The sequence below is a fragment of the Actinoplanes sp. NPDC020271 genome, assembly GCF_044388125.1.
In the GTDB taxonomy this organism is placed as follows: Bacteria; Actinomycetota; Actinomycetes; order Mycobacteriales; family Micromonosporaceae; genus Actinoplanes.
This window is the reverse complement of the sequence record NZ_JBIRWQ010000034.1, coordinates 34438-92108: the sequence shown is the minus strand read 5'-3', so window position 1 is coordinate 92108 and position 57671 is coordinate 34438. Positions and strand designations below refer to the sequence as shown.

Genomic DNA, 57671 nt, shown 5'->3' with positions numbered 1-57671 from the left:
TGGCGCGGTTCTTCGGGCCGGCCGGGAACGTGCCGTCGTGCACGAACCGCGGCGCCCGCGAGTCACCGACGAAGAACGGCGCGACGACCAGCTGCAACTCGTCCGCCAGATCCCGGGTGAGGAACTGGGTGTGCATGGTGCCACCGCCCTCGACCATCAGCCGCCGCACGCCGCGCGCGGCCAGGTCGGCCGAGACCAGGTGCACGTCGACCGGGTCGCCGCCGTCGACGACCGTGGCCACCGCGCCGAGCTGCTCGCGGGCCTGCGCGACCGCCGGGGTGGCGCAGTAGACGAGCTTGTCCGACTCGCCGGCGGTGAAGAACGACGCCGTCGGGTCCAGGTCGCCGCGGCTGGTGACGGTCACCTTCACCGGGTTGGCCGGCTCACCGCGAGCCACCCGGGCCGCGCGGCGCCGCTCCGAGCGGACCAGCAGGCGAGGATTGTCCTGGCGGATCGTCGCCGCGCCGACCAGGATGGCGTCGCAGGTCGCGCGCACCTCGTCGACCCGGTCGAAATCCGCGTCATTGGAGAGGAGCAGACGCTCCTCGGTGGTGTCGTCGAGATAACCGTCGATCGACATCCCACAACTCAACAAGGTGTACGGACGCTCAGCCATCGTGCGTCCACGATAATCCGCGGTGTGCGGCAGCCGATCTCCGGGCACAGCTTCTGCCCGGCGGAGTCGATTTCTGCCACCGGAGTCACAATGGGGAGGACCGATGTTGAAGGCCACCGTCCGACGGCAGGTGACCGTGCCGCTGCGGTTTTCCGACGGTTACGTCACGACCGCGCAGGTGATGACGTTCGACGGCCTGACCGACGAGCGTGAGCACCTCCTGCTCGGCCTGGGCGACTGGCGGCGGGCGCTGACCAAGTCGGCCGCCGGTGGGCGGGCGCCGCTCGTCCGGCCGCACAGCGAGTGCCTGACCGGCGACGTCTTCGGCAGCCAGCGCTGCGACTGCGGGCCGCAGTTGCGCGAGGCCGCCGAGCGGATCACCGAGCAGGGCGGCTTCCTGCTCTACCTGCGTCAGGAGGGCCGGGGCATCGGCCTTTACGCCAAGCTCGACGCGTACGCGCTGCAGGACGACGGGCTGGACACGTACGAGGCGAACGTGGCGCTGGGCCGCGGCGAGGACGAGCGCGACTACAGCGCGGCGGCGCAGATGCTGCTCGCGGTCGGCGCCGACCGGATCCGGCTGCTGAGCAACAACCCGGACAAGGCGATCCAGCTCGACAAGCTCGGCATCGAAGTGACGCAGCAGATCCCGACCGGTGTGCACGTTTCCGCGGCCAATGTCCGCTATCTGCGGGCCAAGGCGTCGCACACCTCACACACGATCGAGCTGCCCCTGGCCGAGTGACGCCTGGTTCCCGAACGCCCGGTTTCCGGCACGATGTCTGCGTGGACATTCCGGAAGCGGGCGATCTGGACGCCCTGGTGACCGCGGTCGATCAACTGCCGTTCATCGTCATCCTCTTCGAGGGGCCGGAGCTGCTGACGGTCGGCGCGAACGCGGCCACCCGGGCCGTGCTCCCCGGCCGGGAGGTGATCGGCCGCCCGTGCCGGGAAGTGCTCGGCGACCTGGCCGGCCAGCAGTTCCTCGACGTGTTCCACGAGGTCTACCGCACCGGCGAGACCGTCGCCGGGCGGCAGTGGCGGGTGCACCTGGACCAGCCCGACGGTTCGGTGCACGAGATCTTCGTGACCTTCACGATCATGCCGTGGCGCCGGCCCGACGGGTCGCTGCGCGGCGTGATCGGCGCCGCCTTCGAGGTCACCGACATGGTCCGGACCAGGCAGGCGGCCGAGGCCGACGCGGCCCAGCTGCGCCGCCGCTACGAGCAGACCCGGGACGTGATCACCGAGCTGCAGCGGGAACTGCTCCCGACCGGCCTGCCCGTGCTGCCCGGCCTCCAGGTGGCCGGGAGTTACCTGCTCGCCGACGCCGACACCGCGGCCGGCGGGGACTGGTTCGACGCGGTGACCCGGCCCGACGGGCGGGTCACCCTGGTCGTCGGCGACGTCGTCGGGCACGGCATCACCGCCTCCGGCGTGATGGGCCAGCTCCGCGCGGTGCTCCAGGAACGCCTCGACTCGGGCTCGGCCCCGGCTGACGCGCTCGCCGCCGTGGACCGGTTCGCGACGCGGGTGCGGGCCGCGCACGCGACGACCGTGTGCCTGGCCGACCTCGACCCGGCGAACGGGGAGTTGACGTACTGCACGGCCGGGCATCCGCCACCGCTCGTGGTGCACGCCGACGGGACCACGCGGTTCCTGCCGGTGACCGGGGCGGGGCCGCTGGGGACCGGGAGCGCGTTCGCCGCGCGGCACGACCGGTTGGAGCCCGGTGACCTGCTACTTCTGTACAGCGACGGGATCCTGGAACGGCCGCTCGCCGGGTCGGCCGCGGACGAACTGGCCCGGGTCGCCGCGGACGCGGCCGCGGGACGGGCACTGCACGATCCCTCGTCGACCCCGGCCGAACGGGTCTGCGCGCAGACCATCGAACTGCTGGTGCGGGCCGGCGGGCATGCCGACGACATCACGCTGCTCGCGGCGCAACGGGTTGCCGACGTACCGGAAATGGTCCTCGATCTTCCGCCTGACCCGGCGGTGCTGCGTGGCGCCCGTGTCCGGCTGGCCTCCTGGCTGCACACCGCCGGTGCCGGTGACCACGACGTCTTCGCGATCCAGCACGCCCTGGGCGAGCTGGCGACCAACGCCATCGAGCACTCCTCGACCCAGGACCCGATTTCCGTACGCGTCGTGCTCACGCCCTCCGGCCGGGTCGAGGCCACCGTCACCGATCACGGCGGGTGGCGCACACCGGAGCGGCAGCCGGTCCGTGGTCGTGGCCTGGCGCTCACCGGTCAGCTGGTGGAAAGCCTGCGGGTGGAACCGGGCGCGAACGGGACCGTGGCGACGATCCGGCAGCCACTGAGCCGGCCGGCGCGACTGCTGGCCAGCTTCGACGACGCCCCGGTGGCCCCGCCGGACCGGCCCGACATGACGATCGCGGAACTGCCCGGCGACCACGAGGCCCGGGTCGCGGTCTCCGGGCCGGTGGACGCCACCACCGCCCAGCCGATGCTGCTGGAACTGCTGCGCCGCAGCCGGGGCGGTACCGTGCCGATGACGGTCGACCTGACCGGCGTCACCCATCTGGCCAGCGCCGGGGTGTCCGCGCTCTACCAGATCGGTGAGCAGCACCACGAGCAGAAGGCGGCCCTGATGCTGATCGCGTCCCCCGGTAGCCCCGCACGGCAGATCCTCGACCTGGTCGGGCTGCCTGTCACCCCTTAGGCCGTCCACAGGGCTGGGCAGGCGACCGGTTCTCCTCACTACTATCGCGGGGTGACTTCCGCTCCCCCGATCCCAGTGTCCGACGCCGTCGACGCGCTCAACCGCGTCTTCGGCTACCCGGAGTTCCGCGGTCAGCAGCGCGAGATCGTCGAGCACGTCATCGGCGGCGGCGACGCGCTCGTGCTGATGCCGACCGGCGGCGGCAAGTCGCTGTGCTATCAGATCCCGGCCCTGGTCCGCCCCGGCACCGGCGTGGTGATCTCCCCGCTGATCGCCCTCATGCAGGACCAGGTGGACGCGCTGCGCACCCTCGGCGTCCGGGCCGGCTTCCTCAACTCGACGCAGGACTTCGAGGAGCGGCGGCTGGTCGAGGCCGAGTTCGCCGGCGGCGAGCTCGACCTGCTCTACGTCGCGCCCGAAGGCCTCGGCACGCCCGCGGTCCAGCGGCTGCTCGACCGGGGCACGATCTCGCTGTTCGCCATCGACGAGGCGCACTGCGTGTCGCAGTGGGGCCACGACTTCCGGCCGGACTACCTGGCCCTGTCGATGCTGCACGAGCGCTGGCCCGACGTGCCGCGCATCGCGCTGACCGCCACCGCGACCACCGCCACCCGCGGCGAGATCGCGAGCCGGCTGCAGCTCGACGACGCGCGGCACTTCACCGCCAGCTTCGACCGGCCCAACATCCAATACCGGATCGTGCCGAAGAACGACCCGAAGAAGCAGCTGCTCGACCTGCTGCGCACCGAACATCCCGGCGACGCCGGCATCGTCTACTGCCTGTCCCGCGCGTCGGTCGAGAAACACGCGGAATACCTGACGGCGAACGGGATCCCCGCGTTGCCGTACCACGCCGGGCTCGACGCGCGGACCCGCGCGCGGAACCAGGCCCGCTTCCTCCGTGAGGAAGGGCTGGTCATGGTCGCGACGATCGCGTTCGGGATGGGGATCGACAAACCCGACGTCCGGTTCGTGGCCCACCTCGACCTGCCCAAATCGGTGGAGGGGTACTACCAGGAGACGGGCCGCGCCGGGCGGGACGGGCTGCCGTCGACGGCCTGGTTGTCGTACGGGCTGCAGGACGTCGTCCAGCTGCGCAAGATGATCGACAACTCGGAGGGTGACCTCAACTTCCGGCGCAACGCCAACCGGCACCTCGACGCGATGCTCGCCCTGTGCGAGACGGTGTCGTGCCGGCGGGGGCAGCTCCTGGCCTATTTCGATCAGGCCGCGTCCGCCGAGACCTGCGGGAACTGTGACACCTGCCTGACCCCGCCGGAATCCTGGGACGGGACCGTGCCCGCGCAGAAACTGCTGTCCACGGTCTTCCGCTTGCAGAAGGAGCGGAACCAGAAGTTCGGCGCCGGGCAGTCCATCGACATCCTGCTCGGCAAACGCACCGACAAGGTGTCCCAGTTCCGCCACGACCAGCTGACCGTTTTCGGCATCGGTGCCGACCTGCGCGAGGCGGAATGGCGCGGGGTGGTCCGGCAACTGCTCGCCGGGGGTTACCTGGCGGTCGAGGGTGAGTACGGGACGCTGGTCCTCACCGAGCGCAGCGGCTCCGTGCTGCGCGGCGAGGTGACGCTGATGATGCGGCGGGAGACGGCCCAGCGGCGCTCCTCGTCACGGTCCTCCGGCTCGTCCGGCGCTGGCTCTCCGAAGACGGCGGCCGTCGACGCGGCGGACTTCCCGGCGTCGGCGGAACCGCTGTTCGAGCGGTTGCGGGCGTGGCGGGCGGCGATCGCCAAGGCCCAGGCCATCCCGCCCTACGTGATCTTCCACGACAAGACGCTGCGGGCGATCGCCACGTTGGAGCCGTCGTCGCTGGACCAGCTCGGCACGGTCAGCGGCGTCGGCCAGAGCAAGCTCACCAAGTTCGGCGAAGACGTCCTGGCCGTGGTCCGAGGCGAAGATCCCGCCGCCGCCGACCCGGACACCCGCGACCCGGACACCCCCGATCTGGTCGACCTCGTCGAGCCCACCGACTTCTACGACGAGTAGCCGCCCGCGAGCCCGCCCGGGGTTGCGCTCAGCCCGCGACGCACGCCGGCCGGCCGGCGCTCAGGGGTGCTTCGGGGCCACCGAAACAGCACTGAGCGCCGGCCGTCCGGGGTGCCGCACGGCAGCAGAAACAGCACTGAGCGCCGGCCGTTGCCGGGCGGCCGGCGCTCAGGGATGGAAACGGCCGGGTCGGGGCGGGGATCAGAAGGAGTTCTTGTACTTGGCGATGGCCTGGCCGAGGGTTTCGTCGGGATGGCCGCTGCACTCGTAGGTGATGGCCGGGAGGGCGAGCGGGCTGCCGATGCCGCGGACGCCCAGTTCGACGCCGACCTTGCGCATCGCGGTGAGTTCCTGCTCCTGTCCGGCATCGAGGAACTTCGAGCAGCTGGAGTCCTTGTCCAAGGTCAGACTGTCGGTGATCTTGCCGAGGACGGCCCGGCCGACGAAGAAGATCGCGACGAGGGCCACGATCACGACGGCGAGGATCGCGATCGGGCCGCCGAGGCTGGTCTTGCTGTTGTGGCTGTTCCGGTTCTGCGTGTTGTGACTGCCCGTGGTGTTGTGGCTGTCGATCGCGTTGTCGCGGCCGGCGACCGGGCCGTTCGCCGAGATGTTGCTCAGGTCGGTCTGGTTGGTCGAGTTGTCCTCCACGGTGCGTACTGCTCCTTCGATCTGGGCCGCCAGGGCCGGGTTGGCGTGCAGGGCCGCGGCGAGCATCGGTTCGACCGCGGCCGGGTTCGACGGGTGACGGGCGTAGGCCGCCCACAGCGGCTCCGCACCGATCTCGGCGAAGGCCTTCTCGATCAGCTGCTGGAGGACGTCGGCCGCGATCTCGGCCGGCGAGCCGGGCAGCGTGAGTGGCAGGTAGGGCGTGAGGGCCGCGAGGGCCGCGGCCGCCAGGTCGTTCACGTGGACCACCACTTCCAGGAGATCCGGTTCGGCGAAGGCCACCGTAGGAGCCGCGGGGCGGCCGGCGCCGCTGTCGTGAACGTTTCCGGACAACCTCGGACGGGGTCTGAACAGGACTCATGTCCGAGGTTGTCCGGAGAAAGCGGCGGCGGGTCCACGGCCGCCGCGGTCGCCCTACGCTCACGGGCACGGGGACGCCCCGCCGCACGACTCGATGGCGGCAAAGCCGTGCGGCGGGTGCCCGGACCGGCTTGACCGCCCGATGACTCGTGCACAGTGGCGGGGGCGGAGCTTCGGTCGTACCCCCGCATCGGGTTCTGGTCGAATGTCCGGACAGGACGATGAGGGGTGCTCCCCCGTTGGAGCGATGCCCGTGCATGGATTTGCCCCCTAGGGTCGGGTCACCTTCTCTGGCGGCAAGGGGGCCGGCACATGGTGGATCGCGTCGAGATCGGACCGGAGCAGGTGGAGACCCGCGAGGATCTCGGTGCCGCGCTGACCACGTTGCGGCAGCGTGCCGGGCTGACCGTGCGGGCGCTGGCCGTCCGGTCGAAGGTGCCGGCCGCCACGGTCGGCGGCTACGTCAAGGCCACGCATCTGCCCGGGCCGGCGCAGCTCGACCAGTTCCGCGCGTTGCTCCTCGCGTGCGGCGTCCCCCGCGGCGGGCTGAAGGCCTGGGAGGACGCGCTGCTCCGGGTCCGGTCCCGGACGGACGGGCGGCAGGGGCGGCGCGGGGTGGACGGGCCGCCGTACCGCGGGTTGCGGCCGTTCGGGCCGGAGGACGCCGGGCTCTTCTTCGGACGCGAACAGTTCGTCGGCGCGGTCCTCGACCGGCTCGCCGAACTCCGCGCCGACGGCCCTGACCTGCGGCTGCTCTTCCTCGTCGGCGCGTCCGGCTCGGGCAAGTCGTCGCTGCTGCGGGCCGGGGTGGTGCCGGCCGTGCTCGACGCCGAGCGGTGCCCGGTGGCGGTCATGGTGCCGGGCGCGGACCCGGTCGGTGCCCTCGGCCGGGCCCTGGCCGGGCTGACCGGACCCCGGCTGCTGATCGTGGACCAGTTCGAGGAGCTCTACACCGTCGCCGCCGCGCAGGCCTCCGAGTTCGTCGCCGCGCTGACCGCGCTCGGCCCGGAGACGCTGATCCTGGCCGGGATCCGGGCCGACTTCTTCGCCGACGCGGCCACCGACCCGGTGCTCGTCCCGGCCCTGCAGTCCTGGCAGATGGTGGTGCCGCCGCTGACCGAGAGCCAGTTGCGCTCGGCGATCGTCGACCCGGCCGCGGCCTGCGGACTGCCGGTCGACGAAGCGCTGGTCGAGGTGGCGCTGGCCGACGTGCGCCCCGCCCGCAACGCGTTGCCGCTGCTCTCGCACGCGCTGCTGGCCGCCTGGGAACGACGCGACCGGGGACGGCTGACGCTGCGGCACTACCGGGAGGCCGGTGGGCTCGGGGGCGCGGTGCAGAAGAGCGCCGAACTGGCGTACGCCGATCTGAGCGTCCCCGAGCAGGAACTCGCCCGCCGCCTGTTCCTCCGGCTGGTCACCGTCGACGAGGACGTGATCACCACGAAGCGCCGGATCACCCTGGACGAACTGCCGGCCGGGCGGGACGCGATGGCCCCGGTGATCGAGCGGTTCGTCGCCCGGCGGCTGATCACCGCGCACGAGCAGCACCTGGGGATCAGCCACGACGCGTTGCTCACCGCGTGGCCCCGGCTCGCCGAGTGGATCACCGCGGACGCCGCCGGGCTGCTGGTGCACCGGCGCCTGACCCGGGCCGTCGAGGACTGGCGCGACGACGGGCAGAGCCTGCTGCGCGGGAACCTGCTGGTCCAGGTGGCCGAGTGGGCCCGTGACCCGGACCACCGCGCCGCCATGAACGACGCCGAACGCGACCTGCTGGACCGCAGCGTGGCCACCCGCGACCTCGAACACCGCGACGCCCGCCGCCGGGTCCGGGTGCTGCGCCGGCTCGTCGCCGCGCTGATGGCGCTCGTGCTGGTGGCGATCGGGTTGACCGGGTACGCGTTCGAGGCCAGCTCGATCGCCGCCGACCAGCGGAAAGCGGCCGACCAGGCGCGCGACGAGGCGCTGTCCCGGCAGGTGGCGATCGAGTCGGCGCGGGCCCGGGACGTCGACCCGGCGCTCGCCGAGCAGCTGGCGCTGGCCGCGTACCGGATCTCGCCGACCGTCGACGCGCGGTCGGCGCTGCTCGACGCGACCGCGGCCGGGGTCGTGCACCGGCTCGTCGGCACGTCCGGGCCGACCGTGCTGCGCGTCGACCCGGGCGGGACGATCATGGCGGTGAGCAGTGCCGGGGACGGCAGCGTGGGGCTGTACCGGTACGCGGGCGACCGGCCCGGGACCCGACTCGGGGTGGTGCCCGCCGAGGTCACCGGGAAGGTGGTGTTCGCGCTGGCGTTCAGCCCGGACGGGCGGACGCTCGCGGTCGGCGGCGAGGACGGGCGGGTGCGGCTCTGGGACGTACGGGACCCGGCCCGGCCCGTGACACTCGGGGAGGCGCCGGGCGGTTTCGGGCAGGCCGTCGAGTCGCTGGCCTTCGACCCGGGCGGGACCCGGCTGGTCGCCGGGGGTGGTGAGCCGTCGCTGCGGGCGTGGCGGGCCACGGACTGGCGTACGCCGGTTCCGGTGCCGATCAGCGGTGGGCGGGACGTGGTGCAGGCGGTCGCGTACAGCCCGGACGGTCAGTCGCTGGCCGTGGCCGGGGCGACCGGATCGGTGCAGATCCGGGCGGCCGGGCGGCTCGACGCGGCACCGGCCACGATCCCGCTCAGCGGTGCCGCGGTGACCTCGATCGCGTGGTCGCCGGGGAGCGATGGGTTGCTGGCCGGGGCCAAGGACGGCACGGCCACCATCGTGGACACCACGACCCGGGGCGTGCGCAGGCGGCTGGAGACCGGGTTCAGTTCGTGGGTGAACGCGGCCGCCTACCAGCCGGGCGGGCAGCTCGTGGCGGTGGGCGGGTCGAACAATACGCTCGCCGTCTTCGAGGCGGACAGCGGGGAGCGGCTCGACACCATCGCCAGCGCGGCGCAGATCACCTCGATCGGCTACTCCCCCGACGGCGCGGTGCTGCACGTGGCCGCGGCCGACGGGGTGGTCCGGGGTTTCCCGGCCCGGCGGCGGCTGATCAACGCGGGGGCGGGGGCGCTCTTCGGGCTGGGCGTGGACCGGGCCGGGACGCGGCTCGCGGTCGCCTCGTCCGGACCGGCCGGGCACGTGCAGCTCTGGTCCGTCGCCGGGCCGGCGCGACTGCCCTGGAGTGCCAACCCGGCCGGCTTCGGGCCGTCGGCGGGCTCGGTGGCGATCTCGCCCGACGGGCAGTCCGTGGTCACCGCGAACCGGGGCGGGACCGTTCTGCTGAACGGGCGGACCGAGCTGACCGGGGCGACCGAGCTGGTGGAATCGCTGCAGTTCAGCGCGGACGGGACGATGGTCGCGGCCGCGGGCGACGACAACCGGGTGCACCTGTGGGACGTGTCGCGGCCGGACGCGCCGCGCACGCTCGCCGCGCTGGACGCGGGCGGGCTGAGCGCGAACGTGGCGTTCAGCCCCGACGGTCACTACCTGGCGGCGGCCGGCGTGGACCGGCTCGTGCACCTCTGGGACATCCGTGACCCGGCCGCGCCCGAAGTACTGCCGCCGGTCGGCGGGTTCGGCAACTATGCCTGGTCGGTGGCCTTCTCGCCGGATTCGCGAACCCTGGCCGCGGGTGGCGCGGACGACACCATCCGGATGTGGGACCTGGCTGCAGGGGCGCCGCCGCGGGCCTTCGGCAAGCCGCTGACCGGGCCGACGCACTACGTGTTCAGCCTGGCGTTCCGGCCCTACGGGAAGGAGCTGGCGGCCTCCGGCGGGGACGGATCGGTGTGGACGTGGCGGCTCGGGACCGGGGTGGCGTCGCCGGCCACCGGCACGTTGCACGCGGCCGACCCGGGCGGGAAGACATACGCCATCGCCTACCTCCCGGACGGGGCGACGCTCGCGGCGACCGGCTCGTCCGGGACGGTGACCTTCTGGGACACCGACGAGGGCCGGGTGATCGCCGCCCTGTGCGCGGGTGGTGGTGACGCGATGACCGCGGTGGAGTGGGCACAGTACGTCCCCGGCGCCGCCTACCGGAAGACGTGCCCCTGAACGCGGCCGGACCCCGGGCAGGCCTGCGCGACGCCTGCCCGGACACCGGCCGCTTACCGGTTGACCACGTTGACCATCCACGGGATGCCGAACCGGTCGACCAGCTGGCCGAACTCGTCACCCCACATCTGCTTCTCGAACGGCACGTGGACGGTGCCGCCGTCGGCCAGCCTGTCCCAGAAGCCGCGCAGGTTGTCACCGGCGTCGCCGCTGATGCTGACCGTGTTGGTGTTGCCCGGGGTGAACGTCATGCCGGGCGCGAGGTCGGCGGCCATCAGCGTGTAGCCCTGCGGGGTCTCCAGCCTCGCGTGCATCACCTTGTCCTTGATCGACTCGTCCGGTGTGCCGAACTCGCCGAACGTGGTGACCTGGAGCTCGCCGCCGAAAACGGACCGGTAGAACTCCACGGCCTCACGGGCGTTGCCGTTGAACGTCAGGTACGGATTGAGTCGGGACGTCATCACACGCTCCCTTGCCGTCGAACGCTGTCCTCCGGGACGTTAGACCCGGCCCCTGACATTTTCCGAGGGATCGACGCAGCCGTACCCGGACGGGGTTCTGCTGGGTAACCGCGCCCGGCCACGGACGTCGCCCTTGCGGTCCGAGCGTCCTGGGCGCCCCGCGCCCTGCTCGGACCGGAAGGGTCCCCGCGGGAGCGGCGAAGCGGGACCACAGCGGAGAGGGGACCCGAAGCTTTTGATCTTCATCGGGCAGCGAAGCGGCCGGGATCTCCGCCGGCATGGTGGGTGCCGTTGATGCGGCGGGGATCCCGGCCTGGTCCGAACGGTCAGCGGTGGTCGGATCCTTCCGATTCGACCGCCGCACGACCCGCTTCGAGGCGGGCGATCGGCACCCGGAACGGCGAGCAGGAAACGTAGTCCAGCCCGACCTCGTGGAAGAAGTGCACCGAGTCCGGGTCGCCGCCGTGCTCTCCGCAGACACCCAGTTTGAGGCCGGGCCGGGTGGCGCGGCCCTCCTCCGCGGCGATCCTCACGAGGCGGCCGACGCCCTCGGTGTCGATCGACTCGAACGGGCTGATGCCGAAGATCCCGAGTTCGAGGTAGCGCCAGAAGAACGCGCCTTCGACGTCGTCGCGGGAGAAACCCCAGCCCATCTGGGTCAGGTCGTTGGTGCCGAAGGAGAAGAACTCGGCGGCCTCGGCGATCTGCCCGGCGGTCAGCGCGGCCCGCGGCACCTCGATCATCGTGCCGATGAGGATCTGCACTCCCGAGCCGGCCACGGTCGACGCGATGATCTTCTCGGCCTCGGCGCGGACCGTCTCCAGCTCCTGCACGGCACCGACCAGCGGCACCATGATCTCCGGACGCGGGTTCCCGCCTTCCGCCGCGAGCGCGACCGCGGCCTCCGCGATGGCCCGCACCTGCATCGCGAAAAGTCCGGGAATGACCAGGCCGAGGCGGACGCCGCGCAGGCCCAGCATCGGGTTCTGCTCGTGCATCCGGCGGACCGCGGCGAGCATCTGCTCGTCCTGCTCGACGGGCCGGCCCAGCTCGTGGGCGACCGCGACCTTGACCGCGAGTTCCTCCAGGGACGGCAGGAACTCGTGCAGCGGCGGGTCGATGAGCCGGATGGTGACCGGCAGGCCGTTCATCTCGCGCAGGATGTCCAGGAAGTCGGCCCGCTGCAGCGGTTGCAGGGCGGCCAGCGCGTCGTTGCGATCCGTCTCGGTGCGCGCCAGGATCAGGCGTTCGACCAGCTCGCGGCGGTCGCCGAGGAACATGTGCTCGGTCCGGCAGAGGCCGATGCCCTGCGCGCCGAAGCGCCGGGCGCGGGCCGCGTCGGTCCCGGTGTCCGCGTTGGTGCGCACGGTGAGGCGGCGTTTGGCGTCGGCGTGCGAGATGATCCGGTGCACGGCCTCGACCAGCGGATCGTTGGCCTGGGCGGGGTCGAGGTCGCCCTCGAAGTACTGCACCACCTCGCTTGGGCGCACCGGCACCGCGCCGAGGTAGACGCGGCCGGTGGTGCCGTCGATCGAGATGACGTCGCCCTCGTTGACGGTCGTGTCGCCGACCGAGAACGACGATGCGCTGACCGAGACCTCGTCGGCGCCGCAGACGCAGGTCTTGCCCATGCCGCGAGCCACCACCGCGGCGTGCGACGTCTTGCCGCCGCGGCTGGTCAGGATGCCGTTGGCCGCGATCATGCCGGGCAGGTCGTCCGGGTTGGTCTCGCGGCGGACCAGGATGACCGGCTTCCCCTCGGCTGCCACCTCGATCGCGCGTCGCGAGGTGAAAACCACTTCGCCGTACGCCGCGCCGGGTGAGGCGCCGACGCCGCGCGTGATCGGGCTCGGGTCGCCGGACAGGTCGAAGCGCGGGAACATCAGCTGGCCGAGCTGCGCGCCGGTGACCCGGGTCAGCGCCTCGTCCAGGTCGATCATGCCCTCGTCGACGAGTTGCGCGGCGATCCGGAAGGCGGCGGCCGCGGTACGTTTACCGACCCGGGTCTGCAACATCCACAGTTTGCCGCGCTCGATCGTGAACTCGATGTCGCACAGGTCGCGGTAGTGCCCCTCGAGCGTCGCCATGATCCGCAGCAGCTCGTCGTAGCTGCGCCTGTCCAGTTTCTCCAGCTCGGCCAGGGCGAGCGTGTTGCGGATGCCGGCGACCACGTCCTCGCCCTGCGCGTTGGCCAGATAATCGCCGTAGATGCCCTGCTCACCGCTGGCCGGGTCGCGCGTGAACGCGACCCCGGTGCCGGAGTCGTTGCCCAGGTTGCCGAAGACCATCGCGACCACGTTGACCGCGGTGCCGAGGTCGGCCGGGATGCGCTCCTGACGGCGGTAGAGAACGGCGCGATCCGCGTTCCACGACCGGAACACCGCGTCGATGGCGAGGTCGAGCTGCTCCCTCGGGTCCTGCGGGAAGTCATGGCCGGTGTGTTTCACGAACACTTTTTTGTACGCCGTGACCAGCGCTTTCAGGTCGTCCGCGTCCAGTTGGACGTCGTCGGGGACACCCTTGGCCGTCTTCGCCTCGTGCAGCGCGTCCTCGAACTCGCCGCCCGGCACGTCGCACACGGTCTTGCCGAACATCTGGATGAGCCGGCGGTACGAGTCCCAGGCGAAGCGGTCGTTGCCACCCGCCTGCCGGGACAGCCCGGCCACCGACTCGTCGTTGAGCCCCACGTTGAGGACGGTCTCCATCATGCCCGGCATCGAGAATTTCGCCCCGGACCGCACCGAGACCAGCAGCGGGTCCTGCGCGTCGCCGAGTTTGCGGCCCATCGCCCGCTCCAGCGTGGCCAGATGCGCGTCGATCTCCCCGGCCAGGCCCTCGACGTGCGTGCCGTGGCGCAGGTACTCCTGACAGGCCTGGCTGGTGATCGTGAATCCGGGAGGGACGGGGAGGCCGAGGTTCGTCATCTCCGCGAGATTGGCGCCCTTGCCACCCAGCAGGTCTTTGAGGTCCTTGTTGCCTTCATGGAAGTCGTAGACGAACTTCATGCCGCACCCACCTCCGCCTAAGAATCCGCGGCTGAACTCGTTCAGTGCCCCGGGATTCGTAAGGCTAAGCGCCGGTGTGGTGAATAGTTAACAGTCCGGTGGCTTTTTCCACACCGGTTCGTGGACGCGTGTTCGGATCGCGCTCTCTCCGAGCAGTTACGCGCACGGAGGGATGCCGTGACGGTCCGCAGACGATCATCGAGCTCGGTTCGGCGTGCGCCGGGTGTGGTCACCGGGCGACGTCCGGGTGTGGTCACCGGACAAAGTAAGACGCCGCTGCGAATTCCACGGGGGAAGAACTCGCAACGGCGCACCGCGAACATTAGACCAACCTTGACCGGCTGTCTATCCCACCCGCTGGACGACCGAGCCGACCAGCTTCTTCCAGTCGGCCTCGAAGCCGGTCGCAGGGTCGGACTTGTCCAGCTGGTAGATCGCATAGGTGTCCACAAGCACCACGTTTCGCGAGGTCACGACGGCGACGGCGGTATCCGCGGTGCCCGGGTGCGTCTTCTCGTAGCTCTTGTGACGAACCAGCACGAACCCGGACCAGCCGCCCTCGTCGAGGTCGCGCACCTCGACCGTCTCGGTATAGGCCGGCTCGGACTTGTCGGAGGTCACCGTCGCCGGGACGGAGACCGTCGGCGCGCAACCGTCACCGACCGCACGCAGCAGCGACTGCCCCGCCTTGGCCGCTTTCTCGTCCGGGTAGACCAAGGCGAGCTGCTCCAGCGTCTGCGCGCCCTTCTCCCCCTCGTCGGCGAAGGACGAGACGACCGTGTCGGCGCCGGGCGGCAGGGCCGGGGCGGGCGTGGTGCCGCCGCAGAAACTGACCATCTGCTGCGGGTCGGCGCTGGTCTCGGGCGCGGTCCAGGTCGGACCGATCTCGGCGGCCTGCAGGAACGCGCCGCGCATGGTGGTCACGTCGATCCGGCCGGCATCCGGCTTGTCGTCGTCCGAGCTGCAGCCGGCCACCGCGAGCAGGGCGAACGCGGCGGCGACGGCAACCCGGGAGGGTCTGGCGGTCACGAGCATCGGGCCATCTTGACAGACTTCCGGCCGTCGGCGAAAAGCTTGTCCACAGCATCGACGCGGCGTCATCCTGCGCCCACCCAGGGCTGTGAAAAACCGGGCGCACGGCCGATGGCGGCGCGCTGTTGCCGGGCCCGCACCGACACGCGGCGTGCCGCTCAGCAGCGCTCCCGCGGCGCTGAGGTCATCCACAGTCCGTAACCCGCCCGTCGCGTTCGGGGTCGATCACCGCTAGCGTGATGGCAGGCGTCGACGAGGAGGCCGGCGATGAGCGACATCGATGCACTGGCGGCTCGGCTGCGGGCCGACCTGGGGGTGCGACAGGTCCTGACCGACCGGCAGGAGCTGCGGACATATGAATGCGACGGTCTCGCGCACTACAAGGTCGTCCCCGCTCTGGTCGCTCTACCGCGGACCGCCGAGCAGGTCGCCGCCGTGGTCCGGGCGTGCGCGGAGAGCGGCACCCCGTTCGTCGCGCGCGGCTCCGGCACCGGCCTGTCCGGTGGGGCGCTCCCCCACGCCGACGGCGTCCTGATCGTCACCTCCCAGCTGCGCGAGATCCTGGAGGTCCGGCCGGAGGACGAGCGCGCCGTCGTCCAACCCGGCGTGATCAACCTGCAGGTGACGAAGGCGGCCACGCCGCACGGTCACTACTACGCGCCCGACCCGTCCAGCCAGCAGATCTGCTCGATCGGCGGCAACGTCGCGGAGAACTCGGGCGGCGCCCACTGCTTGAAGTACGGATTCACCACCAACCACGTGACCGGGCTGCAAGTCGTCACGCCCGACGGTGAGCTGGTCCGGCTCGGCGGTCCCGCGCCCGACGCGCCGGGCTACGACCTGCTCGGCGCGTTCGTCGGCTCGGAGGGGACGCTCGGCGTCGCCACCGAGGTCACCGTGCGACTCACGCGGTTGCCGGAAGCCGTCCGTACTCTCCTGGCCGGTTTCGCCTCGACCGACCAGGCCGGCGCCGCCACCTCGGCGATCATCGCGGCCGGGGTGGTCCCGGCTGCCGTCGAGATGATGGACGTGCTGGCCATCGAGGCCGCCGAGGCCGCGGTGAGCTGCGGTTATCCGGCCGGCGCGGGGGCCGTGCTGATCGTCGAGCTGGACGGCCCGGCGGCCGAGGTCGAAGCGCAGTTCGACCAGGTCAGCGCGCTCTGCGCGGAGCACGGCGCGTTCGAGACACGGATTGCCGCCGACGACGCCGAGCGGGCGCTGATCTGGCGCGGGCGCAAGTCGGCATTCGCCGCGGTCGGCCGGATCAGCCCGGACTACATCGTGCAGGACGGGGTGATCCCCCGCACCGCGCTGCCCACGGTGCTGCGCCGGATCGGCGAGGTCGCGGCCGAGCACGGCGTCCGGGTGGCGAACGTGTTCCACGCCGGCGACGGCAACCTGCATCCGCTGGTGCTCTTCGACGACGCGGTGCCCGGCCAGGCGGCACGGGCCGAAACGGTGTCCGCGGCGATCCTCGACCTGTGCATCGAGCACGGCGGGTCGATCACCGGCGAGCACGGGGTCGGCGTCGACAAGGCGAAATACATGCCGCGCATGTTCAGCGACGACGACCTGGACACGATGCAGCTGGTGCGGTGCGCGTTCGACCCGGGCGGCATCGCGAACCCCGGCAAGGTGTTCCCGACACCCCGGCTGTGCGGCGAGCGGCCGGGCCGCCACCAGGGCACCCATCCGCTGCAGGAGACCGGCGTGGCGGAGATCTTCTGATGGGCGCACTCGACGAGCTGACCTCCCCGGCCGGCGACGGCGACACCGTCGGCGGGGTGCCGGCCCGGCTGGTGGCGGCACCCCGGGACACCGCGGAGGCGGCCGCGCTGGTCAAGGCCGCCCAAGGCCTGGCCGTCGTGGTCCGCGGCGGCGCGACCAAGCTGGAGTGGGGGCCGCCGCCCCGCGAACTCGACCTGATCATCGACACGCGACGGCTGGCCGGGGTCGTCGAGCACGCCGCCGGTGACCTGATCACGGTCGTCCGCGCCGGGACACCGATGACCGAGCTGCACGACCTGCCCGGGCAGCAGCTCGCCCTCGACGCGCCGCCCGCGGCGACCGCCGGCGGCACGGTCGCGGCGAACGCCTCCGGTCCGCGGCGGCTGCGCTACGGCACCGCCCGTGACCTGCTGATCGGCATCACCGTGGTCCGCCCCGACGGGACGATCACCAAAGCCGGCGGCAAGGTGGTCAAGAACGTTGCCGGCTACGACCTGGGCAAGCTTTACACCGGCGCCTTCGGCACCCTCGGGCTGATCACCGAGTGCGTCTTCCGGTTGCATCCGGTCCCGGCCGCTTCTTCCTACGTACGGGCGGTGGCCCCGCCCCTGCACGCGGCGAAGATCCTGGCCGGACAGTTCGCGGCCAGTGCCCTGGAGGTCAACGCGGCCCCCGGCGCCGAGCCGGAACTCGCGGTCCTGCTGGAGGGCACCCCGGCCGGGGTGCGGGATCGGGCGGCGGTCGTGGCCGCACTGCTCGGCGGTGAGATCACGCCGGAGCCGCCGGAATGGTGGAACGTGCCGCCCTGGCCCGACGACGGGGTCGGTATCAAACTCACCGGGACGTTGTCGCAGGTCCCGGCGCTGGTGGCGACGGCGGTGGGTGCGGGCGCCACGGTTCGCGGCTCGGCCGGGACCGGGGTTCTCTACGCGGGGCTGGCCACCGACTCGGGGCGGGCGGTCGAACTGCTGCGGGCCGCGGCGGTGCGGGCCGGCGGGCACGCGGTGGTGCTGACCGCGCCGGCCGGGGTGCGGGAGACGCTGGACATGTGGGGGCCGGTGCACGGGCTGGCGCTGATGCGCCGGGTCAAGGACCAGTTCGATCCGGGTCACCGATTCGCGCCGGGCCGCTTTGTGGGAGGCATTTGATGGCTGACATCGACGCGACCCGGGGCACCGGGCCGGCTCCGCCCGATGCGCTGCGGGCGGCCGAGAGCGGAACCGGGGCGTTCGACGATCATCACCGGCCACGGGCCGACCTCGTCTCGGATTGCGTGCACTGCGGATTCTGTCTGACGACCTGCCCGACGTAGGTGTTGTGGGGCGAGGAGATGGACTCCCCCCGGGGACGGATCCACCTGATCGCGCAAGGGCTCGAGGGCGAACCGCTCAGTGACTCCATGGTCAGCCACGTCGACCGGTGCCTGGGCTGCATGGCGTGCGTGACCGCGTGCCCGTCCGGGGTCCGCTACGACCGGCTGATCGAGGACACTCGCGCACAGGTCGAGCGGCGGCATCCGCGCAGCGCACGGGACCGGATGCTGCGGGGGGCGATCTTCGCGGTCTTCCCCTACCCGCGGCGACTCCGGTTGTTGCGGGGGCCGTTGTGGGCGTACCAGAAAACGGGTCTGCAGAAACTCGTCAGCCGGAGCGGTCTGCTGGAACGGCTCGCTCCGACCCTGGCCACGCTGGATGCGCTGGCCCCGCAACTGCGCGGCGTGCCCCGGCCGCCCCCGCGGGTCACCGCGCACGGCCCCCGGCGTGCGGTGGTCGGGATGCTGACCGGGTGCGTGCAGTCCGCGTTCTTCCCGGACGTCAATTCCGCGACGGTACGCGTCCTCGCCGCCGAAGGGTGCGACGTGGTGATCCCTTCCGGTCAGGGGTGTTGCGGGGCGCTGAGCGTGCACAACGGGCGGCGCGCCGAGGCGGAAAGGTTCGCGCGGCGGCTGATCGACACGTTCGAGCGCTCCGGGATGGACTATTTCGTGGTCAACGCGGCGGGGTGCGGGTCCTCGCTGAAGGAGTACGGGGAGCTGCTCGCCGACGATCCGGCCTATGCGAGGCGGGCCGCGGCGTTCGCGGCGAGAGTTCGTGACCTGGCGGAACTGCTGGTGGAGCTGGGGCCGGTGGCGGAACGGCATCCGCTGCCGGTGACGGTGGCCTATCACGACGCCTGCCATCTCGGGCATGCGCAAGGGGTTCGGACGCAGCCGCGAGCTCTGCTGCGCGGGATTCCCGGGCTGGAGGTGCGGGAGATCGCGGAGGCGGAGATCTGCTGCGGATCGGCCGGGGTGTGGAACGTGCTGAACCCGGAACCGGCCGCTGAGCTGGGTGATCGAAAGGCGGCTGCGGTTCTGGAGACCGGGGCTTCGGTGCTGGTGACCGCGAATCCGGGGTGTCTGATGCAGGTGGCGTCGGCGGTGCGGCGGCGGGGTGGGGCGATCGCGCTGGCGCATACCGCTCAGGTTCTGGACGCTTCGATTCGTGGGCTGGGGGTTGCGGCGCTCACAGATCGGCGCGGTTGACTCTGCCCTCGGGGCAGAGCGGAGGCTTGCTTCAGCCGAGGGCTTGGTGCGGCGCGGGCTTGCTCCGGCGCGGGCTTGCTCCGGCGCGGGCTTGCTCCGGCGCGGGCTTGCTCCGGCGCGGGCTTGCTCCGGCGCGGGCTTGCTCCGGCGCGACGGCGTTGAGGCCGGCGCCGGCGGCGAGGCGCCCGGTGCGGTGGGAGCGGCCGGTCACCGAGGTCACCACGCGGGCGCCACCCGCACGGAGGGCCTGGCCGAGGCCGGACCCCATGAAGCCGGCACGCACGAGTCCCACGATCGTCATGCCCTGATCCTGGCCCGTGAACAGCGCCGCAGGCGATTCTCAATCGTCCGGCATTGACGTACGTTGATGGGAGCGCTCCCGGAACCGTCCAAGGAGGCAATCCCCATGCATCGACGCACGCCGGCTGTCCTCGCCAGTGTCTGTGCAGTCCTCGCCGGCTTCCTGTTCGCCACCGCCACCAGGGCGAACGCGGCGGCCGGCTGTTCGGTGAAGTACACCGTCGCCAGTCAGTGGCCCGGCGGGTTCGGCGCCACGGTCGACGTCACGAACCTCGGTGATCCGCTCGCCTCGTGGTCGCTGGCGTTCACGTTCACAGGCGGGCAGACGATCACACAGCTCTGGAACGGGGCGGTCACCCAGTCCGGTTCGTCGGTCACCGTCCGCAACGCCGCGTGGAACGGTTCCCTCGCCACCGGGGGCACCGCCTCGTTCGGCTTCAACGGTTCGTGGACCGGGTCGAACCCGGTGCCGAGCGGGTTCGCGCTGAACGGCGTCATCTGCAACGGCGGCACCACCAACCCGTCCTCGCCCGCCCCCTCACCGTCGTCGTCCAGCCCGTCGCCCTCCCCGTCGAGCCCGTCGCCGTCGCCGTCCGGCTCGTCGCCATCGCCCAGCACTCCCGCCGGGCAGAAGACGAAGATCATGGCGCTCGGTGACTCGATCACCGGTTCGCCCGGCTGCTGGCGCGCCCTGCTCTGGCAGAAACTGCCCGCCGACAAGGTCGACTTCGTCGGGACACTGCCGGGTCAGGGCTGCGGCTTCGACTACGACGGCGAGAACGAGGGGCACGGCGGATACCTGGTCACCAACGTGGCGAACCAGAACCTGCTGACCGGCTGGCTCGCCGCGACCGGCCCGGACGTGGTGCTGATGCACTTCGGCACCAACGACGTCTGGAGCAACCTGCCGGTCTCGACAATCCTGGCCGCCTACACCACGCTCGTCGGGCAGATGCGGGCCAGCAACCCGGGCATGCGAATTCTGGTCGCGCAGATCATCCCGATGAACCCGCCCACCTGCACCGAGTGCGCCCAGCGTGTGGTCGCTCTGAACGCCGCGATCCCGGCCTGGGCCGCGGGCCTGACCACGGCCGCGTCGCCGATCACCGTGGTCGACCAGTGGACCGGGTTCGACACTGCCACCGACACCTACGACGGCGTCCACCCCAACGACGCCGGCAACGTCAAGATCGCCAACCGGTGGTACCCGCCGCTCGCCGGCGTCATCCCGTGACCCGAGGTCCGGCCCGGTCCCCCACCGGGCCGGACACCCGGCACGCGCACCCCCGGGCGCGGGGCAATCAGCGCGGGGGCGCTCAGCGCGGGGCCGCTCAGCGCGGGGGTCAATGCGGGCGGTCGGCGTGGACGGTCAGCGGCGCCCGCGCGTTCAGACTGTGACGACGGCTCGTATCCGGGGCGGCACGGGCTCGGCGAGTCGCGTACGGTCGACGGGCATGACGCCGCCCGCTGCCGATCCGCCGCCGGGAAGTGGCCGCGCCGCCGCCGTGGCCGCGGTGGTCGTGCTGATCATCATCTCGTTCCTGACCAGTGCCTTCGGCATGCTGGTGCTCGTGTTCGCGAGCGATCCCTGCGGCGATCAGGACACCCACTTCGTGTGCACCGTGACCGGGCAGAACCTGATTCCGGTCGTCCCGTTCTACGCCGGGGCGGCCGGGGTCCTGGTCGCGCTGGTGTCGTGCGGGCGTAAACCGGGGGTGCGGGGCAAGGGCATCCGGCTCGGGTATGTGATCAGCATCGGTGGGTTCCTGCTCGCCTGGATCGTGGCCTCCGCGCCGGGCTGGTCCGGCTGACCCGGCTCGCCCGGCCCGGGTTGTCCCTGGGCCGGGCCCGGGAACGGTCAGTCGGGCTGGTGGGTGAGCACGACGGGCGCCGGTGAGATCGGGGCGTCGACTGCCGGGTCCTGACGGGTCAGCTTGCCGGGCCACCACATCCACCGGCCGATGTCCAGGTTCAGCGCGGTGACCAGCACCGACCGCACGATCAGCGTGTCCAGCAGCACGCCGAACGCCACCGCGAAGCCGATCTCGGCGAACGCGACCAGTGGCAGGCTGCCGAGGGCCGCGAACGTGCCGGCCAGGACGATGCCGGCCGAGGTGATCACACCGCCGGTGGCGGCCAGGCCGATCAGGGCGCCGCGGCGGGTGCCGTGCTGGCGGGCTTCCTCGCGGACCCGGGTCATCAGGAAGATGTTGTAGTCGATGCCGAGCGCGACCAGGAACACGAAGACGAACAGCGGGAACGCGGTGTCCTCCCCGCCGAAGCCGAACACGTGCCGGAAGACCAGGGCGCTGACTCCGAGTGCGGCCGCGAACGACAGCACCACGGTCGCGATCAGCAGGAGCGGCGCGACCAGGGAGCGCAGCAGCACGGCGAGGATGACCAGCACGACCAGCAGCACGAGCGGGATGATCAGCCGGTTGTCGTGCTTGTTGGCCTCGTTGATGTCGTAGGTCATGGCGGTGGTGCCGCCGACTTTGGCGTCCGCACCGGGGATCGGGTGGACCGCCGCGCGGACCGCGAGCACCGTGTCCTCGGCCTCCTGGCTGTCCGGCGCGGCCCGCAGGGTCCCCCGGAACTGGACCAGGCCGTCCTTCTCGACCGGGTCGCTGACCGTGGCGATGCCCGGAACCCCGGCGAACGCGGTGCGGACGGCGTCCTTCTGCGGCGCGTTGGCGATCACGATCACCGGGTCGCCCTGCCCGGCCGGGTAGTGCTTGCCGAGCACCTGCAGGCCGGTGACGGACGGCTGGGTGCTGGTGAAGGAGTCCTGCTGGCTGAGCCCGTTGGCGTTGAGCTGGAGCAGGCCGAGGGCCATCGCGCCGAGCACGACGGTGGTGGTGACCCAGACGGTGCGCGGGCGGCGGGCGATCCGGTCGCCCATCCGGGCGTAGAGGCCGGTCGCGGTCGGCTCGGCCGTGCCGTAGCGCGGGCGGACCGGCCAGAACAGCCAGCGGCCGCAGATCACCAGCAGGGCCGGGAGCAGGCTCATCATCGCGAGCAGGCCGACCACGATGCCGAGTGCGGCGACCGGGCCGAGCCCGGCGGTGGAGTTGACCTCGGCGAGCATCAGGCAGGACATGCCGACGGCGACGGTGGCGGCGCTGGCGATGATCGCCGGGCCGGCCCGGTGCAGGGCGAACATCATCGCCTCGTGCCGGTCGGCGTGCCGGCGCAGCTCCTCGCGGTAACGGGCGACCAGCAGCAGCGCGTAGTCGGTGCCGGCGCCGAAGACGAGCACGGTCAGGATGCCCGCGCTCTGTGCGTTGACGACCAGGCCGGCGTGTTTGGCGAGCAGGTAGATGACGGCTTGCGCGGTGGTCAGGGCGGCGCCGGCCGTGATGATCGGGAGCAGCCAGAGGACGGGGCTGCGATAGGTGACCAGCAGGATGATCGCCACCACGATCAAAGTGGTGTAGAGGAGTGTGCCGTCGATGCCCTCGAACGCACTGGCCGAGTCGGCCGCGACCCCGGCTGGGCCGGTCAGGTAGATGCCGAGGCCGTTCTCGCCCGTACCGGAAATGCTCTTGATCTGGTCGACGGTGCCGGCGATCTTGTCCCATCCGTCGGCGTCGACCTTGATCGGCGCGATGACCTGGAGCGCCTCCTTGTCCTCGGACGGCACCGGGCCGACGACGTCGCCGGTGACGCCGGGCACCGAGGCGATCGCCTTCGCGTCCGCGGCGGCTTTCTGCTGGTCGGCGGGGGTGATCCCGCCGACGCGTTCGTAGACCAGGATGGCCGGCACGATGTCGTCCGGCTGGAACTGTTTCTGCAGGTCGGCGACCTGGGTGGCCTCGGCGTCGCCGGGCAGCCAGGAGGCGTTGTCGTTCTTCTCGACGCCGCCGAGCTTGCCGGCCATCGAACCGGCGAACACCAGCACGACGATCCACAGTGCAAGCACGATCCATTTCGAGACCCGGCCACAGACCAGCCGGGCAAAACTACCCGTCGTCATCGCTTTCCCCCCAATGCGTGAACAGGCGGAGCCTAGACATGGAGGGAGATCGAAATGAACCCCGTGAGGGGTCGGATCAGGGATTCTTCAGGGATGGCGTACGCCCGGTGGCTTACGTGCCCCGGTGTCCGGTACGGACGGCGGCGTACGTCCGTCAAGGGGCATAATCGTCCGGGTGACCAATTGGGAGTATGCGCGGTTGGAGTACCGCGCGGCGGGCACGCTGGGCACGGACCGGTTCATGGACTGGACGGCGACGTTCCATCACCCGGGCGGAGTGCTGCGGTGGGGCACCGACGAGCGCTTCGACGATTTGCGCCATCTGAATCGGGCCGGGGCGGCGGGCTGGCAGGCCTACGACCGCGCGGTGATCCACGTGAAGGACGAGCCGCACCGGCTGAGCAGCGTGACGTATTCGATGCGCCGCCCGATCCCGGTCGACAGCGTGTAGGGCCCGGTCCCGTGGATCACGCGGGGCTGCGGCGTGGCCCAGCCCCGCGTGACGCCGGCCGGGGAAAGGTCATGTACAACACCGGTATGCGGCCTTTCCCGGACGCCGTCAGCCACCACTGGACCTCGCCTCGCTCCCGCGCGACCCACGAGACCGGGCCTGGTTAACCTTGTCCGGTGGGCAAGGAGACCGGGACCAAGCTGATCGCCTCGAACAAGAAGGCGCGGCACGACTACGCGATTCTGCGGACGTACGAGGCGGGCCTGGTGCTGGCCGGCACCGAGGTGAAGTCGTTGCGCCTGGGCCGCGCCTCGCTGGTCGACGCGTTCGCCCAGGAGCACGAGGGCGAGATCATGCTGTACGGGCTGCACATCGCGGAGTACGGGTTCGGCAGCTGGACCAACCACGCTCCGCGCCGCACCCGGAAACTGCTGCTGCACAAGGTCGAGATCGTCAAGATCCTGAACACGTTGCGGGACGGCACCGGGCTGACCCTGGTGCCGCTCTCGATGTACTTCAAGGACGGCTGGGTCAAGGTCGAGCTGGGGATCGCCCGCGGCCTCAAGTCCTGGGACAAGCGGCAGGTGCTGGCCGAGCGGGACGCCAAGAAGGAGATCGCCAAGGAGATGGGCCGGCGACTCAAGGGGCGTCGATAGTCCGTACCGGAGCACGAAAAAAGCCAGGGCCGGCGGAACCGGCCCTGGCTTTTCTGTTCCGGGTCACTGCGAGAGCTTGTTGTCCTTGCAGAGCGTCACGAACTTGTCGGTGCAGATGTCCGAGGCCTTGACGGCGCCGGTCTTCACGACCGCGTCGTACATGTTGGCCGCGGTGACCGGGATCGGGTCCAGCGACTTGAACGGGACGTAGGCGCCCGACTCCGGGTCCTTCACGCGCGACAGCTGGGCCGCCGGCGGCTTCTGTCCCTTGACCAGCTGGATTGCCAGGTCCGCGGCCGCGTCCGCCTCGGTCTTGGTGTTCTTGAAGACGGTCATGCACTGGTCGCCGGCGAGAATGTTCTGCAGCCCCTGGACGGTGGCGTCCTGCCCGGTGACCGGGACCTTGCCGTTCAGCGGCGGCTTGGCCGCCTTCAGCACCTCGATCGCGGCGTTGCCGAGACCGTCGTTGGCGGAGAGCACACCCGCGATGTTCGGGTACTGCTGGAGCATCTGGGCGAAAATCTTCCCGCCCTCCTTGTTGTCCCACGCGGGGACGAACTGGTCGGGGCCCTTCACGTAGTCGTTGCTGTCGAACTTGTCCTGCAGCACCTTGTCGTAGCCGGTCTTGAACAGGGTGGCGTTGTTGTCCGTGGGCGAGCCGTTGAGCTCGGCGATCACCGGCTTCTTCACGTTCCTCGCGGTGAGACAGTTGATCAGGCCTTCAGCCTGGAGCTGGCCGACCCTCTCGTTGTCGAAGCTGACGTAGTAGTCGGCGCCACCGTTCAGCGTCAGCCGGTCGTAGTCGATCACCGGCACCTTGCGGGACTTCGCGAGGTCGATCACCCATTTGCCGCTGACCGAGTCCAGGTTCGCGATGATCAGCACCTTGACGCCGCTGTCGAGCATCGCCTTCGCGATGCCTTTGAACTGCTCCGCGTCGCCCTGGGCGTTCTGGATCTCGACCGGCACGTTCGCCCGCTTGAAGGCGGCTTTCAGGTACGTCGGGTCGTCCTTGCTCCACCGGGTCGAGCTCTCGGTGTCCGGCATGACCACGCCGACGCCGTTACGGCCCTCGCCCGAGGAGCTGGCCGTCGAGCTGAAGGTGTCGTTGCTGCCGCTTTTGTCACCGCCGTCCGAGCCGCCGTCACACGCCGTGAGCGTGACCGACGTCATCAGCCCGGCAGCGACCAGTCCGATCAGTGCCTTGCGCATGGCAGAAGAAGTCCTCTCAGGGGTGGATCCCGACCTGCATGGGGGGTGCCGGGAAGCCCGCCAAGTATCGGCTACTGCGCCTCGGCCGCAACATCGGGTGTAGACCTGAGTGCAAGATTATTCACTTAGCCGCGCGTCACGGGCAAGCCATCACGGAACGTATCGACAAACGACTGTTTCTGGAACCGATTGCGGAGCGGGCGGCCCGCTTACGTGAACCGCCCGACAACGCCTGGTCAGACCAGTTTTCTCCGGATCCACCACAGGGCGAAAACGGTCAGTGCGGCAGCAAGCGCCACCAGGACTCCGAACTCGCGCCACTGCACGGTCCAGAATTTGGAGGCCGGAACATAGGACATCCGGACCTGGAGGTTCTGACCCTTCAGCCATTGCTGGCAGTCCTCGAAGCTTCCCTTCGGCCCACACTTGGTGAGGTCCGCGGGCCCTTCGAACGGCTTGCCGTCCGAGCCGATCACCTTGTTGCTCAGGATCCAGGCGCCCTCGAACGTCGGCTCGGCCTCCAGATGCATCTTCCCGGTGCTGTTCATACCGATCCCGTCCAGGTCCGCCACGTTCAACGCGGACACCGTGCCGACCGGACCGGCCAGCCACGGACGGAAGAGCAGGGGCGCGGCGACCTGGAGCCCGACGACCACCAGCAACGTCACCGCCATCGCGGCCAGGGTCCGGCGCAGCACCAGGCCGAGAGTCACCCCGATGACGAACCCGGCCACGGCGTACCCCACCGGGACGAGACCCCGCACAGGGAAGACCAGCGGCGTGACCCGGTCACCGTTGGCCGCGTCGATCAGGTGCGCCCACCGCGTCAGCAGCAGGCTGAGCAGACCGGCCCCGACCGCCACCGCACCGGCGACGAGGACCAGCTTGACCAGCAGCCACCGATGGCGGCTGACCGACTGGCTGAACACCATCCGGTACGTCCCGGACTCCAGCTCCCGGGCCACCATCGGCGCACCCCAGAACGCGCCGACCAGTGCCGGGACCAGCAGCAGGGCGGCGCCCGCACCCACGTACACCAGGTAGAACGCCTGCTCGTGGACCTGGGCCACGAACGTCGCCGCGGCGCTGCCGCACGTCGCCGCGGTGCAACCGGCGTACCCACTGCTCGACGCCAGCTCGCTCACCTGGCCCCAGGAGATCAGGACAGCGGCGAGGGCGAGGGCGATCACGGCCGCGCCGGCAATCGCCTGGACCCGCAGCTGCCGCCACGTCAGCCAGATCATCGCTGTCCCTCCAGCACCCGCTCGTGGCCGGACCCGGGCGCCCCGGCCATGTACGCCAGCACGATGTCCTCCAGATCCAACCCGTTCACCTGCCAGGACGGGTCGTCGATCGGCGCGGTGCTGCGCACCACCAGCGTCGACTGGACATCCGTGTGGCTCTGCTCGATCACGTCCCAGCCGGACGCGTCGTCGACCGGGCGGCGCGGCCCGACCAGCCGGTGGTGGCCGGCCAGCAGTTCCTCGACGTCCCCGGCCACCCGCACCTGGGAGGCGACCAGCACGATCATGTAGTCACAGACCCGCTCCAGGTCGGCGACCAGGTGCGAGGACATGATCACGCTCATCCCGCTCTCCGCGGTCAGCTCCATCAGGCCCTGCAGGAACGTACGCCGGGCCAGTGGATCCAGTGCGGCCACCGGCTCGTCGAGCAGCAGCACCTCGGGGCGCTTGGCGGCGGCCACGGTCAGGGCCAGCTGGGCACGCTGACCGCCGGAGAGCTTGCCGGCCTTCTGCGCCGGGTCCAGGCCGACCTGGGCGATCCGGCGCTCGGCCAGCGCGTCGTCCCAGGCCGGGTTCAGGTGGGCGCCGAGCTTGAGGTGCTCGGCCACGGTCAGACCGGCGTAGACCGGGGTGTCCTGGGCGACGAACCCGACCCGGGGCGACCCGCTGATCGGCTGCTCGCCGAGCACCTCGATCCGCCCCGCGGTCGGATCGAGGAGCCCGCACGCGAGCTGCAGCAGCGTGGACTTGCCGGCACCGTTCGGCCCGACCAGGCCGACCACGTGACCGGCCGGGACGTCGAGGGTGCAGTGGTCGAGGGCGGTGCGGCGGCCGTACCGCTTGGTCAGCCGCTCGGTGCGTAGTGCGCTAGTCATGCTCGCGCCTCCGAAAAACTCCGAAAAGTACTGAGAAAGAGGGCCTCGATGCTCTCGTCGTCGAGCCCGGCTTCCCGGGCCTCGGCGAGCCAGCGACTCAGGTTCTGCCGCAGCGGCTCGTGCGCGCTCACCGAGCCGAGCGTCTTCGTGACGAACGTGCCGACGCCGGGGCGGGCGGTGACCAGCCCCTCGTACTCCAACTCGCGGTACGCCTTCGACACCGTGTTCGGGTTGATCGCGACCAGCGCCACGACCTCCTTGACGGTGGGCAGCTTGTCGCCCTCCTTCAGCACGCCGAGCCGCAGGGCGTGCCGCACCTGCTGGATCAGCTGCATGTACGGCGCCACCCCGGACCGCGCGTCCAGGTGGAACTCGATCACCTCGCCACCACCATTCCACTAGTTTCCTAGTACTTTAGGTGTGACGGTCCACCGTGGAAAGAGCCGGGACGAAAAAAGGGGAACGGCCGGCCGGAGCCGACTCGTTCCCCTGACCGGAGCGCCGCTGAACTACCAGTTCACGGCGATGTACTTGGACTCCAGGTACTCCAGGAGGCCCTCGTGGCCGCCCTCCCGGCCGATGCCGCTCTGCTTCACCCCGCCGAACGGGGCGGCCGGATCGCTGACCAGGCCACGGTTCAGGCCGATCATGCCGGCCTCGATCTTCTCGCTGACCCGCAGGCCACGGGCCAGGTCACCGGTGTAGAGGTAGGCGACCAGACCGTACTCGGTGTCGTTGGCCAGCCGGACCGCCTCGTCCTCACCGGTGAACGTGACGATCGGGGCGACCGGGCCGAAGATCTCCTCGCGCAGGATCGCCGAATCCGCCGCGACGCCGGTGAGCACGGTGGGCGGGTAGTAGAAGCCCGGCCCGTCCGGGCGGCTCCCGCCGGTGACCGCCGACGCGCCCGCATCCAGCGCGCCCTTGACCAGCGCGTCGACCTTCGCCACGGTGTCCTCGTTGACCAGCGGGCCGACCTGCGTCTTCTCCTCCGTGCCGGGGCCCACGACCAGGGCCGACATGCGCTGGGCGAGCCGGCGGGAGAACTCGCCGGCGATGCTCGCCTCGACGAAGAACCGGTTCGCCGCGGTGCACGCCTCACCGCCGTTGCGCATCTTCGCCAGCATCGCGCCCTCGATCGCGGCATCCAGATCAGCGTCCGCGAAGACCAGGAACGGGGCGTTGCCGCCGAGCTCCATCGACGTGTTCACCACGTTCTCCGCGGCCTGGGCCAGCAGGATCCGGCCGACCTCGGTGGAACCGGTGAACGACAGCTTGCGGACCCGGGAATCGCGCAGCATCGCCGAGACCACCTTGCCGGAACTGCGCGACGGCAGCACGTTGACGACACCCTCGGGCACGCCGGCCTCGGCCAGGATCGCGGCCATGGCCAGGGCGGTCAGCGGGGTGTCACTGGCCGGCTTGAGGACCACGGTGCAGCCGGCCGCCAACGCGGGACCGATCTTGCGGGTGGCCATGGCAGCCGGAAAGTTCCACGGCGTGACCAGGACACACACGCCGACCGGCTGGCGCGTGACCAGGATCCGGTTCGCGCCGCCCGGGGCAGAGGTCAGGTTGCCGTCGATCCGCACGGCCTCCTCGGCGAACCAGCGGAAGAACTCGGCCGCGTACGTCACCTCGCCCTTCGCGTCCGTCAGCGCTTTACCGTTCTCCAGGCTGATCAGCCGGGCCAGTTCCGACGCCCGCTCGGTCATCAGCTCGAACGCCTTGCGGAGCACCTCACCACGTACCCGGGCGGGGGTTGCGGCCCATCCGGGGCCGGCCGCGGCCGCAGCGTCCACCGCGGCGATCGCGTCCGCCTCACCACCGTCCGCCACCGAGGCGACGGTGTCCCCCGTCGCCGGGTCGAGCACGTCGAACCGGTTCCCCGAGGACGCGGCCACCCACTTGCCGCCGATGAAAAGTTCGGTCTCCACTGACACTCCTCCAACAAGGTCCGGTTACGCCAAGGGCCTGTCCTGCCGATCACCCGGGTGCGAGGCGAGGCCCGGGTGGTGGCTGGCGCCGGCCGCGGAAAGGCCACATACAACACCGGGATGAGGCCTTCCACGGACGCCGTCAGGCGCCGCCGGGGCCACGCCGCAGCCCTGGGTGATCGGCAGGACAGGCCCTAAGCATTCTCCGGATCCCGGGCGGCCGCCACGCTTCCCCGATTGGCTACCGCGCGGAGACCCGGCTGCGGCTAGCGTGACCTGCGTGACCGTAGGATTTGTGGGGCTCGGGGTGATGGGGCGGCCGATGGCGCTCAACCTGGTCCGTGCCGGGACCGAGCTGGTCGTCTGGAACCGGTCGGCCGGCGCCGCCGAGGAACTGCGCGCGGCGGGGGCCGTGGTGGCGGCGGACGTGGCCGAGGTGTTCGCCAAGGCGGACGTCGTGCTGATGATGCTGGCCAACGACCAGGTCGCGGACGAGGTGCTGGGGCGCGACGGTCCCGGGTTCGCCGGGATGGTCGCCGGGCGGACGCTGGTGCACATGGGGACGACCGCGCCGGTCTGGTCGCGGGGGCTGGCCGAGCAGGTCCGGGACGCCGGCGGCAGCTACGTCGAGGCGCCGGTCTCCGGGTCGCGGGTGCCGGCCGAGAACGCGGAGCTGGTCGTGATGCTGGCCGGGGCGGACGCGGACGTGGAACGGATCGCGGCGCTGGTCCGGCCGATGTGCCGGGAGGTGGTCCGGTGCGGGCCGGTGCCGAACGGGCTGCTGATGAAACTGTCCGTGAACACGTTCCTGATCAGCATGGTGACCGGGCTGGCCGAGGCGTTCCACTTCGCGGCGCGGCACGGCCTGGACCGCGGGACGCTGCTGGCGGCACTCGACGCCGGGCCGATGGCCAGCCCGGTTTCCAAGATCAAGGGGCGCAAGCTGCTCGACCGGGACTTCGGGGTGCAGGCGGCGATCCGGGACGTGCTCTACAACAACCAGCTGATCGTGGAGTCCGCCGAGTCCGCCGGGATCCCGTCGCCGCTGCTGGACACGTGTCTGGAGCTGTACGCGGAGACCACGTCGGCCGGGCACGGCGGCGAGGACATGGCCGCGGTGATCCGCGCGCTCGAAGCTCGCTGAGCCGGCCCGGCGGGCGTGCTCACGACGTACCGAATCGGGGGTTCGATCGGAGAATGTCGCCGAGCGACGGGGGCTCGAGATCATCCGGGAGCGCGGCGAAGTCGGCCGGGTGGATCCAGGCGTGGCCCTGCAGGTCGGCCTGCTCGTAGGGCAGGAGGCCGTCGCGCGTGATCTCCGGCATGACCACCGGGTAGGACGCGGCGAAGAACTGCTCGACGCCGACCATGCGGCGGCCCTTCCACAGCGTGTCACGGTGGACCTCGACGCAGTCGGGGTCGATCGCGGCCGGATCGAGGCCGGTCTCCTCGGTCAGCTCGCGGCGCGCGGCCTGCAGCGGCGTCTCGCCGGGGTCGATGCCGCCGCCGGGAGGCTCCCAGAGCAGGTGGCCGTCGATCGGATCGCGCCAGTTCAGCAGCAGGACGCGCCCGTCGGCGTCGACGCAGATGATCCGGACGGCGGGGCGAAAGACCGGCTCCATGACCGCCCAGTCTAGGTACAGCCTAAGCTGGGCGGAGTGGCGAAGTACTTCGACGTGCATCCGGACAACCCGCAACCGCGGACGATTTCCCAGATCGTGCAGCTGATCAGGGAGGACGGGCTGATCGCCTATCCGACCGACTCGTGCTTCGCGCTCGGCTCCCGGATGGGCAACAAGGACGGTCTGGACCGGATCCGCAGCATCCGGCATCTCGACGACAAGCACCATTTCACGCTGATGTGTCATGACTTCGCCCAGCTCGGGCAGTTCGTGCAGATCAACAACGCGCTGTTCCGGGCGGTGAAGGCGAGCACGCCGGGGCCGTACACGTTCATCCTGCCGGCGACCAAAGAGGTCCCGCGGCGCCTGTTGCACCCCAAGAAGAAGACCGTGGGGGTACGGATCACCGGACACACCACCGCCCAGGCCATCCTCGCCGAGCTGGGCGAACCACTGGTCTCCAGCACGCTGCTGCTGCCCGGCGAGGCGGAGCCGATGACCCAGGCCTGGGAGATCAAGGAAGCGCTGGATCACGCGGTGGACGCGGTCGTCGAGGGCGAGTGCGGCACCGAGCCGACGACCGTCGTCGATCTGTCCGAGGGTGCGCCGGAGATCCTCCGGGTGGGTGCGGGCGACCCGGGGCGGTTCAGCGACTGACGTCACCGATCAGGCACCGGCTTTGCGCGTACGCCGTGAGCAGCTCCGGCACGACCCACCGCCCGCTGTCGTCCTCGACGAGCAGGCCCGCCGCGACGAGTTCGGCCAGGGCGTCCCCGTCCGGGTCCGGGGTGCCGAAGTGCCGGAGGAGCCGCACGGCGGCCGGGCCCAGCGTCCGGCAGGACCAGGAGATCACCGTGGCCGGGTCGGTCGCCGGGTCGGGGCTGCGCATCCCGTCGAACCGGGAGACGGCCAGCTCGGCGGCCAGCTCGGCCAGGGGCCGGCCGGGGCGCAGCGCCGCCCGGGCGGCGATCGCGACCAGCGCCAGCGGGATCCCGGCGGCCGCTGTGACCAGCGCGGACACGGCGTCCGGCTCGGCCGCCAGGCGTGGGCCGAGCCGGTGGGCGAGCACCTGCCGGGCGTGCGCCGGGCTCAGCGGCGTCAGCGGGACCGGGGTCGCGCCGTGCGAGGCGACCAGCCCGGCCAGCCGGTCCCGGCCGGTGACCACGACGGTGACGCCGGGGGTGCCGGGCAGCAGCGGGCGGACGTGCCCGGCGTCGCGGGCGTTGTCCAGCACGAGCAGCGCCCGGCGGCCGGCGAGCAGGCTGCGCAGCAGTCCGGTGCGGGCGTCGAACCCGTCCGGGATCGGGCGGCCCGGGTCGAGCGCGACGATCAGGTTCCGCGCCGCTTCGGCGACGGCCATCGGGGTGCCGGACATGTCGAATCCGCGCAGGTCCAGGTAGAGCTGACCGTCCGGGAAGGCGGCTCGCGCGTGGTGGCCCCAGTGGACGGCGAGCGCGGTCTTGCCGACGCCGGGCGGCCCGGTGATCACGGCCAGCCGGCTCGCGTCGAGCCGGGCGATCGGCCCGGTGCGACCGGTGAATCCGGGCGAGGCCGCCGGCAGCTGCGCCGGGATGTGGGTCTCGTGGGTGGCGCGCAGGATGCGGGTGTGCAGCCCGGTCAGTTCCGGGCCGGGGGTCGCGCCGAGCTGCTCGGCGATCGCGGACTGGGCGCGGGCGTACTCCTCCAGCGCCTCGGTGGGCCGGCCCGCCTCGGCCAACGCCCGCATCAGCACCGCGACCAGGCCTTCGGCCGTCGGCTCCTCGACGGCGAAGGGGAGGAGCCGCTCGGCCACCTCGGCGGCCCGGCCGAGTCGCAGCCCGGCCCGGCCGAGCTGGGCGATCGCGTCGCGGCGTTCCCGGGCCAGGCCGGCCCGGACGCGGTCGGCCCACTCCCCCGGCACGCCGGCCAGCGTCACGTCCTGCCAGTCGGCCAGGGCCGCGTTGAGCAGGTCAGCGGCCCGCTGGTGGTCGCCGGAGGCGGCGGCGGTCCGGGCGTCGTGGACCAGCAGCCGGGAGTGGTAGAGGTCGACCTGCTCCGGCGGGACGTCGAGCAGGTAGCCGCCGTCGGTCCAGCGCAGCGTGCCCGGCCCGGCGAGCGGGTCGAGGACGCGGCGCAGCCGGGTGGCGTAGGGCGCGAGCGGGGTCGCGGAGCGTGGTGGAGTGTCGCCCCAGACCCGGTCGATCAGGGTCTCGGCCGACACCACCCGGCCGGGGGTCATCAGCAGCACCGCGAGCACGCAGCGCTGCTTGCCGGTGCCGGCGTCGATCTCCCGGCCGTCGTCGCCGATCGCACCGACCGGGCCGAGCAGGCGCCACCGCATGTCGTGCGTCCCCCGTGAATGTCACTCAGCGTTGCTGTTACCACCATCCCTTGCGGTGCAAACGTTTTGCAAACCGGCTTCCCCACCATGGTTCGGCGCCCACGGGCCACGGGGGGCCGTGGACGCCACAACGTTCTCATCCGAGCAGCAGCAGGGGTACCGCGGAGGCCAGCGCGAGCATCCCCGCGTCGTTCGGGTGCAGGTGGTCGCCGCTGTCGTAGCCGGGCCACATCCGGTCCGGGCGGCTGCCGTCGCGGATCGCCGCGTCGAAGTCGACGACCGCGTCGAACTCGCCGCTGTTCCGGATCCAGTCGTTGAGCGTGGCGCGGACCACTCGGTGGTCGCCCCGGTCGTAGCTGCTGCCGCCGAACGGCAGCAGCGTGCCGCCGAGCACGGTCAGCCCGGCCGCCCGGCCGCGGGCGATCAGGTCGCGGTGCCCGGCGATCAGCTCCTCCGCGCCGGCGCCGGCGCCGATGTCGTTCACCCCGATCAGCGTGATCAGGTGCGTGACGCCCGGCTGGGTCAGCACGTCGTGGCGGAACCGGCGCAGCCCGGCCGGGCCGCTGCCGCGGTCGGCCGCGGGGTCGACGGTCGCCGGCCCGCTGCCACCACCCGCCTCGGGGAGCCCGACGTCCGGCCCGCTCAGCAGGCGGTTGCCGCCGATCCCGGCGTTGAGCACGCCGACCGGCAGCCCGCCGGCGCGGACCCGGGAGGCCAGCCGGTCGGGCCAGCGGTGGTTGGCGTCCTCCTCGGTCTGCGATCCGCAGGTGATCGAGTCACCGAACGCGACGACCGCGGAGCTCGGCCCGGCGGTACGCACGCTGACGCCGCCGAGCAGCACGTACCGGCCGAGCGCGGCTCCGCCGGACGGGGCGGGTGCGGCCGCGAGGTTGCCGGTCAGCACCCGGTTGTGCTGGAAGGAGCGGGGGCTGACGGTGCCGGCCCGGGTGCGCTCGGGCAGATGGAAGCCGATCACCAGGTCGGCGCCGGGCTGGAGCGGCATGCCGGGGACCGGGTCACTGACCGCCTCGCCACCGGCCCGGAGCAGGACGGCGGTGCGTCCGCGGAAGGTGACCGGGCGGATCGTCTCCGGGAACATCGCGCAGCCGGCCGGGCCACCGGCGCGGATTCCGGCCCAGACCTCGCCGACGTGGACCGGCTCGGTGCCGTACGCGTTGCTCAACCGGATCCGCGGCTGGTCGCCGCCGATGCTGAGGTGTACGACCTGCCGGACGGTGCAGCCGGCCGGGAGCACGGCCTGCCCGGGCGGCGCCGCGGTCGTCGCGGTGGTCCAGGTGCCGGTCCACCGGGTGGTCGCGCCGGCGGCCGGCGGGGCGCCGGCGTTGCCCGGGGCGGCGATCAGCACGGCTGTGCCGGCACCGCCGAGGATCAGGGCCCGCCGGGTGGCGGCAGGCCCGGGGCCGGGGAGGATTCTCGTTCGCAAGATAGCCGCAACGTAAGAAGCGCGGCGGGACGTCGTCAAGGGTTTCCGCCGGGAGCCGACCCGGGGGTGTGACAGTCGCACACCCCCGGGTCGTTCCGGTCAGCCGGTCGAGCAGCTGAGGTTCTGCACGGTGGCCGGGGCCGTGCCGGAGCCGAGGAACCCGAACGTGGTGTAGTTCCCGGCCGCGATCGAGCCGTTCCACGCCTCGTTGGTCGCTGTCACCAGCGATCCGCTGCTGGTCCCCTTGGCGCTCCAGACACTGGCCAGGCCCTGGCTGCCGGGCCACGTCCAGGTGACCTTCCAGCCGTTCACCGCCGTGGTGCCGGCGTGCACCATCACCTCGCCCTGGAACCCGCCGGACCAGGCGGAGGTGATGTTGTACATCGCGGTGCAGCCGCTGCCGGTGCCCCCGCCGGGGGTCGACGTGGACGGCGACGGGCTGGACGGCGACGGGCTGGCCGGCGACGACGGGCTCGGTGAGGTGGGCGTGGAGCCGACCCCGGTGACCTCGCCGTTGCCGCCGTCGAAGACGACGTCCGAGCAGCCGTAGAAGGTCTCCGTGCTGTCCGAGCGGGACCAGACCGAGTAGATCAGGTGCTTACCGGTCTTGTTCGACGGCAGCTTCCCGGTCCAGTAGTAGTGCCCGGCGTCGGTGCCCGGCCCGCCGTTCGCCGGCGGGTTGGTCACCTGGTCGAACGGTGTCGGCTCGAGGTCGCTCCAGGCGAGCGGCTTGGTCGGGTCGTAACCGTCCTTGGTGATGTAGAGATAGAACGTGCCGGGGTGCTTGGCCCAGTCGTTGTACTGGAACTCGACGGTGGCTCCGGCGGTCAGGTGGGTCTGCGGCCAGTCGTTGCGGGCCAGGTTGAAACCGGTGAAGTTGTACGGCCCGCCGGTGCCGCCGCTGCACAGCTGACCGTCCGGGATGAAGCCGCTGACCCGGCCGGCCCCGTCGGAGCGGAGCACGGCGAACCAGTTGTACAGCGAGGTGGTGCCACTCTGCGCGACCGCCGCGGCACAGGCCGGGTTCTTCGGTTCGATCGCGCCGGTCGTCGGGTTGCGGCCGTCCTGGTAGCAGAGCCAGGTCCGGCTGCCGGGTACTTGCAGGGCGCCGTGCGCCGAGGCCGAGGCCGGGAGCACGAGGGCCCCGGCCGCGGCGGCGATCAAGGCCGCCACGGCCAGACGGGCGAATTTCATCTGGTCACCCCTGGGGGAAGAGGCGGGCGTAGTCGGCGTAGCCGGTGGCGACGTCGACCTGGGCCCAGAACCGGTGGTAGTTGAAGGTCGGTGCGGCTCCGCCGTTCAAGTACGCCTGGACCTTCGGGAAGTCCGGGTCGTTCTTGTAGAAGGAGCGGATGTCGAGGAACGACACCCCGGGCTTGATCACGTCGCCGTTCGGCATCTTGCCGGTCCAGCCGTTCGGGATGTAGATCCCCTGGCCGGTGCTGGCGTTGTACGTGTCGTCCATGCGGTTGTAGTCGGCGCGCGTCTCGGTGACCGACACGCCCTTCGCGTCCTTGTGCGTCCAGATGGCGTCGAGCAGGTTCTTGGCCGCCGTCTTCGCCGTCGTGTTGCCGGACTTGGCCGCGTAGTAGGTCAGCAGCTTCGCGAACGAACCCGCCACGCCCAGGTCGGTGCCCTTGCTCTTCACCGTGACGTGCAGGTTGGTGTTGGCCGCCGGGCTGGACGCGTTCCAGGTGGCCGGCGCGCCGGACCAGGTCAGGTCGGACGGGATCTCGAAGCTGCCGGCAGTGATGGTGGAGTTCGCCAGCGCCCAGGTCACCCACTTGTCCAGGACCGTCTTGGCCTTGGTGTCACCGGTCGTGTAGTAGTACTCGGCCAGCCGCTCCAGCGACCAGGTCTGCATACCGAACCACTGGTTGGACGGCGGGTCGGCGTAGACCGGGGCCTCGACGTACGACATCCCGTAGAAGGTCGGCGTGCCGGCCGGCGGCGCCGAGTAGCTGCCGTCCCAGCTGTTGGTCGCGCCACCGGCGATGGCGCCCTCGCTGGACTGCAGCCACTGGTAGAACTCGAGCTGCCGGCTCAGGCTGGACTGCCAGTCGGACTTTCCGGTCGCCGACTTGGGCGTGAGCGAGGCGGTGCTGGACAGCGCGTACGCGGCCATCGGGTTCTGGTAGCCGAAGTGGCTGGTGCTGGAGCCGATCCGCCACGCCCAGCCGGCGGACGTGTCGTAGGCGCCGCCCCAGGCGTAGTACCAGGACATCAGGTTGCTGGAGCTGTTCTTGCCGGTGCCCGGTGCGCACGACGTGGAGGTGCAGCCGGGCTGCTTGAAGTACTTGTCGTAGAACGAGTACCGCAGGTAGTCGCCCATCTTGGCGGCGTTCGCCACGGTGCCGGAGATCTGCGACTGCTTGCCCTGGGCGGTGGCCCACTGGTTCGCCCAGTAGGCGACCTGGATGGAACGGGCGTCGGCGTCCGGGGCGTTGGTGTACTTCCACTGCTTGGCGTACGACGAGTCCTTGGTGAACAGGTCGAGGTAACCGTTCGGGCCGCCGTACTTGAACGTGTCACAGGCCGGCTGCGGCACGGTCTCGAAGGTCGACTCCTGCGGGCCGCGCTGGAACGTGTTGATGTACGTGACCCGGCTGGTCCCGTCCCCGCAGTGGCCGAAGCCGTAGACGTTGTCGACGTCCATGAGCCAGTGCGTGCCGTAGATGTCGTCGGTGTTGTAGGTGCTCTTAAGCTCGGCCGCCAGCGGATCGGTGCCGACCGACACGCTCGAGTCGAGCTGCGACGGGTACTGCGAGGGCAACGGGTGCTCGGCCGCGTACGTGGCCGGTTTCGCCGGGTTGTAGTTCGCGTTCGTCGGCTGGTCCGCGTGCGACGGGATGATGTACTTCTCCATCGTCGTCCAGGCGCTGTTGAACGGCGCCCAGTCCCCGGTGACCTGGCCGTGCTCGGCTTCCAGCCACAGCCAGTAGCTGAACGCCTCGCTGGTCGTCTCGTGCCCCTGGTCGGGCGCCTCGTCGATCAGCGTCTCGATCGAGTGGTACGGCACGCCCTCCGGGCTGAAGTAGCCGTTGGCCGAGTTCTTGATGTCGTTGTACATCTGGGTGAACCGGACGTCGGTGGCGCCCGCCTTGACGACGCTCACCGCGACGCTGGCCGCGGTGTAGCCGCTGGCGGTGGCCGTGATGGTGGCCGTGTCACCGGCTGCCGCCGAGCTCGCCGCCGCGACCGTCACGGCCTGGCCGGTGCTCCAGTTCGACGGGGTGAACGTGAGCGTGGCCGGGGTGGCGGTGACGTCGGTGCTGCCGGCGCTGCGGGCCACCGCGACGGTGACGTTCGCGCTCGGCGCCGCGTTCAGCGCCAGCTTGAACGTTCCGCTCGCGCCCGGCTCCAGGCTCGCCGAGGTGGCGTCGGCGACGATCGCCGGGGCGGTCGAGGCGTCGACGAAGACCGGTACGTCGGCGGTGCTGCTCTTGGTTCCGGCGTTGTCGTAGGCGATGGCCTGGAGGTGGTAGGCGGCCGCCTGGGCCGGGACACCGCTCCAGGTGTACGCGTACGGAGCGGCCGTGTCGGTGCCCAGCAGCAGCCCGTCGTGGTAGAACTCGACCTTCGCGATGCTCTGCCCGCTCGCCGCCGTGGCCGTGGCCGCGACCGGGATGGATGCCGGCGCGGTGTAATGGGTGTTCGCGGCCGGGCTGCTGATCGCCACGGTCGGCGCCGCGGCCGAGCCGTTGCAGGGCACGCCGTTGAGCGTGAACGCGGTCGGCACCGGGTTGGTGGAGCCGAACGTCCCGTTGAAGCCGGTGCTGGTGGAGGCGCCGGTGCCGAGCGTGCCGTTCCACGACGCGTTCGTCACGGTGACGTGCCGGCCGCTCTGGGCGTAAGTGCCGCTCCAGCCCTGGGACACCTTCTGGGCGGCGTCGGGGAAGTCGTACTCGAGTTTCCAGGACGTCAGCGGGTCACCGGAGTTGGTGATGGCGATGTCGCCGGTGAATCCGCCGGACCACTGGCTCTGCACCTTGTAGACGACGGCGCAACCGGCGGCGGCGTAGGCGGGCGGGCCGCCGGCCGCGAAGGCCGCGCCGGCGCCGAGGACGGCGACGCCGATGACGGCCAGCCTGCGTCGCAGGCGCCCTCTGAAAAGCCGGGACTGTCTCACGGGGTGTCCTCCTAGGGGACTCGGGAGCAGGAGACGGGAGACGGGACGGGATTGGTGGTGCCGGTGGTACTGCCGAGGAACCCGAAGGTCGTGGATGCCCCGGACGCGAGGGCGCCGTTGTAGGACGCGTTGGTGACGGTCACCGCCGTGCCGGCCTGGGTGGCGGTGCCGCCCCAGCTCTGCGTGACGGTCTGCCCGGTGGTCCAGGCCCACTTCACGGTCCAGCCGGTGGTCGCCGTGGAGCCGTTGTTGGTGACGGTGACCTCGCCCTGGAAGCCACCGGTCCACGAGCCGGTCACCTTGTAGGTGGCGGTGCAGCCGGTGCCCGCCGACGAGGAGGTGGACGGGGACACCGAGGTCGACGGCGACACCGAGGTCGACGGGGACACGGAGGTCGACGGCGACACCGAGATGGACGGCGACGGGCTGGTCGAACTGGGCGACGGGACCGGGCCGGTACGGTCGGCGTAGAAGATGCCGCGGCCGTTGGTGCCCAGGTAGACCCGGCCCCAGATGCGCGGGTCACCGGCCAGCGCGTCGCCGGCGTTGCCGTACTGGTGCTTGTCGTCGTTGATCCGGACGAAGCTCGCGCCGGTGTCGTCGGAGCGGAACACCCCGTCGACGCCGTCGACCGTGCCGACCAGGAACACCGCCGGATGGGTGGCGCCCGGAGCGGCTTTGCCGAAGGCCACGTTGACGCCCTCGGCGACGGCGCTGACCTTGACGAAGGTCGCGCCGGCGTCGGTGGAGCGGAACAGGCCCGTGCTCGCGGCGACCCAGACCTCACCGGCGATGCCCGGAACCGCCTTCAGGTGCAGGCGCCCGGTCGTCGGCAGGGCGACCGACTGCGCGGTGAAGGTCGCGCCGCCGTCGGTGCTGGTGTAGAACTTTCCTCCGGCGTACGCGAAGAAGGTCTTGGGGTTGACCCTGTCGGACTCGACGATCGCGCCGGCCGGGATGCCGGAGCTGGCCGTCCACGTGCTGCCTCGGGTCGTGGAGTAGTGGACGCCCGTGCCGGCCGGCGACCAGACCACGTTGCCGGCGTCGGCGCCGACCGCGACCGTTCCGCCCCCGGTCACGCCGGACGGCTCCTGCCCCTGGTACCAGCTCTTGCCGCCGTCGTTGGAGATCCCGATGTGCGGCGCGGCGTCGGCGTTGCCCACCCGCACGAAGAAGCTCGGGCTGAGCTCGGCGAAGTCGAGGCTGGTGTTGCTGCCCAGGCTGGGGGTGTCGTGGAAGTTGGCCGGGACGGTGTCGAGGTCGGCGTGGTAGAAACCGCCGATGTCGCCGAGCGCGCTGACCAGCGGGGCGCCGCTGGGCGGGCTGGCCAGGTCGAGGACCGCGGTCTCCTCGATGCCCTTGGCCGTCGGCTTGATCGTGATCGTGCCGCCGGAGTCCCACTTGGTCAGGTCGGTGGTGCCGTAGAGGGTGGCGCCGGTGCCGTAGAGCATCCGGTTCGAGTCGAACGGGTCGATCGCGAGCGACTCGTTCATCCAGCCGAGCTTCGGGCTCTCCTCGGGCGCCTGGGCGGTGCTGTTGAAGTCCAGCCACGGGTTCGCCGAGATGTCGAGGGTGTAGCGCTTGGAACGGCTGGGGTAACTGGTCCAGTCCCAGGCGCGGGTCCAGGTGGCGCCGTAGTCGGTGCTGCGGAAGAAGATCGCGTCGGGCCACCAGGAGATCTGGGTGGCTACCATGAGGGTGCCGGGGTGCAGGGTGTCGACGGTCAGCCCGGAGTAACCGTAGTAACGGTCAGCGACCGGCGTGGGCGAAATGTCAGTCCACGCACCGGTTGCGGTATCCAGGCGGTAGACCTGGCCCGCCGCGCCGTCGTAGGGGCCGCCGGTGTCGCTGGTCGCGATAAAGAGGTATTTTCCTTGAATTACGCCTTTGTGGGCGATGTATCCGGTCGGCTGGCCGGCCACACGCTCCCAGGTCGCCCCGGAGTCGAGCGAACGATAGACCGGGTTGTCCTTGTCGGCGACGCCGACGTAGATCTGCGCCCCGCTGAAGGTCACCCAGGTCAGACCCTGGTTCTGGTTCAGATAGCCGTTGGTGTCGGCAGGATCCTGGACGTAATTCCCGACGTTGGGGAAGTTCGCCACCCTGGCCCAGGTCACGCCGTAATCCGTGCTGCGCCAGAGGCCGTTGCCACCCTCGGCCGCGAAGTAGACGTTCTTGTGGTTGGCCGGGTCGACCGCGAGCCGCTCCCCCATCCCCCGGCCCGGCATGTTGCCGCCGACCTTGAACGGCAGGTTCGTCTGCTGCCAGGTGGCGCCCTTGTCGGTGGAGCGCAGGATCGCGCCGTTGTTCGGGTCCCAGCTGTTGGTGTACATGCCGACCGCGGCGTAGACCCGGTTCGTCTCCACCGGGTCCGGCGCGATGCTGAGCACGCCGTTGTGACCCCAGTCGTCCTGGCCGACCCAGTCGAGCAGCGGCGTCCAGCTCTGGCCGGACTGGTTCCAGCGGTAGGCGCCACCGATGTCGGTGCGGGCGTAGATCAGGTTCTGCTCGCCCGGGTTGAAGACGACACCGGGAACGAAGCCCCCGCCGTCGATCCGGACGTTCCTCCAGGCGTACGGGTCGACGGCCGCGGCCGTGGCCGACATCGGCGCGGCAGTGACGACGGTGATCGCGGCGGCGGCGACCACCAGGGCGGCGATGATCGTGCCGCCGGGGGACCTTCTCATAGGGGGATACCTTCCATCGACACACATGAAGGTGGGAGCGCTCCCAAAGCGTCTGTCCCCGTCATCCCTCTGTCAAGAGCCGGAAACATTCGAGGTCCGTCGCCGTTCAACTACGGAGAGCGACAATTGGGTGAACGGCCGGGTTCGATCTCCGGCCGAGGGGGTAAAACCCCTAGTCAGCGCGCTTATCGGTGGGCGTAACGCTGTGAGCTGCGACAAGTTACCGATGGGGCGGCTGTGTATCATTCGGCGGAATGCGCGGGCCAGTACCTACCGGTCGGGCCCGCAGCCGATCGGCGGCGAAGTGACCGGTACACGGCGTGACGACAGCCGGGCCTAGCGGTGGAGGAGATTGCATGAAGGTTTGCGTTGTGGGTACCGGCTATGTCGGCCTGACCACCGGCGTCAGCCTCGCCTTCCTGGGGCACGAGGTGACGTGCGTGGATCTCGACCAGAACAAGGTCGACATGTTGCGCGCCGGTAAATGCCCGATCTACGAGCCCGGCATGGAGGACCTCCTCGCCGAGGCGGCACCCAACCTCACCTTCACCACCAGCTACGACGAGGGCGTGCCCGGCGCCGACGTGGTCTTCGTCGCCGTGCAGACGCCGTCGGCCGAGGACGGCAGCCCCGACCTGCGCTACCTGCGCTCGGCCGCGGAGAGCGTGGCCCAGTCGCTGAACCACGACTTCACCGTCGTGGTGAACAAGTCGACCGTGCCGATCGGCAGCGGCAACTGGGTGGACGCGATCCTGCGCGAGTCGTTCGCGCAGCGCGCGGAGCGCCCGGCCGGCGTCGAGTTCGCGGTCGCGTCGAACCCGGAGTTCCTGCGCGAGGGCAACGCCATCGCCGACACCCTCTTCCCGGACCGGATCGTCATCGGCTCGGACAACCCGCGCAGCCTCGAGGTGCTGAACCGGCTCTACCGGCCGATCATCAACCAGACCTTCACGCCGCCGACGTTCCTGCCCCGGCCCGAGGACGCCACCGCGGTCCCCCTGGTCTCCACCGACCTGGCCTCGGCCGAGCTGATCAAGTACGCGGCCAATGCCTTCCTGGCCCTCAAGATCAGTTACGTGAACGAGATCGGCCAGCTCGCCGCGAAGGTCGGCGCCGACATCACCGAGGTCGCCCGCGGCATGGGCCTGGACCAGCGGATCGGCTCCCGGTTCCTGCAGCCCGGCGTCGGCTGGGGCGGCTCCTGCTTCGGCAAGGACACCAAGGCGCTGGTCGCCACCGCGAGCGAGTACAACCTCGAGATGCCGATCGTGAAGGCGGCCCGCGAGGTCAACCAGCGGCAGCGCGCGATCGCCGTCGAGCGGCTGCAGGACGAGCTGCGCATCCTCAAGGGCCGCAAGATCGGCCTGCTCGGGCTGGCGTTCAAGCCGAACACCGACGACCTGCGCGACTCGCCCGCGCTGGACATCGCGAACCTGCTGCTGGCTCGCGGGGCCCGGGTGCGCCTGCACGACCCGATCGCGTCCGAGCGCTTCCGCCGGGAGCAGCCGGAGCTCGCGCCGTACCTGAGCGAGAGCCTGGACGGCGTCTTCGACGACTGTGACGCCGTGGTGCTGGTGACCGAGTGGGCCCAGTACCTGGAGCTGGACTGGAGCAAGTTCGTCGGCCTGATGCGCAACCCGCTGGTCCTCGACGGGCGGCACGCGCTCGACGCCGAGCGGATGGCCCGCCTGGGGTACAAGTACGTGGCGATCGCCGGCTGACCGCCGCCCGATCCTGAGGAACCGCCGTGGCGTTCTGCCACGGCGGTTCTTTTTTGTCTGAATCGTTCCGATCAAGACGCGATCACCGGATGCAAGTTCTTACCGCCGATCGGCTCCGCGTGTCGGCGTGGCGCGTTGATACGCATCCACTGGAAGCGGGTTCAGGCGAAGCCCAACAAAACCGACTCACCGTCCGTATCATGAGCCCTAAGTGCTGAAAAATCCCCCTAAACACTCCCGGAAGAAGAGAGCTCTTCCGTCAATCTCCTTAACCGGTTAAGGTGCCCGGGCTCCGCTGCTATATCGTTACCGACTCGATCACGCGGAAATCATTGCGCAACTTGCCGGTTACCTCTTGACTGTTGGTCAAGAAGCGCTTCGGACGGCGGCGTCACCTGACGCCGGAGGCGCGTCAAGACATAGGGAGCGGTATGTTCGGTCACAGTGGGAGTTCGCGATCCCGAGTCGCGCTCGCCGGTGCTCTCGGCGTCGGGCTGGTCTTCAGCCTGGCCGCCTGCGGCGACAACAAGAACGACTCGAGCGGTTCCGGTGATACAGCGTCAGCGGGCATCGACTGTTCGGTGTTCACTCAGTTCGGCGACATCAAGGGCAAGACGATCTCGGTCTACACCGGCATCGTGACCCCGGAGGACGCTCCGCAGAAGAAGTCGTACGAGCCTTTCGAGAAGTGCACCGGCGCCACGGTGAAGTACGAGGGCGACAAGTCCTTCGAGACCCAGATCCTGGTGCGCGCCAAGGCCGGCAACCCGCCGGACGTGGCGTACGTGCCGCAGCCGGGTCTGCTCCAGCAGCTGGTCGCCACCGGTAAGGCTGTCGAGGCCCCCAAGGAGGTCGCCGACAACACCGACAAGTGGTTCGGCAAGGACTGGAAGGCCTACGGCACGGTCGACGGCAAGTTCTACGCCGCGCCGCTCGGTGCCAACGTCAAGTCCCTGGTGTGGTACTCGCCGAAGCAGTTCAAGGACAAGGGCTACACCGTCCCCACCACGCTGGACGAGCTGAAGACCCTCAGTGACAAGATCGCCGCGGACGGCTCGAAGCCGTGGTGCGCGGGCATCGGCTCCGGTGACGCCACCGGCTGGCCGGTCACCGACTGGATCGAGGACTTCTACCTCCGGCTGTACGGCGCGGACGCGTACGACAAGTGGGTCAAGCACGAGACCCCGTTCAACAACGCGGACGACACCGCGGTGTGGAACGCGGTCGGCGACTACCTGAAGAACGACAAGTACGTCAACGGCGGTCTCGGTGACGTCAAGAGCGTGGCTTCCACCACGTTCCAGGACGCCGGCCTGCAGATCCTCGAGGGCAACTGCTCGCTGCACCGCCAGGCCTCGTTCTACGCGGCCAACTTCCCCAAGGGCACCGAGATCTCGGAGACGGGCGACATCTACGCCTTCTACCTGCCCGGCAAGGACGCGACCACCAAGCCGGTCCTGGGTGGTGGCGAGTTCGTTCTCGCCTTCGCCGACCGTCCCGAGGTCAAGGCGTTCCAGTACTTCCTGTCCACCGACACCTGGGCGAACCTGAAGGCCAAGGCGTCGAGCGGCTGGGTGAGCGCCAACAAGGGTCTGAAGGTCGAGAACCTGACGAACCCGATCGACCAGCTCTCGGCGAAGATCCTGCAGGACCCGAACGCGCAGTTCCGCTTCGACGGCTCGGACCAGATGCCCGCCGCGGTCGGCTCGAACGCCTTCTGGAAGCAGGCCACGGCCTGGATCACCGGTCAGGACACGACCACCACGGTGAACAACATCGAAGCCGCGTGGCCCAAGTGATCTGAGTAGTACTCCGAGGCCGGCCGGGATGCTCCCAGCATCCCGGCCGGCCATCGCCCTCTTTCCCCTCGGAAACACGAAGGAGGTCCGGGTCGCGTGTTCTCCACCGCGAGTACCACCCCTGAGAAGCTTCTGCAGATGCTGGCGGCACTCCTGCTGTTCGCCGCCGTGCTTGGCGTCATCCTTTTCTTCGCGAGCCGGGTTCGCGGTAAAGGCTCCGACAACTGGGTCGGCTACCTCTACCTGCTACCGGTCGTGCTGCTGCTGGCCGTCGGCCTGGTCTATCCCGGGCTGCGCACCATCTACGAGTCGTTCTTCGACGCGCAGGGCAGCTCGTTCATCGGCATCGACAACTACAAGACGATCCTCACCGACGGTGATCAGCTCACCGTGCTGGGCAACACCATCATCTGGGTGCTGATCGTCCCACCGCTGGCCACCGCTATCGGCCTGATCTACGCGATCCTCGTGGACAAGTCGCGGTTCGAATCGTTCGCCAAGGCGCTGATCTTCCTGCCGATGGCGATCTCGATGGTCGCCGCCGGCGTCATCTGGCGATTCGTCTACGAGTACCGGGTCAACCAGCCCAACGTGCACCAGATCGGCCTGATCAACCAGATCATCGTCTGGCTCGGTGGCGACCCGGTCCAGCTGCTGATCACCGACACCGGCAAGCTGAACACCCTGCTGCTGATCGTGGTGTTCATCTGGATCCAGGCCGGTTTCGCCATGACGATCCTCTCGGCCGCGATCAAGGCGATCCCGGACGAGATCATCGAGGCCGCCCGCCTCGACGGCGTCAGCCCGTGGAGCATGTTCGTCAAGATCACGCTGCCCAGCGTCCGGACGACCATCGTCGTCGTGCTGACCACACTGGCCATCGGCACGCTCAAGGTCTTCGACGTGGTCCGCACGATGACCGGCGGCAACTTCAAGACCAGCGTCATCGCGAACGAGTTCTACAGCCAGCTGATCCGGGCCGACAACCAAGGCCTCGCCGCGGCACTCGCCGTGGTGCTGTTCATCCTGGTCATCCCGATCATCGTGTACAACATCCGCCAAGTCCGTCAGGAGGCATGATGACGGCCACACCCCTGGCGACCACGCCGGAACTCAAGCCCGTCGTCGAGAGCACCACCGCTCGAGCGAAGCGGCGGCTCAGCTCGCCGTGGGCGTCCCTGGCCGCGATCGTGATCGCGATCCTGTGGACCCTGCCGACGTTCGGCCTGCTGCTCTCGTCGTTCCGGCCGGAGCTCGACATCAAGCGGACCGGCTGGTGGACGTTCTTCACCAACCCCGAGGTCACCCTGGACAACTACCGGGCGGTCTTCGACAGCGACACCGGGGTCAACCTCGGCACGTTCTTCATCAACTCGCTGGTGATCTGCATTCCCTCGGTGCTGATCCCGCTCGCGATGGCGTCCTTGGCGGCGTACGCGTTCGCCTGGATCAACTTCCGCGGCAAGAACATCCTGTTCGTGGCGGTCTTCGCCCTTCAGATCGTCCCGCTGCAGGTCACCCTGATCCCGCTGCTGACCATCTTCGCGAAGGTCGGGATCGCCGGCACGTTCTGGCCGCTGTGGCTGGCGCACTCCACGTTCGCCCTGCCGCTGGCGATCTACCTGCTGCACAACTTCATCAAGGAGATCCCGGCGACCCTGATCGAGGCCGCCCGGGTCGACGGCGCGGGTCACGTGGCGATCTTCTTCAAGGTGATGTTGCCGCTGCTCACTCCGGCCCTGGCGGCCTTCGGCATCTTCCAGTTCCTCTGGGTCTGGAACGACCTGCTGGTCGCCCTGGTCTTCGCCGGCGGCGGTGACACCGTCGCCCCGATCACCCTGCAGCTGGCCAACCTGACCGGCACCCGGGGCACGGCCTGGCACCTGCTGTCCTCCGGCACGTTCGTCTCGATCATCGTGCCGGTGACGGTGTTCCTGCTGCTCCAGCGCTACTTCGTCCGGGGTCTCCTGGCCGGTAGCGTCAAGGGCTGACCGTTCGTCGCACTTCCCCGGGGCCGCATCGCTCGATGCGGCCCCGGTTTTCCTTCACCGACGATTCGCGCGTACGTCATGAGCCGCCCGCCCGGCCACCTCCGCTTGCCGCGGGCGCAGGGACCGGAGCGCGACCCCGAGCGCGACGGCCACCAGCAGCACCGCGATCAGGTAGCTCAGTCCCACCGCGTGCGCCAGCCCGGCTCGGCCGTCCGCCCGGTCCTGGGGGGACAGCGCGAGCATCGCCGCCACGCCACCGGGCAGCCGCGTGGTGACCAGAACGGTCAGGGCAACCGCGAACGCCGCCGTGCCGAGCGCCGCGGACAGACGCTGGATCAGGTTGAGCAGGGTGGTGGCGCGCGGTGTCTCCTCGTGGTCCAGGTCGCGGACGACCAGGATCATGGCCGGCATCAGCGTCGCACCGGAGCCCGCACCGACCAGCACCGTCCCGGCCAGGAGCAGCGGGTATCCGGCGTCGGTGAACGCGGCGCCGAACAGGACGAGCGACCCGGCCAGGCCCACCGCGGTGCCGGCGATCACGATGCGATGCGGCGGGATCCGGTCGGTCAGGCGGGTGGCGGCCTGCACGGTCAGACCCACGGCGATCGCCTGCGGGAGGGTGAGGGCCCCGACCAGCGCGGCCGAGTCACCACGCACCCCCTGGGCGTAGAGCGGCAGCACCGCCATCGCCCCGAAGTACGCCGCGCCGAAGCAGACCATCACCGCGCTGCCGCCCGCGAACGGCCGCCGGCCCAGCAACCGCAGATCCACCAGCGGGGTCACCGCCCCGGACGGGCGCAGCGACCGCCACGTGAACACGCCGGCCAGCCCCAGGCCGGCAACCAGCACGGCGACGCCCGGCCCGCGGCGGTCCAGCAGGGTCCCGCCGAGCACGATGAGCACCGCGCCACCGGAGAGCAGGAGGAGACCGGCCCAGTCGACCCGCTCCCCCGACGCCGGTGACGACTCCGCGCCGGCCGGCAGGACCCGGGCCGAGACGAGCAGCGCCAGCACCCCCAGCGGGATGTTGATCAGGAAGATCCAGCGCCAGGACGCCGACGCGATCAGCCAACCGGCCAGCGGCGGCCCGCAGACCGGCCCGACGACCAGCGGCAACGCCATCAGCCCCAGCAGTCGGCCACGGCCCTCCACCGGGACGGCTCGCAGGCCGATCATCTGGCCGACCGGGTTGATCAGGCCCCCGCCGAGACCCTGCACCGCGCGGAAGGCGGCGAGCGCGGCGACGTTCCCGGCCAGGCCGGCCAGGGCCGAGGCGAGCGTGAACACCAGCAGCGCGGTCAGGTAGACACGGCGGTCGCCGAAGCGGGCCGCGGACCAGCCGGCCAGCGGGATGACCGCGACGATGCCGAGCAGGTACGCCGTGGTCACCCACTGCACCTCGGTCAGTGTCGCGTGCAGGCCGGTGACCAGGGCCGGGACGGCGACGACGGTGACCGTCGTGTCGACCACCACGAGCAGACCGCCCAGCGCCAAGGTCAGTCCGAGGCGGCGCATCAGCGGCCGTACGGCCGGTCGCGCCGAGCCGACCGCAGCGTCGTGGCCCACCAGGTCAGCTCGTGGACGGCCACGTCGAACGCCTCCCCGACCGGGTCGGGCGGGGCGAAGCCGACCGCTGCGAGGTGCTCCCAGGGCCGGGTCAGCCCGACGACGCGGCGGGTGGTGACGACGTGCAGTTCGGCGAAGACGCCGCGCAGGTGCTCGGCGGCGAGCAGGCCGCCCTGCACGCCGTACGGGATGATGGTTGCCGGTTTGAACATCCACTCGCGGTAGTGCCAGTCGATCAAGCGCTTCAACCCGGCCGGGTAACTGTGGTTGTATTCCGGCGTCACGATCAGGTACGCGTCGGCGGCGTCGATGCGGGCGGCGACGCCGGACTCGGCGCTGCCGCCGGGGCGCAGGCCGCCGTCGTCGGGCAGGTCCGCCTCGGCGCAGTCGATCAGGTCGACCTCGGTCTTGGCGTTGGCCGCGCGGAAGGCGGCCCATTCGGCGACGGAGCGGCTCATCCGCTGGTCCCGGACGCTGCCGGCGATCACCGCGAGCCGCAGAGGAGAATCGGTCATGCCGCCAGGCTTGACCTTCAACATATGTTGAAGTCAAGGATGGGGGCAGGACTACCGACCATGTGCTCACCAAAGCACTGAAAGGTAACGGCATGAGCATCGTTACGACGCCGTCGGCGTATTCGAAAACGGTCGGCGAGGTGGCCGCGGAGGCCGGGGTCGCGCCCTCCGCGGTCCGGTTCTACGAGCAGCACGGCGTGATCCGCGCCGAACGCACCAGCGGCGACCAGCGGCGGTTCGACCAGAGCGCGGCCTGCCGGATCAAGGTGGCCAAGGTCGCGCAGCGCGTCGGGCTGACCGTGCGGGAGATCGCCGAGGTCTTCGACGGCTTCCCGCAGGAACCGTCCTGCCAGGACTGGGGCCGCGTCGCCGAGACCCTGATCGCCGAGGCCGAAGCCCGGACCGCCGCGCTGAAGGGCTACCTGGCCGAGATGAGCTCCGGCGCGAAACTCTGCGAGCTCTAGACGGACTCCACCAGGCGGCCGTCGCGCAGGCTGAGGACGCGGTCGGCCCGGTCCATCAGGTTCGGGTCGTGGGTCGCGACCAGCGCGGTCATCCCCCGCGCGTCGACGACGGCCCGGAGCAGATCCATGATGGCCCGCCCGGTGTCCGAGTCGAGCTGCCCGGTCGGCTCGTCCGCGATCAGCAGGTCCGGGTCGTTGGCGAGCGCACGGGCCAGCGCGACACGCTGCTGCTGGCCGCCGGAGAGCTCGCCGGGCCGCTGGTTGGCCTGACCGCCCAGCCCGACCATCTCCAGCAGGACCGACACCCGCTCGTCGCGTTCGCGCGGGTCGCGCTTGGCCAGTCGCATCGGGATGCTGACGTTCTCGGCCGCGGACAGGATCGGGACCAGGCCGAACGACTGGAAGACGAACCCGATCGTGTCGCGGCGCAGCTCGAGCAGGTCGGCCTCGGCGGCGCCGGTGACGCTGCGGCCGGCGACCGCGATGCTGCCCGAGGTGGGGCGGTCCAGGCCACCGATCAGGTTGAGCAGAGTGGTCTTACCGGCGCCGGACCGGCCACGGACCGCGACCAGCTCGCCCTTCTCCGCGGTGAACGAGACGTCGGAGAGGGCGTGGACGGCCCGCTCGCCGCTGCCGTAGTCCCGGTTCAGCCCGGACACCTCGACGACGCTCATGCCGCCACCTGCGACGTGCTCCGGCAATGCCATGGGCTTTCGACCGAGTTCATGCGGACTCTCCCGGGCGGACTTCGACGTGGTCGGGTTCGAGATTCAGGCGTACGCGGTCACGCAACTCCAACGCCTCGACGAACGCGGCCGGCAGCTGGAGCCGCCCGGCGCGGTCGAGGACGGCGTACTCCTCGGAGACGTGCTGTTCGGTGCCGTCCTCGGCGAGACGGGCCGAACGTCGTACCTCCGAAGCGGTTTTCCCGTCGCGGATAGCGACCGCCCGGCGGACCTGCCCGGCCACCGCCTTGTCGTGAGTCACCACGACCACCGTGACCCCGAGCTCGGCGTTGACCGTGCGCAGCGCCCCGAACACCTCGTCGGCGGTCGCCTCGTCGAGCTCGCCGGTCGGCTCATCGGCGAAGAGCACCTCGGGGTCGTTGGCGAGCGCGACGGCGACCGCGGCCCGCTGCTGCTCACCACCGGACATCTCGGCCGGACGGCGACCGGCCCGGTGCGCGACCCCGACCATCTCCAGCAGCTCGTCGGCCCGCCGGCGTCTGCGGGTGCCGGCCAGGCGCATCGGCAGCTCGACGTTCTCCCGCGCGGTCAGGTACGGCAACAGGTTCCGCGCGGTCTGCTGCCAGACGAAACCGACGATCCGGCGGCGGTACTCCAGGCGCTTCCTGGCGGTCATGCCGAGCAGATCAAAACCGGCCACCTTGGCGATCCCGGCGGTCGGCTCGTCCAGCCCGGAGAGGATGTTGAGCATCGTCGACTTGCCCGAGCCGGACGCGCCGACGACCGCGAGCAGCTCGCCCCGGTCGACGACCAGATCCAGGCCCTGCAACGCCATGACCTCGACACCCTCGGTGCGGAAGATCCGGACGAGACCGTCGCAGACAATGTGCCCGCTGAGCCGGTCCTGTCCACCGGCGCGGGCCGCGGCCTGCTGCGCCGCCTTCCGTTCCAGATCCGCTAGATCAGTCATGACCGTTCCTCCGCTCGCCGCCCCGCTTGACAAGTCATGACTGCTCCTCTCCGACCCGCAGCACCGTGCCGAGGCGCAGGCGGCGGTTGGCGACGTTCTCCACGGCGAGCGCGGCGACCACGGCGAACACCGCGAGCGCCAGCACCCCGCCGGCGAACCAGGGATCGAGGGTGGTCCCGGCGGTCACCCCGGCAGTGAACCCGCTGAGATCCAGCGCCGGCCCGATCAGCATCGGCAGGACGAAACCGGCCAGCCCGCCCGCGACCACGGCCACCGCGATCAGCGGGATCAGCTCGAAGACCAGCAGGCGGCGGCCCTGGCCCGGGGACAGGCCCATGGTGCGCAGGCGGGACAGCGTACGACCGCGGGCCGGCGCCCCGGTCAGCACCGCGAGCGCCACGGCCGTCAGCGACAGCACCGCCGCCGCGGCCATGCCGGCGATGAAAGTGAAGCTCAACGCCCCGTCGACGCCACGGTTCTCCAGACCCGACCGGTACTCCGCCCAGGTCAGCACGCTCGCCGGGATCGGCAGCTGCCAGTCCTCGACCGGCTTTCCGGTCAGCCGGAGGGCCTCGTCGCGCTGACCGGCGTCGGCAGCCTTGCGCAACTCCTCGCGATCGAAACCGTCGCCGCTGACGAGGATCCGGTTCGGCTTGATCGGCTGGGCGGCCGGAACCGCCATGGCCTGCTGCGGCAGCACGATGAAATCCCTGGTCCCGGCGACGAGCCCGGGCACCTGAGCGGCGACCCGGGCGATCGTGAACCGGTAGGTCGCGCCGGCCACACTGATCGTCCCCGCGGTCCCGATCTGCTCGGCCAGGTGCGGCGAGACGACCGCCGGCACCGGCCCGTCGGTCCGGCTCGCGCCGGTCAGCACGGGCGGCAGGCCGAACCCGGCGGTCGTCGCGTCCACCACCATCACCTCGCCCTGCAGGATGTTGACGCCGGCGTCGCCGTGGATCGTCACGCCCGGCGCGACGAGCATCGGCACCGCCCTGGTCACGTGCGGCAGCGTGGCGATTCTGGGTGCGGTCTCGGCCGTGAAGTAGTAACCGGTGATCACCGCGTCGGCCGGCACGGCCAGGTCCGCGGCGCGGTCCCGGGCGGCGCTGACGGTGCTGGTCACGGTGCCGGTGAACAGGCCGGTGGCGATGGCCACGACGAGCACGGCCAGCGGCCCGGAGTGCAGCGGGGCGCGCCCGGCGCTGCTGAGGCCGAGGAAGGCGATCACGCCGCGGGCCCGGGCGGCCAGCCGCGCGGCCCAGCGCAGCGGGAACGGCACCACGCGCAGCGCCACCACCGAGGCGGCCAGCGCGAGCAGGACCGGGGCCCCGATCAGGTACGGATCCACGCCCGCCCCGGCGTCCAGCCCGCGCAGCCGCACGAGGTAGATCCCACCGGCCGCGAGCAGCACCAGGAACCCCTCCGCGGTCAGCCGCCGGGCCGAAGGGCGCAGTGCGGCCACGTCCGAGCGGTGCCCGGAGAACGACGGATGCCGCGCGACCAGCGCCGCCGACGCCGGAGCGGCCAGCAGCGCCAGCAGGGCGACCACCGCCACCAGCAGCGGCTCGACGCCGTCGGCCCGCCCCGGCACGAGGAAACCGCCCAGCCAGCCGATCGCCACGGCGATCGGGACCACGGTCAAGACCTCCAGGAGCGTACGCCCGGCCACCGCACCGACCGAACCTCCGCGCGCCCGGATCAGAGCGAACTCGGGGCGCCGGCGATCGGTCATCAGGCGCGCCGCGAGCAGCATGAGCCCGGCCGCGGTGGCCAGGATGCCGAACTGCACCACGGCCAGCAGCGCCTGCACCGACCGCACTTCCCGGTCGAACTCGGCCAGCGTGGTGTCCACACTGCTCTGGATCGACGTCTTCTCCGGCGGGGTGCGCCGCAACTCGGCCACCGCGCGATTGAGCGCGTCGACCCGGTCGGCGGTGATCCGCTTCTCGTCCAGCCGGAACCGCCACCGGTCGGTGAGGTCGTTCAGCGAGCTCGCGGCCAGCAGGGCACCCGAACTGTCGGTGAGCATCACCCCCTCGTCGCGCAGGCCGTCGTCCGGGTCCGGGCAGCCGCCCGTGTGCAGCGGCTGGTCGGACCAGATCGGATCGGCCGCGTCCACCGGGGCGAACAGGCCGACCACACGCAGCCGGGTCGAACCGAACTGGGCGGTCATGGCCAGGCCGTCACCGACCTTGACGCCGAACGCGGTCGCGGCCTGCTCGGTCACCATCACCTCGGTCGTCCCCGACGACGCGGGCGCACGCCCGTCGACGATCCTGACCGCCGCCTCGGTGGCCGGCTCGTAGCGCAACACCGCCACGTCGGGGCAGGCCTTCGGCGGCGAACCGATCGGGAGGAACGCGTTCGCCCGGGTCTCGGCCAGGTACCAGGCGCCGGCGAGCACCCCGGGCAGCGGGCCGGGCAGGCTCTCCCGGATCTGCGGGAGCCGCTCCTCCCCGGCAGCCGAACTGGTCTCGCCGAAGGAGCGGGTACCGGTGAAAGTCAGGTCACGGCTGGCCGCGGGCAGCCGGTTGATGTCACCGGCCAGGCCGTCGTCGGTGCGGCCGTTCGCGATCCGGGCCGGGCCGGACACCAGGAACGCGGTCAGCCCGGCCAGCACCGCGAGCAGCAGGAGCTGACCGGCGAAGGCGCGGACACGACGCAGCACGCTCATCGCGCCACCTCCGCTGCGCTCCGGCGCCGCGATGAGGTGACAACTGAGCTGACCGATTCGCTCGCAAGCTCGCTCACCGCGCCACCTCCGCTGCGCTCCGGCGACGCGATGAGGCCACAACTGAGCCCGATGATTCGCTCGCAAGCTCCCTCACCGCGCCACCTCCGCTGCGCTCCGGCGACACGATGAGGCCAGAACTGAGCCCGATGATTCGCTCGCAAGCTCGCTCATTGGTCCTCCCCCAGTCGCAGACGGGATGCCGGCAGGCGGCGGGTCGCGGACATCGCGGTGATCGCGCTGACCGTCAGGGCGATCAGCACCAGCAGCGCCGCGCTGCCGACCGTGCGGCCCCACAGGACCTGCAGGATCGCGTCCGGCACCGGCCGGCGGGCCGACGGGGTGAGGACCAGCAGCGGCGCCATCCCGGCGGCGACCAGCAGGCCCACGCCGAGACCGGTGAGCGCACCGAGCCCGGCGAGCAGCACCTGCTCGACGATCATCGAGCGGGCCAGCAGCCGCGGACCGGCACCAAGGGTGTGCAGAACGGCGAGTTCGACCGAACGGTGCCGGGCCGTGGCCCGGGCGTCGGCGGCGATCCCGGCCGCGGCGAGCACCATCGCGCCCAGCGCCGCGCCGAAGAGTGCGAACCGGGTGACGGCGCCGAGCGGGTCACTTCCGGAGGCCAACTCCCGCTGGTCGAGCACCTGCAGGCCGGTGAGGCCGGAGACGCCCGCCGGGTGTCCGCTGATCCACCATTCGCCGGTGTCGTAGACCGCTCCCAGGTCCCAGAAGAGCCGGCCCTCCAACGCACCACGGTCGGCCAGGACCGCGGCGGCCTGCGTCGTGCCGGGCAGCCGGTCGACGGTGTCGACCACCACCACCCGGACGGAGTCGCCGCCGATGGTGAGCGAGGTGACGTTGCTGAGAGCGTCCCGGGCGGCCCTGGTGATCGCGACCGGCACCGGGGGTGGTGGTTCCTTGCTGCTCAGCACGAGCCGGCCGGTGAACCGGTAGACGCCGGCCGTGGGCAGCACCGACCGTCCGCCCCCGTCGTCGGCCCGCCAGTCGTCGCCCTGGCCGCTGATCGACCAGTCCACCGGCTGCTGGGTCGTCGACTCGACCACGAAACCGAGCAGACCGGGGCCGACGGCCGGGAACGACCGGGCCTTGCCGGCGTCGGTCGCGCCGAGGTCGACGCGACGGCCGCCGGCGAAGACCGCGGTGGTCCGCACCGGGCCGGAGCTGCTGATCCGGCCCGCCTTCAGCTCGGCCGTCAGACCCGGGGCGGCCGTCGTGGACAACTTCGCGAGCAGCTTGTCCGGTGATCCACCGGTGGCGTCGTCCCGGGCCTGGACGACCCCGGCGGCGGCCGTCGTGTCCAGGGCGACCAGCTCGGCCGGGTCGGTGCCGGCGCCCAGCGGCACGGAATCGCGCCAGGCCGTCGCCACGGCCCGCACACCGGGCAGGGCGGCGAGCGTCTCCCCCCGGTCGCGCGGGGCGACACCGCCGGTCTCGACCAGCCGCATGTCCGCACCCACCTGCTGCACCGCCTGGTCGACACGGGACTGCTGGGCGGTGGCGGCCAGACACCAGGAGACGGTGGCGGCGGCGACCGCGAGGGCCAGCATCACCATCGGACCGGCATGCGCCCGGCGGCCCGCCTGCCACGTGCCGAGCAACGTGGCCAGGGACCGGCCGCGGCTCAGGCGCGCCGCGGTCAGCTTGGCGACCGGTGGGAGCAGCCGGACGGCCAGCACCGCACCGGTCAGCACGCCGAGAGTCGGCGCCGCGGCCAGCAGCGGGTCGACGCCGAGGCTGCCGCCGGTCGGCGTGGCGTACTGCCGCAGCTGCAGCCAGGCCAGCGCGGCCAGCGCGACCACGACCAGGTCCAGCCCGGCCCGGCGCAGCATCGGCAGGCGCTTGCGGCCGGCGGTCTCCGCCACGTAGGTACGGCCGCGGCGCAGCGACGGAGCGGTCAGGGCCAGCACGCCACCCAGCGCGACCAGGACACCGGCCGTCCAGACGCCGGCATCCGCGGCCAGCTCGGGATACTTGAGCCGCAGAAGCGCGACGGCGAGCGGCGGACCGATCAGCGCCGCCGGCAGCACCAGGGCGAACGCTTCGACAGCGGCCAGGCCGGCCAGCTGGCGACGGGACGCGCCGCGGGCCCGCAACAGCGCGGTCTCGCCCTTGCGGGACTCGGCGAGCAGCACGGCGACCAGCGTCAACGCGTAGCCGCCGAGGACGACGACCAGCAGGATCGGCGTGACCATGGTGGACCGGCGGACCAGGTCGGCCCGGGTGAGGCGGTCGGCCAGCCCCGGCAGGCCGGTGGTCACCGTCGCCGAGGTGCCGAGGCCCGACGTCTGCGGAAGGCTCTCCTCGGTCGCGACGACCCTTTCCGCAGCACGGCGGATGGAGTCCAGCGTCGGATCGGTCAGATCCGGCTCGGCGAGCCAGCCGCCCGACGCCTCGGCGAAGAACGCCGGATCGGTGCTGACGATCGGGCCGTACGTGGCCGTGTCCGGTCGGCGGCCCGCGGCCACGTCCGGAGTGAGCAGCCAGAACGGGTCGGCCAGGTCGCGGGGCCGCCACACGCCGGAGACCGTGTGGGACAGCACCTTGCCGGTGCGCCGGTCCTCCAGCCGCAGCACCTTGCCGCTGCTCAGCCCGAGGGCGGTCGCGGCCGGCTGGGCCAGCGTGACCTGTCGCGGGCCGGTCGGCCAGGCGCCGGAGACCAGCTCGGCGTGCCGTTCGAGGTCGTCGAGCTGGACCAGGGACGCGTAGATCACGCCGGAGGAGTCCGGGACCGCGGTGCCGGTCGCGCCGCGAACGGCCCAGCCGGAGCCGTACCGGGCGGCGCTGATCCGGGCCGGGGCGTAGGCGTTCCGCACGGCCTGGTCCCGGGCTGCCGCATCCTTGTCGAGAGCGCCGCGGACCAGCACGGAACGTTCATCCGGGCCGGCGGCGGCGACGGTGGCGCTGACGGCTTCGCCGGCCGAGGCGGTGGCGTACGCGGTCAGACCTGTGAGCAGAAGCGTTGCGGCGATCATGACCGCGGCCGCCGCGGCGAGCAGTCCCCGGGCTGCCGCCGCACGCCGGACAATCAGCGCCATCGGCGCCCAGCTTCGAGCATGCGGCGGATCTTACTGTGTCTGATGGCCTCGCTTCGCTCGGCGGCATTTCGCCCCTTGAGGTGGGTGGGGGGGGGGGCGGGGGGGGGGGGGGGGGGGGGGGGGGGGGGTGGTGGGGGGGGGGGGCGGGGGGGGGGGGGCGGGGGGTGGGGGGGGGGGGGGGGGCGGGGGGGGGG

The 57671-nt window shown here is 71.1% G+C and carries 43 protein-coding genes (1 of these 43 running past the window's edge); 19 read left to right on the top strand and 24 right to left on the bottom strand.

Going from position 1 to position 57671, the window contains the following annotated elements:
• On the bottom strand, nucleotides 1-616 hold the 5' portion of the coding sequence (locus ACH442_RS42670; protein ID WP_396343866.1) for a RibD family protein. The gene continues 71 nt to the left of window position 1, outside the view; the window shows 616 of its 687 coding nt (coding positions 1-616); its start codon is at nucleotides 614-616; its stop codon lies off the left edge, out of view.
• Nucleotides 617-719: 103 nt separating this feature from the next.
• Here ACH442_RS42670 and ribA point away from each other — a divergent pair, with 103 nt between their 5' ends.
• Genes ribA through recQ form a run of 3 tightly spaced genes read left to right on the top strand, consistent with a single transcriptional unit; the run spans nucleotide 720 to nucleotide 5308 of the window.
• On the top strand, nucleotides 720-1361 hold the full coding sequence (gene ribA / locus ACH442_RS42665) for a GTP cyclohydrolase II (RefSeq protein WP_396343865.1): 642 nt from the start codon (nucleotides 720-722) through the stop codon (nucleotides 1359-1361).
• A gap of 41 nt (nucleotides 1362-1402) precedes the next feature.
• Nucleotides 1403-3304 (top strand): SpoIIE family protein phosphatase, encoded by a 1902-nt coding sequence (locus tag ACH442_RS42660; protein ID WP_396343864.1) that lies wholly within the window; start codon nucleotides 1403-1405, stop codon nucleotides 3302-3304.
• A 51-nt stretch (nucleotides 3305-3355) separates the two neighbouring features.
• Nucleotides 3356-5308, top strand: coding sequence for a DNA helicase RecQ (gene recQ, locus ACH442_RS42655; protein ID WP_396343863.1), 1953 nt, complete (start codon nucleotides 3356-3358; stop codon nucleotides 5306-5308).
• Nucleotides 5309-5509: 201 nt separating this feature from the next.
• On the opposite strand, the gene ACH442_RS42650 is transcribed toward recQ, so the two are convergent.
• Nucleotides 5510-6217 carry a hypothetical protein gene (locus ACH442_RS42650; RefSeq protein WP_396343862.1) on the bottom strand — a complete coding sequence of 236 codons (708 nt, stop codon included), beginning with the start codon at nucleotides 6215-6217 and terminating at the stop codon, nucleotides 5510-5512.
• 432 nt (nucleotides 6218-6649) lie between these two features.
• Here ACH442_RS42650 and ACH442_RS42645 point away from each other — a divergent pair, with 432 nt between their 5' ends.
• Nucleotides 6650-10369, top strand: a complete 3720-nt coding sequence (locus tag ACH442_RS42645; protein WP_396343861.1) for a helix-turn-helix domain-containing protein — start codon at nucleotides 6650-6652, stop codon at nucleotides 10367-10369.
• Between the two features lie 53 nt (nucleotides 10370-10422).
• Here the strand turns inward: ACH442_RS42645 and ACH442_RS42640 are convergent, their stop codons facing one another.
• The 3 genes from ACH442_RS42640 to ACH442_RS42630 form a co-directional block, all read right to left on the bottom strand.
• Entirely contained in the window at nucleotides 10423-10830 is a 408-nt protein-coding gene (locus ACH442_RS42640; RefSeq protein WP_396343860.1) for a VOC family protein, read from the bottom strand.
• A 326-nt stretch (nucleotides 10831-11156) separates the two neighbouring features.
• Nucleotides 11157-13835 carry a pyruvate, phosphate dikinase gene (ppdK, locus tag ACH442_RS42635; protein WP_396343859.1) on the bottom strand — a complete coding sequence of 893 codons (2679 nt, stop codon included), beginning with the start codon at nucleotides 13833-13835 and terminating at the stop codon, nucleotides 11157-11159.
• A 345-nt stretch (nucleotides 13836-14180) separates the two neighbouring features.
• Complete coding sequence (locus ACH442_RS42630; RefSeq protein WP_396343858.1) at nucleotides 14181-14870, bottom strand: hypothetical protein; 690 nt, start codon at nucleotides 14868-14870, stop codon at nucleotides 14181-14183.
• A gap of 264 nt (nucleotides 14871-15134) precedes the next feature.
• Here ACH442_RS42630 and ACH442_RS42625 point away from each other — a divergent pair, with 264 nt between their 5' ends.
• From ACH442_RS42625 to ACH442_RS42610, 4 genes are read left to right on the top strand one after another with little or no spacing between them, the layout of a single operon-like run.
• Nucleotides 15135-16595, top strand: a complete 1461-nt coding sequence (locus tag ACH442_RS42625) for an FAD-linked oxidase C-terminal domain-containing protein (RefSeq protein ID WP_396343857.1) — start codon at nucleotides 15135-15137, stop codon at nucleotides 16593-16595.
• A complete protein-coding gene (locus tag ACH442_RS42620; RefSeq protein WP_396343856.1) occupies nucleotides 16595-17743 on the top strand; it encodes an FAD-binding oxidoreductase in 1149 nt (382 codons plus the stop codon). The genes ACH442_RS42625 and ACH442_RS42620 overlap by 1 nt, the downstream gene beginning before the upstream one ends.
• Nucleotides 17743-17907 (top strand): hypothetical protein, encoded by a 165-nt coding sequence (locus ACH442_RS42615; RefSeq protein WP_396343855.1) that lies wholly within the window; start codon nucleotides 17743-17745, stop codon nucleotides 17905-17907. The genes ACH442_RS42620 and ACH442_RS42615 overlap by 1 nt, the downstream gene beginning before the upstream one ends.
• 18 nt (nucleotides 17908-17925) lie before the next feature.
• Nucleotides 17926-19119 (top strand): (Fe-S)-binding protein, encoded by a 1194-nt coding sequence (locus ACH442_RS42610; RefSeq protein ID WP_396343854.1) that lies wholly within the window; start codon nucleotides 17926-17928, stop codon nucleotides 19117-19119.
• Between the two features lie 31 nt (nucleotides 19120-19150).
• On the opposite strand, the gene ACH442_RS42605 is transcribed toward ACH442_RS42610, so the two are convergent.
• Nucleotides 19151-19420: a hypothetical protein gene (locus tag ACH442_RS42605; protein WP_396343853.1), complete on the bottom strand. Its 270-nt coding sequence runs from the start codon at nucleotides 19418-19420 to the stop codon at nucleotides 19151-19153.
• A gap of 105 nt (nucleotides 19421-19525) precedes the next feature.
• Here ACH442_RS42605 and ACH442_RS42600 point away from each other — a divergent pair, with 105 nt between their 5' ends.
• Nucleotides 19526-20653 carry a cellulose binding domain-containing protein gene (locus ACH442_RS42600; protein ID WP_396343852.1) on the top strand — a complete coding sequence of 376 codons (1128 nt, stop codon included), beginning with the start codon at nucleotides 19526-19528 and terminating at the stop codon, nucleotides 20651-20653.
• A 220-nt stretch (nucleotides 20654-20873) separates the two neighbouring features.
• On the top strand, nucleotides 20874-21230 hold the full coding sequence (locus ACH442_RS42595) for a hypothetical protein (RefSeq protein ID WP_396343851.1): 357 nt from the start codon (nucleotides 20874-20876) through the stop codon (nucleotides 21228-21230).
• A gap of 47 nt (nucleotides 21231-21277) precedes the next feature.
• On the opposite strand, the gene ACH442_RS42590 is transcribed toward ACH442_RS42595, so the two are convergent.
• Entirely contained in the window at nucleotides 21278-23395 is a 2118-nt protein-coding gene (locus ACH442_RS42590; RefSeq protein ID WP_396343850.1) for an MMPL family transporter, read from the bottom strand.
• A gap of 175 nt (nucleotides 23396-23570) precedes the next feature.
• Here ACH442_RS42590 and ACH442_RS42585 point away from each other — a divergent pair, with 175 nt between their 5' ends.
• Both ACH442_RS42585 and smpB read left to right on the top strand, forming a co-directional pair.
• Nucleotides 23571-23846 (top strand): hypothetical protein, encoded by a 276-nt coding sequence (locus tag ACH442_RS42585; protein WP_396343849.1) that lies wholly within the window; start codon nucleotides 23571-23573, stop codon nucleotides 23844-23846.
• A 176-nt stretch (nucleotides 23847-24022) separates the two neighbouring features.
• Nucleotides 24023-24502: an SsrA-binding protein SmpB gene (smpB, locus tag ACH442_RS42580; RefSeq protein WP_396343848.1), complete on the top strand. Its 480-nt coding sequence runs from the start codon at nucleotides 24023-24025 to the stop codon at nucleotides 24500-24502.
• Between the two features lie 63 nt (nucleotides 24503-24565).
• Here the strand turns inward: smpB and ACH442_RS42575 are convergent, their stop codons facing one another.
• The 5 genes from ACH442_RS42575 to ACH442_RS42555 form a co-directional block, all read right to left on the bottom strand.
• Nucleotides 24566-25714 carry a sugar ABC transporter substrate-binding protein gene (locus ACH442_RS42575; RefSeq protein ID WP_396343847.1) on the bottom strand — a complete coding sequence of 383 codons (1149 nt, stop codon included), beginning with the start codon at nucleotides 25712-25714 and terminating at the stop codon, nucleotides 24566-24568.
• A 236-nt stretch (nucleotides 25715-25950) separates the two neighbouring features.
• Complete coding sequence (locus ACH442_RS42570) at nucleotides 25951-26958, bottom strand: hypothetical protein (RefSeq protein WP_396343846.1); 1008 nt, start codon at nucleotides 26956-26958, stop codon at nucleotides 25951-25953.
• Nucleotides 26955-27833 carry an ABC transporter ATP-binding protein gene (locus ACH442_RS42565; protein WP_396343845.1) on the bottom strand — a complete coding sequence of 293 codons (879 nt, stop codon included), beginning with the start codon at nucleotides 27831-27833 and terminating at the stop codon, nucleotides 26955-26957. Before ACH442_RS42565 ends, ACH442_RS42570 begins: the two co-directional genes overlap by 4 nt.
• Nucleotides 27830-28213, bottom strand: coding sequence for a GntR family transcriptional regulator (locus tag ACH442_RS42560; protein WP_396343844.1), 384 nt, complete (start codon nucleotides 28211-28213; stop codon nucleotides 27830-27832). Before ACH442_RS42560 ends, ACH442_RS42565 begins: the two co-directional genes overlap by 4 nt.
• A gap of 129 nt (nucleotides 28214-28342) precedes the next feature.
• Nucleotides 28343-29770, bottom strand: a complete 1428-nt coding sequence (locus ACH442_RS42555) for an NAD-dependent succinate-semialdehyde dehydrogenase (RefSeq protein WP_396343843.1) — start codon at nucleotides 29768-29770, stop codon at nucleotides 28343-28345.
• 175 nt (nucleotides 29771-29945) lie between these two features.
• Between ACH442_RS42555 and ACH442_RS42550 the strand changes: the two genes are divergently transcribed.
• Nucleotides 29946-30914 carry an NAD(P)-dependent oxidoreductase gene (locus ACH442_RS42550; RefSeq protein ID WP_396343842.1) on the top strand — a complete coding sequence of 323 codons (969 nt, stop codon included), beginning with the start codon at nucleotides 29946-29948 and terminating at the stop codon, nucleotides 30912-30914.
• 19 nt (nucleotides 30915-30933) lie between these two features.
• Here the strand turns inward: ACH442_RS42550 and ACH442_RS42545 are convergent, their stop codons facing one another.
• Nucleotides 30934-31392, bottom strand: coding sequence for an NUDIX hydrolase (locus ACH442_RS42545; RefSeq protein WP_396343841.1), 459 nt, complete (start codon nucleotides 31390-31392; stop codon nucleotides 30934-30936).
• A 36-nt stretch (nucleotides 31393-31428) separates the two neighbouring features.
• Between ACH442_RS42545 and ACH442_RS42540 the strand changes: the two genes are divergently transcribed.
• Nucleotides 31429-32049 carry an L-threonylcarbamoyladenylate synthase gene (locus tag ACH442_RS42540; RefSeq protein WP_396343840.1) on the top strand — a complete coding sequence of 207 codons (621 nt, stop codon included), beginning with the start codon at nucleotides 31429-31431 and terminating at the stop codon, nucleotides 32047-32049.
• On the opposite strand, the gene ACH442_RS42535 is transcribed toward ACH442_RS42540, so the two are convergent.
• The 5 genes from ACH442_RS42535 to ACH442_RS42515 all read right to left on the bottom strand — a co-directional run bounded on the left by ACH442_RS42535 (nucleotide 32039) and on the right by ACH442_RS42515 (nucleotide 41972).
• Nucleotides 32039-33712 carry a BTAD domain-containing putative transcriptional regulator gene (locus tag ACH442_RS42535; protein ID WP_396343839.1) on the bottom strand — a complete coding sequence of 558 codons (1674 nt, stop codon included), beginning with the start codon at nucleotides 33710-33712 and terminating at the stop codon, nucleotides 32039-32041. The two genes, ACH442_RS42540 and ACH442_RS42535, sit on opposite strands and share 11 nt — an antisense overlap.
• A 136-nt stretch (nucleotides 33713-33848) precedes the next feature.
• Entirely contained in the window at nucleotides 33849-35156 is a 1308-nt protein-coding gene (locus tag ACH442_RS42530; RefSeq protein ID WP_396343838.1) for an SGNH/GDSL hydrolase family protein, read from the bottom strand.
• Between the two features lie 99 nt (nucleotides 35157-35255).
• Complete coding sequence (locus tag ACH442_RS42525; RefSeq protein ID WP_396343837.1) at nucleotides 35256-36350, bottom strand: lytic polysaccharide monooxygenase; 1095 nt, start codon at nucleotides 36348-36350, stop codon at nucleotides 35256-35258.
• A gap of 4 nt (nucleotides 36351-36354) precedes the next feature.
• Complete coding sequence (locus ACH442_RS42520) at nucleotides 36355-39285, bottom strand: glycoside hydrolase family 48 protein (RefSeq protein ID WP_396343836.1); 2931 nt, start codon at nucleotides 39283-39285, stop codon at nucleotides 36355-36357.
• A gap of 11 nt (nucleotides 39286-39296) precedes the next feature.
• On the bottom strand, nucleotides 39297-41972 hold the full coding sequence (locus tag ACH442_RS42515) for a cellulose binding domain-containing protein (RefSeq protein WP_396343835.1): 2676 nt from the start codon (nucleotides 41970-41972) through the stop codon (nucleotides 39297-39299).
• 356 nt (nucleotides 41973-42328) lie between these two features.
• Here ACH442_RS42515 and ACH442_RS42510 point away from each other — a divergent pair, with 356 nt between their 5' ends.
• The 4 genes from ACH442_RS42510 (at nucleotide 42329) to ACH442_RS42495 (ending at nucleotide 47483) form a co-directional block, all read left to right on the top strand.
• The gene (locus tag ACH442_RS42510; RefSeq protein ID WP_396343834.1) at nucleotides 42329-43693 is read left to right on the top strand and encodes a UDP-glucose dehydrogenase family protein; all 1365 of its coding nucleotides are present in this window, start codon (nucleotides 42329-42331) and stop codon (nucleotides 43691-43693) included.
• Between the two features lie 431 nt (nucleotides 43694-44124).
• On the top strand, nucleotides 44125-45492 hold the full coding sequence (locus ACH442_RS42505; protein WP_396343833.1) for an ABC transporter substrate-binding protein: 1368 nt from the start codon (nucleotides 44125-44127) through the stop codon (nucleotides 45490-45492).
• 138 nt (nucleotides 45493-45630) lie between these two features.
• Nucleotides 45631-46572: a carbohydrate ABC transporter permease gene (locus ACH442_RS42500; RefSeq protein WP_396343884.1), complete on the top strand. Its 942-nt coding sequence runs from the start codon at nucleotides 45631-45633 to the stop codon at nucleotides 46570-46572.
• Nucleotides 46569-47483, top strand: a complete 915-nt coding sequence (locus tag ACH442_RS42495; RefSeq protein WP_396343832.1) for a carbohydrate ABC transporter permease — start codon at nucleotides 46569-46571, stop codon at nucleotides 47481-47483. Before ACH442_RS42500 ends, ACH442_RS42495 begins: the two co-directional genes overlap by 4 nt.
• 54 nt (nucleotides 47484-47537) lie before the next feature.
• Here the strand turns inward: ACH442_RS42495 and ACH442_RS42490 are convergent, their stop codons facing one another.
• On the bottom strand, nucleotides 47538-49049 hold the full coding sequence (locus ACH442_RS42490; RefSeq protein ID WP_396343831.1) for a DHA2 family efflux MFS transporter permease subunit: 1512 nt from the start codon (nucleotides 49047-49049) through the stop codon (nucleotides 47538-47540).
• Complete coding sequence (locus ACH442_RS42485; RefSeq protein WP_396343830.1) at nucleotides 48998-49564, bottom strand: NADPH-dependent FMN reductase; 567 nt, start codon at nucleotides 49562-49564, stop codon at nucleotides 48998-49000. Before ACH442_RS42485 ends, ACH442_RS42490 begins: the two co-directional genes overlap by 52 nt.
• A 92-nt stretch (nucleotides 49565-49656) precedes the next feature.
• Here ACH442_RS42485 and ACH442_RS42480 point away from each other — a divergent pair, with 92 nt between their 5' ends.
• Complete coding sequence (locus tag ACH442_RS42480; RefSeq protein ID WP_396343829.1) at nucleotides 49657-50028, top strand: MerR family transcriptional regulator; 372 nt, start codon at nucleotides 49657-49659, stop codon at nucleotides 50026-50028.
• Here the strand turns inward: ACH442_RS42480 and ACH442_RS42475 are convergent.
• The 4 genes from ACH442_RS42475 to ACH442_RS42460 form a co-directional block, all read right to left on the bottom strand.
• Entirely contained in the window at nucleotides 50025-50702 is a 678-nt protein-coding gene (locus ACH442_RS42475) for an ABC transporter ATP-binding protein (protein WP_396343828.1), read from the bottom strand. The genes ACH442_RS42480 and ACH442_RS42475 overlap by 4 nt on opposite strands.
• 49 nt (nucleotides 50703-50751) lie before the next feature.
• The gene (locus ACH442_RS42470; protein ID WP_396343827.1) at nucleotides 50752-51684 is read right to left on the bottom strand and encodes an ABC transporter ATP-binding protein; all 933 of its coding nucleotides are present in this window, start codon (nucleotides 51682-51684) and stop codon (nucleotides 50752-50754) included.
• Nucleotides 51685-51718: 34 nt separating this feature from the next.
• A complete protein-coding gene (locus ACH442_RS42465; RefSeq protein ID WP_396343826.1) occupies nucleotides 51719-54361 on the bottom strand; it encodes an FtsX-like permease family protein in 2643 nt (880 codons plus the stop codon).
• 227 nt (nucleotides 54362-54588) lie between these two features.
• Nucleotides 54589-57477 (bottom strand): FtsX-like permease family protein, encoded by a 2889-nt coding sequence (locus ACH442_RS42460; RefSeq protein WP_396343825.1) that lies wholly within the window; start codon nucleotides 57475-57477, stop codon nucleotides 54589-54591.
• Between the last annotated feature and the right edge of the window lie 194 nt (nucleotides 57478-57671).

Bases quoted from the DNA above. Each gene is read 5' to 3' on its own strand.
- ACH442_RS42595 (WP_396343851.1), top strand. From the start codon at position 20,874: ATGACGCCGCCCGCTGCCGATCCGCCGCCGGGAAGTGGCCGCGCCGCC.
- ACH442_RS42640 (WP_396343860.1), bottom strand. From the start codon at position 10,830: ATGACGTCCCGACTCAATCCGTACCTGACGTTCAACGGCAACGCCCGT.
- ACH442_RS42470 (WP_396343827.1), bottom strand. From the start codon at position 51,684: ATGACTGATCTAGCGGATCTGGAACGGAAGGCGGCGCAGCAGGCCGCG.
- ACH442_RS42615 (WP_396343855.1), top strand. From the start codon at position 17,743: ATGGCTGACATCGACGCGACCCGGGGCACCGGGCCGGCTCCGCCCGAT.
- ACH442_RS42625 (WP_396343857.1), top strand. From the start codon at position 15,135: ATGAGCGACATCGATGCACTGGCGGCTCGGCTGCGGGCCGACCTGGGG.
- ACH442_RS42610 (WP_396343854.1), top strand. From the start codon at position 17,926: ATGGACTCCCCCCGGGGACGGATCCACCTGATCGCGCAAGGGCTCGAG.
- ACH442_RS42480 (WP_396343829.1), top strand. From the start codon at position 49,657: ATGAGCATCGTTACGACGCCGTCGGCGTATTCGAAAACGGTCGGCGAG.
- ACH442_RS42570 (WP_396343846.1), bottom strand. From the start codon at position 26,958: ATGATCTGGCTGACGTGGCGGCAGCTGCGGGTCCAGGCGATTGCCGGC.
- ACH442_RS42575 (WP_396343847.1), bottom strand. From the start codon at position 25,714: ATGCGCAAGGCACTGATCGGACTGGTCGCTGCCGGGCTGATGACGTCG.
- ACH442_RS42460 (WP_396343825.1), bottom strand. From the start codon at position 57,477: ATGGCGCTGATTGTCCGGCGTGCGGCGGCAGCCCGGGGACTGCTCGCC.
- ppdK (WP_396343859.1), bottom strand. From the start codon at position 13,835: ATGAAGTTCGTCTACGACTTCCATGAAGGCAACAAGGACCTCAAAGAC.
- ACH442_RS42545 (WP_396343841.1), bottom strand. From the start codon at position 31,392: ATGGAGCCGGTCTTTCGCCCCGCCGTCCGGATCATCTGCGTCGACGCC.
- ACH442_RS42510 (WP_396343834.1), top strand. From the start codon at position 42,329: ATGAAGGTTTGCGTTGTGGGTACCGGCTATGTCGGCCTGACCACCGGC.
- ACH442_RS42605 (WP_396343853.1), bottom strand. From the start codon at position 19,420: ATGACGATCGTGGGACTCGTGCGTGCCGGCTTCATGGGGTCCGGCCTC.
- ribA (WP_396343865.1), top strand. From the start codon at position 720: ATGTTGAAGGCCACCGTCCGACGGCAGGTGACCGTGCCGCTGCGGTTT.
- ACH442_RS42620 (WP_396343856.1), top strand. From the start codon at position 16,595: ATGGGCGCACTCGACGAGCTGACCTCCCCGGCCGGCGACGGCGACACC.
- ACH442_RS42500 (WP_396343884.1), top strand. From the start codon at position 45,631: ATGCTGGCGGCACTCCTGCTGTTCGCCGCCGTGCTTGGCGTCATCCTT.
- ACH442_RS42505 (WP_396343833.1), top strand. From the start codon at position 44,125: ATGTTCGGTCACAGTGGGAGTTCGCGATCCCGAGTCGCGCTCGCCGGT.
- ACH442_RS42630 (WP_396343858.1), bottom strand. From the start codon at position 14,870: ATGCTCGTGACCGCCAGACCCTCCCGGGTTGCCGTCGCCGCCGCGTTC.
- ACH442_RS42600 (WP_396343852.1), top strand. From the start codon at position 19,526: ATGCATCGACGCACGCCGGCTGTCCTCGCCAGTGTCTGTGCAGTCCTC.
- ACH442_RS42590 (WP_396343850.1), bottom strand. From the start codon at position 23,395: ATGACGACGGGTAGTTTTGCCCGGCTGGTCTGTGGCCGGGTCTCGAAA.
- ACH442_RS42485 (WP_396343830.1), bottom strand. From the start codon at position 49,564: ATGACCGATTCTCCTCTGCGGCTCGCGGTGATCGCCGGCAGCGTCCGG.
- ACH442_RS42565 (WP_396343845.1), bottom strand. From the start codon at position 27,833: ATGACTAGCGCACTACGCACCGAGCGGCTGACCAAGCGGTACGGCCGC.
- ACH442_RS42525 (WP_396343837.1), bottom strand. From the start codon at position 36,350: ATGAAATTCGCCCGTCTGGCCGTGGCGGCCTTGATCGCCGCCGCGGCC.
- ACH442_RS42465 (WP_396343826.1), bottom strand. From the start codon at position 54,361: ATGAGCGTGCTGCGTCGTGTCCGCGCCTTCGCCGGTCAGCTCCTGCTG.
- ACH442_RS42535 (WP_396343839.1), bottom strand. From the start codon at position 33,712: ATGCGGTGGCGCCTGCTCGGCCCGGTCGGTGCGATCGGCGACGACGGC.
- ACH442_RS42515 (WP_396343835.1), bottom strand. From the start codon at position 41,972: ATGAGAAGGTCCCCCGGCGGCACGATCATCGCCGCCCTGGTGGTCGCC.
- ACH442_RS42645 (WP_396343861.1), top strand. From the start codon at position 6,650: ATGGTGGATCGCGTCGAGATCGGACCGGAGCAGGTGGAGACCCGCGAG.
- ACH442_RS42495 (WP_396343832.1), top strand. From the start codon at position 46,569: ATGATGACGGCCACACCCCTGGCGACCACGCCGGAACTCAAGCCCGTC.
- ACH442_RS42475 (WP_396343828.1), bottom strand. From the start codon at position 50,702: ATGAGCGTCGTCGAGGTGTCCGGGCTGAACCGGGACTACGGCAGCGGC.